Genomic DNA, 54,125 nt, shown 5'->3' with positions numbered 1-54,125 from the left:
CCTGGATTTCCCCCCACCGGAGGCCGCAGAAAATGGCGATTTCGACCATACAACGCGTAAACATATATGATCTCTCTTGGCACCCTTTCCGCTTTATAGCCGAAAGTCTAAGTATTTCTTTCGCGTGTTCGATGTTGAATGTACGTATAGGCTTGTACGTTGTGGGGCCTATGTCGGCGCTATAATCTTTTATAGGCATCTTCATGGTTAATTTACGCCGAACCGCGAAGCGTTCAATCTGACCAAGTATCATCATGTTTTGCTTGGCTGTAAGCGGCGACTGCCTATCAAGAAATCGTTTGTGGAGTGCCTGAATATCGTCAATCGTCAAGGTCGCCAGCTGCCTTGCGCCCAATGCCGGAACGATATGAACATTGATGACATTTCGAACGATGGACAGCCACCCGGCACTAACCTCTCCGCATGAGTGCCTAACCTCCACCTGCTTTATAAACGCATCGCAGGCCGCCCTTACGGTTGTCGCGCGGCTTGGAATGATATGCTCCCCGCGCTCAACTTCCGTCTCCACCTTGTTTCGATACTGGTCGGCATCCCGCTTTTTATCGAATGTCTTCATGCGGCGCTTTCCGCCTTGGTCGGTGTAGCGCACCACCCACGCCGTTTTCGTCTCGCCTTTGTGGGTCCACTCGCGCTTTGCCACGCTCGCCATAGCTTCAACTCCTGAATATGAGGGGAAGCCGGCCGCACCTCACCGGGCGCGGCCGGCGAGGGTGTCAGTTCGCGGCGCTGCCGGCCTCGGGGAGGCTTGCGCACCAGCGCTCAATCTGCCGGTCTATCTGCTCCAGCCTGTCGCAGGCGTGGAACAGCACGGCTTGCAGCGCGTCGGAATGGGGCGGGCTTAGCTCATCCCTCAAGCCTTCCACCATTAGCCGCGCCGCGAGGCAGAAGCGGGCCGCGTCCAGCGCCGGCAGATGGATCTCGCGCAGATGCGTCAAGGCTGGCGCCGTCATGCCCACACCTCGCGCTGCGCCTGCTCCCACAGGCCGTCACGGTCGGCGATGCCGCTGTCGTCGTCATCGTGCGGCTGGTCGAGGATATCGCCGCCGTGCTCGTTCTCGGCCTCGGCATCGTCGCCAGCGTCTTCCTCGCGGTCATTGGCGCAGCCGATAGCCCATCGCGATTGATCGCCGCCAGAAGCGCCCCGCAGCCGGTCAGAGAAGCCGTAGGCGGCGGCGAGAGGCCCGCCGTAGCAGATGCGGGGAAAACTCTCTGGCGCCGCCAGAGCGGGCTCCCTGTCGCTGTCGTAGCCGTCCGGCTCGTCCAGCGCGTCCCATTCACGGTCGCTGCCATCATCGAAGCGCCAGCACCCGCCGCCGATGGCGTGCCAGCCGAGCGAAGGCTCGTCGTCTTCCTGCGGCACAGCCCGGCCTGAAATGCACGGGCCAGATTCCTCCGGCCAGCTGGCATCAAGCTCATCGCCATCCGGCTCGCGGTCGGGGTCTATAGTGTCGAGGGCATCGAGCATGGACAGCGCCGACTCGATGATGCGCGAAAGCTCCCGGCGGGTCTCCAGCCGGTCGGCAGGCGGGGGCGGGAACGGCCCTCCGTAGTCTTCTCCGATGTACATGGGATTGGTCTCTTTCGTTCGGCCTCTCACAGCCGTCGCTGGCATCGGGCCAGCAGCCGGGAGGTGAGAGCTTGCGAAAGAGACAAGCCGGCGCACTTTTAAGGGCGAACCCTCTGGACATAGAGCACCGCTCCCGGCCAAGATGGCCAGGTCGGCGCACCCGCCAAGGTGCCGCCAGTTGCAGCAAGCCCTCGCCAAAGGGCTACCTGCGTCGCCACCGATCAGCCGCCAAGCCGATCCGTGGTCTATCTTTCGTCCGGGCTCTCACACCCAATCCCATTTATGCGCTGCTTCGCCCCTCTCGCCAAGAGGGACGCGAACCGGCGCGCATATTTTTCGTACACAGATAAGATTGACCGGCTCTTATTTTCCGTGTACGTATATTCTCATGATGATCACGTGGGACGAGCCGAAGCGCCAAGCGAACCTTGCCAAGCACGGCATGGACTTCGCCGCCCTCGATCTCGATTTCTTCGCCAGCTCGGTCGTCGTCCCCTCGCGGGATGGCCGCTATGTGGCAGTCGGCGAGCTTCACGGCCGGATCATTGTCGCCGTCGTCTTCAAGCCCCTCGGCTCGGAGGCGCTTTCCGTCATCTCCATGCGCCGGGCTACCCGGAAAGAGAGAAGTCGTCTCCAGCCGTAGACCAAGGAGGGTCCATGACCGGCACCAAGCACACGCACCCGCTCTCCGACGAGGAAGAGGCGGTCATTCAACGGGGCATCGCCACCGATGCCGACAACCCGGAGCTTACCGACGAACAGATGGCGCAGGCCAAGCCGTTCGCCGAGGCGTTCCCGGACCTGATGGCGAGCATCAAGCGCGCGCGCGGACGGCCGAAGGTGGAAAGCCCGAAGGAGGCTGTCACCCTACGGCTCGATCCCGCCACGGTGGAGAGGTTCAAGGCGAGCGGCAAGGATTGGCGCAGCCGGATGGCCGAGGCGCTGGAGAAGGCGGCGAACGGATGAGGCCCGCCGTGACCTGTTTCGCGTCTCCCTCCAAGGGCGTGCCTATTCAGCGCATCCTTGGAGGGACGCTCGCGCGGCGCGAGACAATCGCACCCACATGACCCGCAGCCGCTACGCCGCCGGAATAGCCTCCGACACCTCCGCGACCACCTCAGCCGCGCTCTTATTGACGATATTGGGCGCGGGGAAAGCCGCTGCCGCCGCCTCCATAACCGCCGCCAGCACGTTGAACGCGCCTGCGTCCGTCGCAATCTGACCGGCGCCATCTTCATCGATCTCGGGATGATACTCGCGCAGCGCCGCCCACAGCATCGTGCGCAGCATCTTCACGCTGATCGTCTGCGGCTTGGCAGCTGCGTCAATCAACTCCATCACCATGCTGCCCGCAGGGCGGCCAGTTATAGTTTCCAGGCTGCACAAGGCATTGATTGAAAGAACAAGCGAATAGAACTTTTCGTCCACGTGAAGAATAGCAGTCGGCTTGTACTTCGAAGTCATAGCATTTTCCTTCATTGAGACATGTTTTCGCATAACACTGATGCATACGGCAGATATTTGCCGACGATCAGAATCTAGGAGAATTTGAGGGTGTATCCGTCATCAATCAGCCCCTGAATTTCGCCGAGAAGCTCGATTACTTCATCGCGATTCCATGTAACCTTCGATCCGGTGATATTGACGTACGCCGGCGCCCGGCTGGCATTGTCCGTCGAACCCGGCGGTGCCGCATTGGCGACGGCGGTATAGGGCACGCTCGGCCGGCTGGATCCGCCAGGGCGGGCCGCCGCAATGGTGGCAATCTGCGCCGCGCCGGCAGCGGCAACGGAAGCCGCTGCGGCCATGTTCACCGGGAAGGGCAGCTCCAGCGCCTTAGTGACGCCTACCGCTGTGTTGATGACCGCTTCGGCGATACCGAACGCCTTGGCCGCTGCGAACCCCTTTTCGCCGAAGGTCTGTGCCAGCGTCGCCAGGCTGCCGAAGGTGTCCGCCGTGAAGCTGAACGTGTCCTGCAGCTTCTGTCTTTCTGCGGCAGCTTGGTTTTCCGCGATGGCGCTCATGCGCTCGGCATGCGCCGCTTGCTCCCGCTCGGTCCACTGGTTGTATTCCTCGCGCGCCATCCTGCCGGCCTCGAAAGAGGCAAGAAGGTCCGCCTGCCGCTGCTCATGGGCGGCGAGTTCAAGCTCGCGTTCGGTGGAAAGAGCCATTTTCAGGCCCTCGATGCGGGAAGCGAGTTGCGCCGCCGCCTGATCCTGTTCGCTGCTCCCGCCACCGCCGCCGCCCTTGGCCGGCGGGGTGATGGGAGACCACTCGGCCGGCTTGGTCGGCGGCAGCGGCGCCGTGGCCGGCATTGTCGAAGCCGAGCCCCAGCTGCGATTGCCCTCGCGTACCAGTTCGGCGAGTGCGTCACGCTGGCGCTCAGCCTCAACGATACGGTTCTTAAGGTCGCCCATGATGGCGTAGTTGCGCGTCGCTTCATGCTGGGTGAGTTGCTTGCGCATGCCGGCGATCTCGCCATCGAGCGAGGCGAGCGCCGATTTCGGCGCATCGGCGACAACCTGCACCGCGTTTGCCATCGCGCTCGGCATGTCGCGAAGCGTCTTGACCAGCTTCACCACGGCGCCTTGCAGGTTGATGCTGATGGTATTGGCGATCTGGTCAAACTCCTTTCGGATGTTCGCCGCCTCCTTCACCACGTCATCACCCAGCACGTTCCCCAGCTCGTGCGCTTGCTGGATCGTCTGCCGCAGGCCCCTTTCGCCCTGTGTGATGAGCTGCACGAACTGCTCGCCGCCGGAGCCGCCGAGAAGCTCATCGAAGATGCGAATCTGTGCCGCCTTGTCGATGTCGCCGAGGCGCCGGATGATCTCCAGCATCATCTCGGAAGGGTCTTTGATCCGCTCGGCAAGGTCTGTCGCGCTGAAGCCCAGCCGCTGGAAAGCCTCCGCTGCGCTGCCGCCGCCCGTGGTGATGAACTCGTCCGCCCGCAGGTTCAGTTCTTTGAAGCCATCCACCATGGCATCGATGCCGATGCGGTTGCTCTCCGCAACGAACTTCCATTCCTGAAAGGACCGGAGGGAGAGGCCGGAGCGCTTGGCCTGATCGTCCAGTTCGGCGAGGGCGTTGACCGATCCGTTGATCGAGGCCGTCACCGCCGCGAAGGTCAGGCCGGCAATGCCGGCACGGATGCCGGCGGCAGCTGCCTGAAAGCCTTTCGCCGCCGCCCCCATGCTGGCCTCGGCTTCCCTCGCGAAGGTCTTGGCCTGCTTGCCCGACTGCGCCAGACTGTTCTCGAACTCGGCGCTATCGAGGCCGAGACTGACGCGCAGGGCGCCGACGACTTGTCCTTTCGCCATAGGCGAGCCTCCGCTGGTGCTAGAAAGAGGTTGCCGGCCGCGCCACTTTGGATGAGAGGCCGCCGGCTGTCGGGGTTGTTGGGGACACTCGCCGACTTGTCCCGAGGGGGGAACTGAACCCCTCAACCGTGGCCGCCAGCGCCAGCGAGCGGCCACGGAGACTGCTACGCCGGCAGCGTGACGGCGGGGATCTTGCAGAAGGCCGCTTCGTGCTCGGCGGCGATGTCGGCCCGCAGGTGCGCCACGAAGGCATACTGGTGATAGTCGGCGTACCGCTCCTTAAGGATTTCGATACGCAGCTCGCTGCGAATGCCGACCATCAGGCGCGACCAATCACCCGCCAGAATAAGCGACTGATTGGCGCCACCCCCGAGATTGGTCGGGATCGAGGTCGTTGCCAGCCGGGGCGTGCTCGCGATCGCGGGCGGGATGATGAGCGGATTGCCTTCACCGTCGAGCTTTTCGGCCAGGGCGCCCTCGTCGCGTGGCGACATGATGAACGCCGTGGCGTCGCTGTTAGCCGTGCGCAAGGCCGTCCGCATCCGCACCAGCGGCACATAATTTGCCAGCTCCAGCGCCGAATAGCCGCTCGCGGTCAGCCCCGCGAAGTTAGCAACGCCGCGCGGCTGACTCCCCGATCCGCTGCCCATCAGCGCCACCCGGTCCAGTTCGGTCGCCATGGCTTGCGCAATCACATTGGGCAGCGCCGTCCCGATGTTGATACTGTCATCCAACAGCTCGCGGGAAATGCGCACAATGACCATGAGGGACTTTGGCGCAAAGGGTACCTTGGCGAACGTCGGGTCACTCTCAGCCGCCGCCTCATTCTCGGCGCGCCAGGCAGGCACCGGGTCAGTCGCGACCTTGGCAAACGACGCATTGTCGGACGTGATCGGGATCGTCAGGGCGCCCGCCCGCATCACCACCGAGGCCGCCCGCATACGGTCGATCATCGGTGCCATGATGACATCGGGCACGGTATAGCCGCCGGCCGAATCCGTGCTCTCGGCAAGGGCGCGCCGCTCGACGGCACTCTGCGGTCCCCGCACCATGGCGCGGAGGAACCCGCCGGGGGTGAGACCCCGATATTCATTGAAGCCGCGGCCGGCGGCGCCGCCGCCGCGAAGGCTCCGCAGGGCGCCGCCGAAGCTCTCATTCAGCCGGAGGGCGCGCGTCACATCGGAGGGGCCGGACGCTCCCGGACCGCCGCCATACTCATAGCTTTCACCATCCTCAACTCCGCGCGCCTCGCAGTCGCCGGGCGTCGGGCGGAAGGGGTTGCCGCCTTCGGCGCGCGCCTCACGGCTTCCCAACTTGCCGCGCCAGTCCTTCTCGCGCTCGCAGGCGTCATAGAGGGCCATGAACCCCTCATGCGCCTGCTCCAGGCCGGGGCCGTCGCTCTCGCTGGCGCCGTCCATGCGGTCGAGGTTGAGACGGGCGGCGCGCATCACCTGGTTCTGGCAGTCGTTCAGCGCCGACCAGTCGAGCGTGTGCGGCTCGAAGTTGGCGTCGTGCCGAAGCCCGAGCTTCTGCAGGATGGAAGCCGAATGACGGCGCATTTCCAGCGCCTGACGATCGGTAACAATGTTCTTCATGGGGAAGACCTTCGGAGCGGATGCGGGCGCTGAAACGAGCAGAGGCACCGCATCGGGGTTGAACCGGATGCATTGGCCCAAGCGCGCTTCGCCATCAGCGTTGCCGTTCGGAAGGCCGTCAGAAAGTCGAAGCCATCAGCCGCGACCACAGACAAGCCCCCAACTCCTACCGCGAGACCGGCAGATTGGCAACTCTCATGCTCATGGCGAAACACGCCGCGCCGACTTAAGGCGCTGATTTGTCTATTGAAAAAAAACCATACCGCGAATTACGCGCCGAAAAACTCGCTATTGGGCGCCGGTACGGAGGCGAGAGGCGGGAGAGTTTAACCCTCCCCCTTCCCCGTGCTCTTCGGCCGAAGCCGGGGATGGATGGCAGCCGCATCAAGCGCCCGCATCGTTGCCTCGGCCTTGGCTCTCACCCGCTCGCGCTCTTCCGCGCTGTGAGTGACCCGGCCCAGCCTGCGCTCCTCCATCTCCCGCATCATCCGTTGCTCACGGATGCGACGGCTCTGCTCGGTCACTCGCTCATCCTTGACCTGATCGCATACCCGCCTCAGTTCCGGGGGCGAGGGATGGAAGCCGTGGCCAAGGGCGCCCGATATGATCCGCTGCGTCGCCTTGTGCAGGTCTTCGGCTGCGACCACCACGCGCCCGCCCTGCTCATCCTTGAGCGCGAGCATGAACACGGCTTCCTCGATGCGAACATCGGTCATCGAACGGCGAGGCAAAGCGCCGAGCTTGGCCAGGGCCTCCAGCAGGTCTTTCAACGCCGCCATGCGCGGCGGATCGGGCACCAGGTCACTCATCGGCGTCACCTTTGCGAAGATCGGCGAGGCGCCGCAGCGCATGCTCACCAAGTGAGACGGGCCGGCTCTGGCCTTGCTGGGGGGATGCGGCCGGCCACTTCACATCGAAGCCTCGCCATCCTCGCAACAGCATCTGGTCGGCAGCGGCGTTCGGGTCGGGGGCCTCGGCGAGCTTGCCGGCCAGTAGCCGGGCGGCGTGCGGCGTGAGCGGGGCGCGCATGCGTTGGCGATGGTCGATCACGGCACGCGCCCGCTCGGCGTCCAGCACGTTCGCCAGTTCATCAAAGGGCGTGTGCACTGCGCATATCCCCTTCTGCTTCGAAGGCCCCTTCGGATACACCGGAGCCGTCGCCGAAGTGCTGGGTGCGCTACTGTCGTAAGACAGTGGTCGTTCTAAAAAGAGGTCGTTATCTTCCGAAGGAAGAAGGTGTGTCCGGCTGGTCTCCCTATGAGGGGCCGGCTGGTCCCCCTCCCCGGCACCCTCGAAGTCGTCTTCGTCATCGCCGGCATTGTCATCCTGCGGTGCTCGATCAGGGATGTGAACGCGGTAGCGATTTGCCAACTGCGTGCCCCGTTCGGAGAAGCGCGGTTGGACCGAAACGTAGCCTTCGGCCTCAAGCTGCCGTAGAGAGCGAGCGATAGAGCGCGGCGCGGCGCCCAATCGCTTAGCCAATGTATCCCGCCGAATAATGCACCAGCCATTATTATTGGTATGAGAGCCTATTACGCAGAGAACTCTCAAGGCGAAATCCGTCAAAGCTGTATTATATACAGCCTCTCCGGGAATAATACTGTAACGCGGGCTCATTTTCTGTTGCCCACCTCCGGCCCGGCAATGGAAGGCGCTTTGGCCTTAGCCTCCTGCTCAGCAAGCCAGGTGGAAAGAGAGGCACGCCGCGAGCACACCTTCTTGCCGATCTTGAACGTCGGTATCTGGCCTCGGGCGTGGAGATGGTAGACCTGCGCGGTCGTCATATTGAGGCACTTTGAAATGGCCTCCACGCCGTACAGCAGATCGGTAGCGTCGGAGCCATCGACCATGTTGCGGTTCCTTTCTTGTCGCGCCCATGTCGCGTACAGTTGCGGCTAGCACCGGCTAAATCTGGCTAACCCGTTGAAATTCTTGTCACGTCCGCTGCAACAAAAAACCCGCCTCCGATAGGGTCGGAAGCGGGTTAAGCCTTTGATCTATAATATCAAAACTGGCGTACGTTCACTCACTCCCCGAAGTACACGCAGAACATCGCGAACTGATCGCGATGCACCGAGCCGAGCCGATTGGTCCGGCGCAGCTCCGGCGCCAGGTCGCGCCACACCTTGAGCGCCGGGGCATAGACCGGATCTTGCAGCAGCACCGGCGGCGCCAGCGCCTCGCCATTCTCGGCCGGCGCCTGGGCGAGCAGCCCGGCGATGCGATCCGCTTCGGCAACCATCGCCCGCACCGACTTCCGCCGCCGGCCGGGGTGCCCCTTTCGTTCCTGCGCGACAGGATCGCCGCGCCTGCCTCGCTTCGCCATCTCAACCTCGATTTTCTGATGTGCGGCAGGGGCTTAAAAAAACCTCCCGCCAGAATTCCGCGCCCAAAAACTCCCTATTGGGCGCCGGTACGGAGGCGAGGGGGCGGAGAGTTTTACCCTCCCCCTCCCCGCCGCACGATTTGGCTTACAACCTACTAAGCCATTGATAGATCACAATACTTCGCGCATCGAGCTCACGCCGAAGGCATGAGCATCCGCGTCAGTCGCACGGCCTCCGGGCTGTCGAGCCAGAGCGCGCTCGCCGCGATCTGACCGCGATCCCGCATCGCCTCAAGCTGCTGCTTGATCGTGGCATGGTGCCACTGGCAGCACGGCTGCCACATATCAGCGCGCCAGAAGAGTGCCATGTCGCCCCGGTGCGGCTCCACATGGTCCACCACCGTCGCCGGCACATAGAGGCCGACAGCCCTGCACCCCAGGCACAGGCAATTGTCGTCCATGGCAAGGAACGCCTTGCGCGCCTTGTCCCACTCCGCCGTATAGCCCCGCTCTCGCGAGGAACCGCGCCGGCTGTCATAGGCCTGCCGGGGCGAAACACCCTGCCCGCGTTGCCCTTCCGGCCTGTAGCTCGGCGGGCGCGTGGGCATGGCAGGCTCCGGAAACGACAACGCCCGGCCGCAAATGAATGGGGCCGGGCGCAAGAAGGTCAGCTTCTATTTCGGAAGGAATATCACTTCCGAAACGCCGTCAAGTCGAAATGATCCAGAAGCGCCTGCAGGCCACGAACAAGGTGTGGACGGTCCCATGCAGAGATGGCGTTGTCGTAAACAGCCACCTCACGCACCAGCCGCCACGGGCGCTCCCCGCAGCTCAGAAGCGCCTTCTGCGCAGCGTCATGAGAGATGACGACTCGCACCAGCGCTCGCATGCGCGCATTCCGCTTCGCAAGCTCGCGCACATCGCCGCCGTTCCGCAGAAGCTCGGCCACGATGCCCTCATCCTCGGCATCGTGCCCGCCCGTCCGCCGCAACCCTTCCTGATAGGAAGGGCTTGCGGCCGAGCGGCGGGGAAGTCCCTTCATCCGGTCATAGCTGGCGCAAAGCTCGGCATAGCGCATCCCCGCGCTCATCTGCCGGCTGTCGATCTGGTCGAGCAGCCGCATCTGGCCGAGCGTCGATCCGAGCGCAGGATCGGCTGCGCCGCGCTTGGCCTCGATCAGTATGCGCCGCACCATGGCGGGCGAGGCGAATTCCGGCTTCGACTTGAGTTTACCGCAGGCATAGCGCGCCCGCGTCGTGTCCCGGTTACGTCCAGTCTGGCTCATCGCCCTCTCCCTCACCCGCCGCTATTCGCAAATTCCGCCATGTCGTCGCTGTTGGCCGCCGCCTCGCCCGGCGGGTCGGCGCCGGGCATGGGCGGGCGGCGCATGGGGAAGCTCCGCCCCGGCAGGCGCGCCATGGACCCATCCGGCAGCCGGGTCAGGAAGCGGCCATAGGTGAGCCGGTGCGCGTTGCCGGTCGCCGCGAAGGCCTCCTGCCAGGCCTGCCAGTCCGCGCTGCCGGCCGGCACGAACACCCAGCGTTCATCCGTCTTCCCGCTCATCGCCCACTGCACGGCCCGGCTCACCGGGTCCGCCTCCACCGGCCGCGCGGCAACCGCCTCGGCAGCCGGAGCCGATGCCGGCAGTGAGGCGAAGCGCTCCCAGCGCCGTTCGGAGAGGTACGTGGAGGGATCGCAGATCCGCCGCTTCACGGCCCGGCAATGGTCGAGGAAGCGCGAGGCAAGGGCGAGAGCCTGCGCCCGGTCCACCGGCGCAAGCCGAGCCCATGCCCGCAGGAACTTGGCCTTGCTGGCAGCGGGATCGGGATCAAACATCTCCCACAGCGCATCGGCCTGGGTGTCCGGCAACGCCGGTGCCGTCCCCTGTTCCCCTTCCCCATCGGAATTTGAAATCCCCGCCCCGGCCCCCTGGGGGGCTTGGGGGGAAGGTTCATCTGAAGGTTCTTTCTTTAGGTTCAAGTCCCCCGCACCGTGCGGGGTACGTACCCCCTGTTTTTGCGGGGGTGCACCCCCCTCTCCTGCGGGGGTACCCACCCCCGCAAATTGCGGGGTACCCTGCGGGGAGACGAGCAGCCGCACCATGTCGGTGGTGCGCCGCCCTGTCTTGTCGAAGCGCCCCTCGCGCGCCAGCAGGCCCAGCGCTTCCAGCGCCTTCATGTGGCGGGCAATGCTGTCGCGCGACATCTCGGTCACGGTCGCCAGCGTCGCCTGCGAGGGGTAGCAGTAGCCGTCCTCGTCCGCGTAGTTGGCGAGCGCCAGCAGCACCAGCTTGGCGCCGGGAGAGCCCGCGCGCTGCTTGTTCGCCCAGGTGATGGCCTCGACGCTCATACTGCCTCTCCCCGCAGCTGGGCCGCGAGGCGGCGGCCGATCCAGTCCATCACCCGCCGATTCATGGCGTTGCCGCAGGCGCGGTAGCGCGGGCCGTCCGGGCATTCCTCGGCCGGGCGCCCCCGCCAGGGAATGAGCGTGTGGTCGTCGGGCAGGTCCTGCAGCCGCTCGCATTCCCGCGGCGTCAGGCGCCGCACGCCGAACGATCCCATGACGCCATTCATGCGCCGCGAGCCCATCTTGGCGTCGAGCGTGGCGTGCGTGGTGTTCTGGCGAAAGACGGATTGCGACTGCTGAAATGCAATAGCCACCTGACCGCCCGCATTGGCGTGCGAGCCGGCATGATTCATCGCCCGCAGCGTCGGCGCGATCTCACCGGCATCGGCGCCGTGGTCCTTCGACGAAAAGGCGATAGCCGGGGGGTGTGCGCCCGCTGCCAGCGGATGGCAGGGGTCGCCCGGCTGCGGATGGCTGCGGTTCGCCCGGCTGGTGATCTGCGTGGTGTCGAACGCGATGGCCTGCGCCTGCGGCGAGCCGACATCGAGCGTGCCGGCGACATCGCCATAGACATCGGTATCCTGCCGCGCATTGAAGGCGATGGCGTCGTAAGCGACCGCGCCCGGCCGCTTGGCGCGCAATGCAGGCGCCATTTCCTCGACAATTCCAAGCCCCGACCGCGATGCAGCGCGACCATCCGCCCCCTCGCCTGACCGGTCGATACAGTCGCTGTCTATGCCCCACGCCACCGGCACCAGCGGCGTACCGCGCCCCGTACCATCCTCGCTGGCGTCGAAGCCCTCGCCACGCAACGTGTGGGCGATGAAGGTTTCGACCTCGAAGTCGACACGCTGCCCCTTGGCCGTCAGGCAGGCGGCAACGTCGATGGCGCCTGTAGTGTTACCCCCCCCATAGGCCTCTCCGACGAGAGGGATGTCGTCGGTGGAATAGCCGCCACGGCTTCGAGCGCCGCCGCCAAGCGTGCCGGCAGGGTCTTCCCCCGCGCGCTCACCCGCCGCAGGATCCCGGCGCAGGCTTTCCCACTCAAGAAGTACTTCGGCGGGATCGGCCCCCGCTCCAAAACCGATGACAACGAAGACACGCTCGCGTCGTTGGGGCACGCCGAAGTGTTGAGCGTCGAGAACCCGCCAAGCCGCCCGTGCGAGTGGCCCCTCAACCATACCTTCACGGGGCCACCGGCACGATTGCCAGCCAAAGGCGAAGCCGACGTCATGGCTGCGCCGGTCGAAGACGGGGCACGGCCCCCACACGGCGCCGGGGGGCTCCAGGGCAGCATCTCCCCCGACAAGCGCCGCCAGGAAACAGCCGAAGGCATTGTCGCGGGTGGAAAGTACGCCGGGGACGTTTTCCCACACAGCGAGGAAAACAGGTCCGTCGTCATAGGTGGCGCGCTGGCGCCCCGCAAGCGCATTGGCGAGGGCATGGGCAAGCCTCACGAAAGAGAGGGAAAGGTTGCCGCGCGGGTCGGAGAGCGAGCCCCGCTTGCCGGCGACGGAGAAACTCTGGCAGGGCGTGCCGCCCGCCGCCACGCGCGGCAGGGCGATGCCGAGCCGGCGAAGGTGCCGCACGCGCAGCGCGGTGAAATCGCCCCACAACGCCGGGCCCGGCCCGGTGCGGCGGCCGCGCGCATCCTGCGCCCGGAAGCGATGCTCCAGCACCGCGCGCGGAAAGGGCTCGATCTCGGAGGCCAGCACCGCCTCGATGCCGTGCGGCGCGAAGCCAAGCTCGGCCGCGCCGATGCCGGAACAGACGGTGACAAGGGGAAAGGTCACTCCGCCCCCTCCCCGCCCGCAGGCGCCGCCGTCGCGGCGAGGTGGTCGACCACGGCGCCAATCGGCCCCAGCGGTGCGCCGTCGCCGTCGCGCTGTACGGCGGTCGCGAAGGCGGCCGGGGGCACGCCGTGCTGCATGGCAATGGAGAGGATCGCCGCCGCGTCGCGGGCATTGGTCTCGGCGTCGGAACCGCTCTTCGGCCCGCCGACGAACACTTCGCCCACGCGCCCGTCATCGTAGTAACCGAGCGTGACGACATAGAAGATATTGCCGAGCGTGAAGCTCATGCTCTCGGCAAAGCGCCGCACGGGAAGTGTTTCGCGCGTCATTCGGCGGCGTCCTTCATCATCAGGGAAGCGAACAGCCCTTCGGTCATCGGCGCCGCGGGCGCCGCCGCCTGCGGCACGCGCCACTCGCGCTCGATCCGCCGGCGGGCGATGTCGGCATATTCCGGGTTGAGTTCGATCAGCACCGCCCGCCGGCCATGCCGCGCGGCCACCAGCCCCGTGGTGCCGGCGCCGCCGAAAGGATCGAGCACCAGCCCACCCTTGGGGCAGCCGGCCAGAATGCAGCGCTCCGCCAGTTCGGGCGGGAAGGTCGCGAAATGCGCGTCGGAAAAGGGCCGCGTCGCCACCGGCCACACGCCCAGCGGCGCCGGCTCATAGTTGCGCAGGTTGCGGCCCTCGCCGCGGGGCGTGGCCTCTATGCCGGTGTGGTTGATATGGCCGGCATGGCGCGGCCCGGCGATATCGGCCGCGCGCAGCTTTTCCTTGGTGTCCCACCGGTCATTGAAGCCGGCCATGCGCCGCCCGCTGGAGGCGCCCGCCGCGGCGGCGGAGGCGGCAGTTTGCGCCTGCTTGTTGCCGCGAACGGCCCGCGCGCCCGGCTCACCACCGACATAGGAGCCGCCGCGAAACACTGCGGCGTCTTCGTTGGAGGCCCGCCCCTGCCGCACCGCCTCGGCGTCGTAGTAGTAATCGTAAGCTGACCAGAGATTCACCCGGCGCCAGCCCTCGCCCTCCTGCGGGGCATCAACCTCGACGCCGCTTTCCTTCTCGATCCAGCGATAGTCAGGCGCCGGCGGAGTGAAGGCCCATCGGCCGTCGCGGTGCTTCCAGCATGTCGGCGATCCGCTCTTGGAGAGCAGAAACACCTTCTCATGCGCGGTCGCGGGCCGGTCGCGGATGCTCTCCGGCATGGGGTTCGGCTTCGCCCAGATGATTTCCGAGCGCACCCACCAGCCATCTTCCTGTAGGGCGATGGCGAGCCGGTTCGGCACCATGCAGAGGTCTTTGGGCTTCAGATACCCGCCAGCCATAACCCGCCCACCATGAGCGGCAGCGGTCGATCCGAGATTCTCACTCGCCCCGACCCGGGCCGTTTTCTCGTAGCCCGGCGCATAGATCGGCCCAATGGTCGAGAACGGCTTGTCCCGAAAGGTCCGGTCATCCGTGCCCGCCGCCTTGCAGTCCGCCGCGCTGCGCCCGTTCGGGCTGGTGGCGTAGCAGTCGCCATAGTTCACCCACAGCGTGCCCGTCGGCTTCAGCGCCCGCCGCATTAAGCGAAACACGTCGAGCATCACCTCGAGGTGCTCGCCCAGCGTCCGCTCAAGACCGATCTGCCCATCCACGCCATAGTCGCGCAGCCCCCAATAGGGTGGCGAGGTGACGACGCAATCGACGCTGTCCGGCTCCATCGCCGCCAGCCGCGCGCGCACATCGCCCAGCAGGATCGAGACGCGCCCGTCGAGAATGACGATATCGTTGACCACGCGCCCGTCGATAATGACGATATCACTCACCGCACCGCCTCCGCCGTGAAGTCCGCGCGGCGGCGGGCATGCGCCAGCTTCATGTTGCGCGGCTGGAACATCGAGCGCAGATGCGCCGGGTTGCAGCAGCGGCGCACCCGGCACTCATGGTCCAGCTGCTCGCCCTTCCGCAGCGGGCGCCCGCCGGCGATGTGCCACACCACCTTGTGCACGGCCTGCGTCACGCCCTGCCACTTCACGCGGCCATAGCCGCCGCCGCGCCCGCTGCCGCTGTCGGCGCCCTGCCACACCCAGCAGCCCTTGGCGGGGCAGATCGTCGTCAGGGCCGCCAGCCGGGGCGGCAGGCTGTCGAAGGAAAACGGCACCATCACCGCCCCTCCCGTATCGCGGCGGTAAGGCCCGCCACCTCGGCGGCCAGCGCGGCGTCGGCGGCGATCAGCCTCTCGATCTTCCGCACCGCGTACAGCACGGTCGTGTGGTCGCGCCCGGCGAAGCGCCGCCCCACTTCGGGCAGCGAGCGCAGGGTGAGCGTCTTCGCCAGATACATCGCGATCTGGCGCGGCTTCACCACATTGGCCGTGCGCCGCTGCGAGAGAATATCGGCCGGGGTCACCTTGTAGTGCCGCGCCACGGCGCGGATCACGCTGTCCACCCGCACCGGCGGCGGGGCGCAGCGCGTCAGCCCGCGCATCGCCGTCTCAGCCGTCTCCATCGTCACCGGCGCCGTGCCCATGCCGCTGAACGCCAGCAGCCGGTTCATCGCGCCGTCCAGCTGCCGCCCGCCGCCGGGGCAGCTTTGCGCAATATAGGCCAGCACCTCACCCGGCACGGCAAAGCCGGGCGCGCCTTCCGCCATCTCGGCGGCGCACATCTCCGCCATCGCTCGGCGCGCCTCAAGGTCGGGCGGCTCCACCTCCAGCGCCAGCCCGCCGCACAGGCGAGAGGCCAGCCGCTCATCGCCCGTGGCGAAGTCGCCCGGCGGCGTGTCCATCGCCAGCACCATCTGGCGCCCGGCCTCGGCGCAGTGCTGCATCACCCGCAGCAGCGCCGCCTGCGCCGCCCGGCTGCGCAGCCCCTGCGCATCGTCGATCGCCAGCAGCACCACCCCGTCCAGCGTTTGCAGGAAATGGCCGCCATCGCCCGCGCCCAGCGCCCGCAGCAGAAACGCCTCGGCGGAAAGGTAGAGCGCCCGGCGCCCCGCCTCGCGCGCCGTGGCGACGATCGCCTGCAACAGGTGCGTCTTGCCCAGCCCCGCGCCGCCATGCAGCACCAGCGGGTTGAAGGCGGGGCCGTCATCAACGGCATCCGCCACACGCTGCGCCATCGCCAGCGGCAGGCGGTTGCCTGCCCCGGCATGGAACCGTGGGAAGGTCAGGCTGGGGTTAAGGGGCAATCCGCCTTCCGCCGCTACCGGCTCCGCCTCCAGCATGGGCGCAGCCTCGGGTGAAGGCGCCGGCCGTAGCGCCGCAAGGCGCGGACGCAGCTTTCCCGCCAGCATGCGGGCACGCAGTTCCTTGTAGTGGCGCATCAGCCCGGCGGCGTCGGTCACGCCCGGTGGTAGCGCGTCGCCCATCTCAATCATGGCCCGCCTCCTGCAAATTCAAGCTGTTACAGTGGGTGTTTCCCGTGGAGCGGGGCACAGCGCCCGGCTTTTCCGGGGCGCCGCAGCTGCGCGGATGCAGGCCGATGTAGCGGGCCAGCCGCGCCAGCCCGTCGAAGGAAAGCGCATGCCCGTTCTCGCAGCGGGAAACCGTGGCGGCGCTCACCCCGGCCGCCTTCGCCGCCTCGCGCACGCCCTGCCCGCGCATCTCGCGCGTCACCCGCACCCCGGCGCCCAGCGTCGCCCAGCACACTGGCCCGGCCGGGCGGGGCGCCGTGGAAGCCTTCAGCGTCACGGGGTCGAGAAACAGCACGGCGCAGATCGCCATATGCGCGTCGGCCGCCACCGGGTGCGCGCAGGCGGCGCGGCGCCACAGCCGCAGGCTCACGCCCGCCACCTCGGCCAGCCGGCATTCCGCCTCGCGCTCCAGCCGCAGCCCGGCCATGTGCCGCGCTAGCGCCTCGGTGCGGGTCTTGGCGTTCATTGTGGGGTGGCGGCTCATAGCGCCCCCTCCGCTTTTTCCCGCAGGCGGGAATAGAGGTTGCTCAGCGCCGCCAGCGCCTCATGCACCTCCGGCAGCGCCGCCCGTGCCTCATTGGCCGTGATCGCCGCGCCGCCTTCGGAAAGCGGACTGGTGCTGGCGAAGATGCGCGCCACGGCCTCGCCCATCTCCCGCATGGCCTCGGCCGTCAGCTCGGCAACCGCGTCGCCCTCGCGCGGCAGCGGCACAAACACGCCGCCCGCGCACAGCGCCAGGTGCTCGGCCGCGTCGGTGCAGCCAAAGGCGCGGGTGAACTGCACCACCCGGGCATAGGAGATTTCAGAACCCGTCTTGTCCGGGTTCAGCTGCGCCCGCAGCGTCCAGTGCGAAACGTCCAGCAGGCTGGCGGCGATATAGATGCCCTCGGAAGCGGCCGAGCCATGCGAGCGGCCGATGCTGTCAAACATCTTGTCGAGCGCGTCATGCGCGCTCCCGGGGAGAAGGCGCTTGCTCATGGGGCACTCTCCCGTTCACGCGCGCCCAGCGGCGCCAGCAGCGCGCGCAGGGGCTCGATGGTGGTGGGTCGCACGGGGCGGAAATGGGCGGAGAGAAACCAGATTTCCGGGCCGAACGGCTCCAGATGCAGGAACACCCCGCCCCGAAACAGCGTGAGATCGGCAATGGTGTAGACGCAGCCGGAAACCGGCAGCGGGATCGGCGGGGCTACCCCCCCCTTCCCCACCCAGCCGTCATCCACGCACTCGACCATCTGGCCGGCGCGAAAGGCGCAAAGGCCGGTCATGGCGCCTCGCCCCCTTTGCTGTGGGTATCGGGGGACGCAACCGGGGCGGGTGTGTCAGTATGGCGGGGATGGCGCGCTGCAACCGCGCCATCCCCTTTCATCCCCGCGCGAGACACGCGCACGGAGCGAACAGCGATGTCAGAGACGAACAAGCCGAACCGCGAGATCGTGGTCCTGCAGGCGCAGATGGCAGCGGCGATGCTCTGCCTGAAATACATGGCCCAAGACGCAGCGGAGAGGACCGGCGACGCGCCGGGCTGGCTCGGCGCCATGAGGCTTTGGCTTACCTTCGAGAGCGAGGAGTGGCTCGATGCCGGAAAGCGCGCAGGCGTTTCCTCTGCATTCGTCGATTCGCTCCGCAAGCCGATGGCCGATTTCATCGGCAAGGTGACGACGCCAGACGCGCAGGCTTCGGCCGAAGGGAAATAGGCTTGCATACCGCGAATGGCGGCAAAATCCGCCGGGCGCGGCAGTGGCCGCGACGGCGGCATAGCCTCCATGAACTTCCTGAAATCGGGATCATCCCACTCGTCACGGTCCATCATCCCAACACCTCCGGGTGATTGGCATTTTCGGGGGAAGCCGCCGGCGGCAGAGTGGGCGGCGGGTAAAGGTCAGGCCGCAGCGCATGACGCGGCACGCCGGTGATGCGCTCCACGTCCAGCACCCGCTCGGCGGGAACCTTCCGCCACTGTGAGACGGCACCGTGGGTGATGCCGCACGCGCGAGCGATCTCGGAAACGATGCCGCGCCGCTTGGGGAGGATTTCGAGCAGATGAGACATGCCCACTTTGATAGCCAAACTAACATTCCGGCACAAGCCTCGTGTTAGTTCATCTGTCTGGCGCGTCGCACACCCGGGCGCACAATGTGCGCATGGCTAAAGTCCGCACCAACTTCAAACCGCCCAAGCCGCGCCACTTCATCCGGCAGTGGCGGAAGCACCGCGGATTGACGCAGGAGCAGCTGGCCGAAATCGTGGGCGTCACCCACGGCGCAATCTCGCAGCTTGAGCGCGGTGAGACAGGCTATACCCAGCCCATGCTGGAGGCCCTGGCTGGCGCGATGCACTGCGAGCCGGCGGACTTGATCATGCGCGACCCCACACAGGTGGGCGCGCCGTGGTCGATATGGGAGGCTCTCAAGCCGGCAGAGCGGGAAAAGGCGCTCGACTACATGCGGTTTCTGCAACAGCAGGTTGACGGACCCAAGGGCGGCAAGGCAGCCTGACCCTAGGTCTGGGGAGGCTGCATCATGAGACTTTGTCGCTGGCTAGCGGCTGCCGCTGGCGCGCTTGCTTTAGCAGGGTGCACCACCGACCAGGCAAAGCAGACAATGACCTCTCAGTGGGTCGGCCAGCCATTCGATTCCTTCATAATGAAGTACGGACCGCCGCGCAGCACGCAAGACCTTCCAGATGGCCGCGTGCTCTACACTTGGCAGTCGAAGGCGAACGTGTACCACATGCCGGCAACCGCCCACACGACTGTCTATGGCGGCGGCCGCTTTTCGACCCCAAGCGCCAGAACAACCTACTATCCAGCGTCGACAGTTGTTCGCAAATGCGCGGTACAGATCATCGCCCAGCCAAATGGGCTGATTTCGGAAATCATGCCGACGGAAGACCCGTGGGGTGAATGGTCGTCCTCTATGTGCTCCGAAATCTTCGCGGCAGGCGGGCCTCCTCCGCCCATCGCGGCACCCGAAGCGGCGGTCGAGCAATAGGAAGCCCCCCGGCTAGGGTGCGTTGGGCATCTGACAGCGAGCCTGTAAACCTCGGCGGCATCAAGTGATTCTCCCCACTTTTGCGGCCGAATGATAGCTGCACTGGTTCATCCCAAGCTGCACTGATAGCTAAACTCACATTTTCCGTTGCGGCGGATTGTTAGCTAAGCTATCACTACGTCCCATCATCTCACCGATGGGAGTACCCTCCGATGCACCGCCCGTTCTCTCCCCTGCCCACCCTCGCGCTGCCGCTCCATGAGGCCGGCGCCATTTGCGATGCAGTTTCCGATGAACTGCGCGCTCGTGCCGAAGCTGTCCGAGCAGGTCTCGTTTCTGGCTCTGCCTTGTCAGGCGAAATGAAGGCCGCGATTGAAAGCATTTCGGCGGCTTTTGCAGCTTGGCCTTCCGAGTTCGCCGCCATTTGCGACCGCGTGTCCGCCGCCGTGCGGGCCGAGGCCTATACCGACACGGTCGAACGCCTCGCCGGCGATGTCGAGGCCATCCTCGCCCGGCAGGGCAGCGTCGAAGAGGCTGATCTGCTCACCCTTGGCTGGTCCAAGCCCTCGCTGGTCGAGACGCTGCCCGACGCGCTGGATCGCGTGCGCGCCCGCGCCTCCCGCACCCTTTCCTGAGCTTCCTCCCAGGCGTCCGGCGGTTTCCTCGTGGCCGCCGGGCACTCGCCGGGGCGCGTGTTTCATACCTGAGCCCCCACGCGCCCCGGCTCTTTCTCCCAGCGCATTGCGCCTGACAGCCGGAGAGACGGCACCTCCCGGCGCCGTCGGCCCCGGCTGCGAGTGAGGCACCCCATGCACCAGCCCTCGCCCATCACCGCCCGCGATATCGGCCTCGCTCTGTGTGAGGTCGGGCGACTTGTCGCCGTGCTCGCCCCCATCGCCGTCGGCCTCGTCTGGGTCGGCATCCTGTCCTGAGCGAGGAGGAGGCTCCCATGCTCGCCCGCCTGCGCCGTCTCTCGCCCTCCGCCCGCCTCGCCTGGGCGCTGTGGGGCATCGCCCTCAGCGGCGCCGCCGGCCTGCTGCTCGCCGCCAGCGCGGGGAGGTGAGAATGGCCAAATCCCCCGCAGCCAAGTCTCCCGTCGAGCGCTGGGGCAGCGAGCCGCCCCGCCCGCGCAAATCCACCAAGGCGAGCGAAACCACGGCGGCGCTGGAGCAGGCGGCGGAACTGCCGAACGACCAGCCCGAAGAGGCGTCCCTGTCCGATACCGCCGCCGGCTTCGCCAAGGAACAGCTGAAATCCTTCATCGAGCGCATCGAGCGGCTGGAGGAGGAAAAGAAGACCATCGCCGACGACATCAAGGATGTCTTCGCCGAGGCCAAGGGCACGGGCTTCGATACCAAAGCCCTGCGCGCCATCCTGCGCATGCGGAAAGAGGATGCCGACCAGCGCGCCGAGCATGAGGCGATTGTCGATCTCTACATGCAGGCGCTGGGCATGATCCCTTTCGAGCGCACCCCGCTCGGCCAGACGATGGAGGGATGAGATGGGCAAGCCCACCGTAGTCGATACCGACGAGGACCATGATAGCCACCTCGCCCCGTGGGTGAAGCTTAATGTTCAGCAGGCATTCGAGGAATATCTCGGCTTCCGGCTCGGCGAGGCGGAGGCCGACCTACGCGCCGGGGTCGCCGTCGATTGGCGGGCCTTGCTCACCGACATCGACGACGCGACCGATAGCGTCGACTTCGAGGATCGGCGCGCATGGTACGCCATCGAGATCAAATGCCCCCCCCATCGTCGAGACGATCATCGGCGAGGCGTGGGATCTCGCCCGCGCCGGCGAAACGTCCGAAGCGCTGCACCGCCTCTCCCTTCTCACGCGCCCGAAATGGCAGAGCGAAGCCGCCTGCCGCGACCAGTACACGCTCGCCATAGCCGAAGCCCGCACCATCCGCCGCCACTCTCCTGTGAGGCTCCCATGAAGCTGATTGCCGAGCGCACCCACCTGCTCGCCGCCCTCAAGGCCGTGTGCCACCTGGCCGATAGCAAGGCGAAGATCCCCATGCTCGCCACCGTGCGGCTGCGCACGGAAGGCAACCGGCTTTTCATCGCCGCGACGGACAATGACGCCTATGCCGAGGCCGAGATCTCCGCAGAGGTGGAGCGCCAGGGCGCCGCCTGCATCGCGGCCGATGTGCTGCTGCGCATGACCGGCAATTTCCCGGAAGGCGCGCAGGTCAGCATAGACGCGGGCGACGCGCTCGCCACCGTCAAGGCCGGGCGCAGCCGCTATCAGCCGCATGTGCTGCCCGCCATGGATTTCCCGTCGACGTTCGTTCCCACCGGCAAGGTCGCGCGTTTCATGCTTATGCCGGAGGAGGTGCGGCGCCTGTTCGACCTCACCCGGCCCGCCGCCGCCAAGGGAATGAAGGACCGCACCTATCTCGAAGGCGTCTATCTCCACACCTCGGAGGATGATGCCCTGCTCTGGGGTGTCGCCGGCAGCGGCTATGTGCTGCTCGCCGCCAGCATCGAGGCGCCGGAAGGCGCGCAGGATCTGCCGAAAAAGCTGGAGGCCGACGGCCACAGCCCCGGCCGGGCGCGCGGGCTCATGGTGCCGCTGGAAAGCGTGGCGCATCTGCTCCGGCTCGGCGAAGTCGCGCTTGAGCTGGAGGCCGGGGAAAATGTGCTGGCCGTGCGCGGTGCCGGCGGCGGCGTGAAAGTGAGCTACGCCACCCGGCTGCTGGAAAACCGTTATCCGCCCTATGAGCGCGTCGTGCCGCCGCTGGAAGGCGCGCGGGTGACGGTGGAAGCCGGGGCGTTTTCCGCCGCCGTCAAGCGGCTGGCGGATATGGCCGGCAATGATGAGCGCGCCGTCGCCATCGAGTGGACCGAAGAGGGCGACCTCTCGCTCTGGCTCGACGATCACGCCGATGGCATTTACGGCACCGAGGCGATCGAGATCGAATCCCGCGCCGGCGCCGGCCGCGTCGGCATCCGCTCCGGCTTCATTCTCAAGGCCGTCGAAGCCGTCGGCCGTGGCCATGTCGAGATATGGTGCGCGGGCGAAGACAAGCCGGTGCGCTTCCGCAATCTGGACGATGCGGATCTCGTCGCCGTCGCCGCCCCGCAAACCCTGCGCCGCCGCCCGCATCAGGGTGCGGCCATGGCGGCGGGAGAGGCGGCATGATGGGCAACGTCAAGGCTGAACATAGCCGCGGCATGATCCGGCTGCGGCGCTCCCATCTCGATCCCGCCGGCGGCAAGCCCCAGGCCGAAGATATCGACCTGCTCACCGTGGTGCAGGCGCAGGCGCTCGCCGCCGATCTGCTCAACTGCGCTGGTGTCGCGGCCGAATACAAGTCCCGCACGGAGCACGAGGAAATCCGCCGCCTGGAAGCGGAAATCAAGGTGCGCCAGGAGCGGGTCGCCGAGCTTCAGGCGCAGCTATGAGCGGCAATCCCTCCCGCCCCATCACCATCGTCCTGCTGATCTTCCTCGCGGTCTGCATGGTCGCGACAGACGTGCAGCACATCGGCCTTCTCGACAGCGCGATCGCCGCGCTGCGGGCCGCCCCCCATGGAGAGAGAGCATGACGGTCTCGTTTGACCTCGGCTGGTGGGCTGTTCCGCTGGCCATCAACGTGGTGCTGTTCGCAGCCGCCATATGGAGAATCCCGCCGGCCGAGCCGAATGGCTACTTTCCCGACATGGGGCCAGCCATCGTCGGTTTCATTAACTTCGCCTGCGCCACCATTGCTTCGCTGGTCGCATGGCTCATTTGGGCGGTGCTGACATGAGCACCGCCAGCAAAGAGAGCGCACAACCTAATGATTTGCAGGAGGTTGGTCGCACCCCCTCCGGTTACACGATCTACCGCCAGCCAAACGGCGTCGGCGGGCATAGTTATTGGAGCGATGAGATCGGCGGCGGCGTCCACGTTTGGGACACATGCCTCGTGGGCGATGAGACGCTGCGGGCATGCCTCGAAATCGAAGCTAGTCGCATAGCCTCCGAAGACGCGCAGCGGTCATCGAGCGGCGGCAAAGAGGACGCCGACCTCTGCCCGATCTGCGCCGAACCGCTCAAGCCGGACGACATCTGCGCCACCGATATCAGCGAGGGCATTTGCCACGCGGCCTGCCTGGAAGGCTCGCCCGTCGTCGATCTTGACACCGGCGAGGAGACGGGCGGCAAGGCCGATACGTATCGCTATGGGGATGTCGCGGAACCCTCGGTGCCGAAGGATCGGGAGCCATGACGGAAGACCCTTCCGCCCTCCGCGCTGCGCCGCCGCTGTTTCTCAATGACCGGCAGTTGCGCGAGATCGTGGCGCCACACATCGGCCTGGACCGCTTCCGCTCGATCCTGAGGGCGCTGGAGGCCAAGGGCTTCCCACGTGCCAACACGCAATTCGGCGGGCGTTATTACCCCGCTGTCCGCACATGGCTGGACGCGAGCAACGGTCTGGGCAAGACTACAACCGTTGGAATGGCCGAGGATGGCGAAGAAAACTGGGATGCCCCCAAGAAGCGACGCTCCGGGCCTAAAATGGCGGACGCGCACTGACGGGCGCCGCACGGCTTATTGGGTAGCCTCCCAGGTCTGCCGCGACTGCAAGGGCTATCCTGACCGCACGGTGCGCCTTGCCGAAGGCTTGAGCGAAGAGCAGATCGCCGCCGCCTGCCGCGACCACACGGAACGGCTGCGCGAGTGGATCGCCACCTTCGCCGGCAATGAGCGCCCCCTCACCGTCTATGACGGCACCATTCTCAGCCTCTCCCGGCTCTTTCAGGAGCACCCGGACAGTTCCTTCCACGAGGTGAAGGCGAACACCCGCAAGAGCTATGTCGACAGCCTCAAGGTCATCGAGGCGACGGTGGGCGCGCGCGTGGTTCCCGGCGTCACCGTACTCGACATCAAGCGCTGGTTTCGCAATTGGGGCTCGCCGGCCGAAGAGGGCAAGCCGCCCCGCCCCAAGCGCGCCCATGATGCCGTCTCCATGTTGCGCCAGCTTCTGCGCTTCGGTCACGCGCTCGGCTATGACGAATGCGGCGCCCTGGCCGAGCGGCTGAAAAACCTCCGCTTTCAGAGGCCGGGCGCGCGCGAAGAGGAAATGAGCCTCGGCCAGGCCGTCGCCTTCATCGCCAGGGCGCTTGAGCTTGGCGAGCGCGACATGGCGATCGGCGTCGCCGCGCAGTTTGAACTGATGCTGCGGCAGAAGGACATCATCGGCGAGTGGGGGCCGGCGAACCTGGAGGCCTCCGGCGCCGTCCACCATGGCGACGAGACATGGACCGGCGCCTTCCGCTGGGACAACCTTCCGGGCTGGCGCCTCCGCCTGCGAACCTCGAAGACCAAGGCCCGAACGGTCTTCGACCTGCAGTCCTATCCCCTGCTCTTCCCGCTGCTCGAATCCGTGCCGCATGACGAGCGCACCGGCGCCATCGTCAAGGGTGAGCATGGCCTTCCGGTGCGCGAGCGCAGCTATCGCAAATGGTTCCGGCAGATCGCGCGCGCGGCCGGCATCCCGGACTCGGTATGGTCCATGGACAGCCGCGCCGGCGGCGCCACCGAGGCCTTCGAGGCCGGCGCCGATATCCGGGCCATCGCCGCGCACCTCACCCATTCCAATCTGGCGACAACGCCGCGCTACATCCGCAAGACCGAGAAGCAGACGGCCGAGGTCGCGCGCATCCGCGCCAGCAGCCGGCCGACCGAGGCCAAGGGCGAGTAGCAGAACGCCGCGGCGCCCCTGCCGCGCGAGGGAGAAGGCCGGTGATCGAACGTCAGAACGGCAGGGAGCCAGATCAAGGGCTTGAGGGAGTTTCGAATCCTGCTGCCCCGACCAGCCCTCTTGATGATGGCAATGCCGCTGCTAAGCCGCGTACCGCCCGCGCCGGATCCCGACTCATCCCAGGCAACCGGGACTGGAACGGGCTCTAGCCCCCGCGGAACAGCCGGTGCTCAATTCGGTCGCCCACCGCGATTCCCTTGGCGCGCACCGTGCCGGCGGGCAACTCAAGCACGGCCTTGACCGGCATCCCCGAGGAAATTGTCTCCGTCGACAACGGCACCGTGTCGGTGGCGATGCTGGCGATGCGCCCATCCGCGCGGATGAACAGCATGTCGAGCGGGATATAGGTATTCTTCATCCACATATAGATCGGCTGCTCGACTCCGAAATCGAACAGCATGCCGGCATCGGGGGCCAGTTCGGTGCGGTACATCAGGCCCTTGGCCCGCTCCGCCGGCGTCACCGCCATTTCAATGGTGATGCCGAGCGGCCCACCCTTGGTGAGGATCGTCAGCTTCTCGACCGTCGCGCCCGCCGGCAGCAGGCTGGCGAACAGAAGGCCGGCGAGGGCCAGGGCGGCGGCCAGCGCGCGCAGCGGTCGGCACGCGAGAAGAAGAGCGTGGCTCAAACGCACAGAGATCATCGGTCAACGACGCCGGGGCGCCTTCCCTAGTGAGACGAGGGGGTGGCGGCACCATCCGGCCGCACTTCGGCGGCCATAAGGCCCTTGGGTCCCGGCCCGAACCGCACCAGCACCATCTGGCCGGGGCGCAGCTCGGCAAGGCCGTGGCGGCGCAGCGTCTCCATATGCACGAAAATGTCCTCGGTGCCCTCGCCGCGCGAGAGAAAGCCGAAGCCGCGCAGCCGGTTGAACCATTTCACCCAGGCCCGCTCGAACCCCCCGACCGGCTGAACCGTCACATGGGTGCGCGCCCGCGGTAGCTGCGAATGATGCAGGGCGGTCGTCTCGTCCATGGAGAGCACCCGCAGCGCCTGGAAGCCGCGCTCGCGCGCCACCACCTCGCACACCACGCGCGCGCCTTCCTGTGCCGTGTTGAAGCCCCCGCGCCGCAGGCAGGTGACGTGCAGCATCACATCGCCGCTGCCGTCGTCGGGAACCACGAAGCCGTAGCCCTTGGATAGGTCGAACCATTTTATGGCGCCAGCGATGAGGACAACCTTGCCTTCCTGGCGCTTGCTCTCGCTGGCGTCGCGATCGGCGTCCTCGCGAGAGTTCGTTCCCGTACGCGGCAGAGACCCGTCCGACACCATCGGCTGCCTACCTCCAGGAAAGCCCATTCGCCCCAGCCGGCGAAATCATGATTCCGAGCCCCAAGCATAGCACCCGCCGCTGCCACGAAAACACCGAAATCGATTCGGCGCGCGATTCCGCCTCAGCGTGACAGCGCCGCCTCGAGCACGTCGCCAATGTCGCACCGGACCACCAGATCGGCGATGTCGTCGAGTTCGGTCGACTCGCGGTTGATGATGACGAGCGTGGCCCCGGCGCGCTTGGCCTGCACGGGAAAGCCGGCAGCGGGCCACACCACCAGCGAGGAGCCGACGGCGAGAAACACGTCGCAGGCACCGCTCAGTGCCCGCGCCCGGCTCATCGCCTCCATCGGCATGGGCTGGCCGAAGGAAACGGTCGCGGTCTTGATCGGCCCGTCGCAGGCGGGGCAGTCCGGCGCCCTCTCCTGCTCCGCCGCGAAGCGGGCGCGCACCCAGTCGAGTTCATAGCGCAGGCCGCAGCCGAGGCAGGTGGCGTAGGTCGTGTTGCCATGCAGTTCGACCAGCCGCGCCTCGGGCACGCCGGAGGCTTGATGCAGGCCGTCAATGTTCTGCGTGACGATGGCCTGCAGCCGCCCCTCGCCCAGCAGCCGCGCCAGCGCCCGGTGGCCCCGCCCCGGCCGCGCGCCGGCAAAAGCAGCCTCCATGGCGAAACGCCGCCGCCACGCCTCGTCGCGCATCTCCCGCCGCTCCAGGAATGCCTGGAAGTCGATCGGCCGGTTGCGGCTCCACAGCCCGCCGGGCGAGCGAAAATCGGGAATGCCGCATTCGGTGGAAATCCCGGCGCCGGTGAAGGCGACGCCGGCCCGCATTCCCTCCAGCACGGGACGGAGCGCCTGTGCCGCCGCCTTGATGTCATCGCCTGCGGTCATATGTTTCGCTCACCCGATCCGCAGCCCACGCGGCGGCAGCCTTCGAGAGGATTCATGAAGTACCTTCACACCATGGTGCGCGTCACCGACATCGACGCCTCGCTGGATTTCTACTGCAACAAGCTGGGCCTCACCGAGGTCCGACGCAAGGAATCGCCGCAGGGCCGGTTCACCCTCATCTTTCTGGCCGCGCCCGGGCAGGAGGGCGTCGCCGAGGTGGAATTGACCTACAACTGGGATCCGGAAACCTATGGTGAAGGCCGCAATTTCGGCCATCTCGCCTTTGAGGTCGACGATATCTACGCCGCCTGCCAGAAGCTGCAGGAAGGCGGCGTGACCATCAATCGCCCGCCGCGCGACGGGCGCATGGCCTTTGTCCGCTCACCCGACAACATCTCGATCGAGTTGCTGCAGAAGGGCGAGGCGCTGCCGGCGCTGGAGCCCTGGGCCTCCATGCCGAACACCGGCAAGTGGTGAGAAATCCCTCGTCGGAAGCCGGGGCGCCCGCGCCTCGGCACCGGGCGGCCCTTCCCTCCTCCGCGCGCTGTGGATGGGCGGATTGGTGTGGGCTGGGTGGGAAAAGGGAGATTGGCTCGGGCGGCACGCGGGCCTGTGGATGATGCAGTCACCCCCATCTTGCGCGCCGCCGCGCGTCACCCTATAAGGCACCCGCCTGCGCGCCCTTCGTCTATCGGTTAGGACGCCACCCTTTCACGGTGGAGAGAGGGGTTCGACTCCCCTAGGGCGCGCCACTTCCGTACAAAACCGCGAACACCTTGCGGGGTGTTCTGCTCGGCAAGCACGGACCTTTCCAGCATCGACCTGAGCCGTGGATGGCCGCGACGCGCTGATTGTCTTCACCCGCGTCGCTCGGCGAGTGCATCTAGGCTTTGCGGACCGGCACCGCACCCGCGCCGTTTCGCGTTGGCCGACCTGACCGAACCGCATTCGGCTGGCCTGCCCGGCCCTCCCGTCACGGCGGCGTTCCCCGTTCGGCGGGAGCTAGCCGATCCACGGCACTATTCCATCACGTTGGGGAACAGCAGCGTCCGGCCGAGTCGGGACGCCCGCCGCCCAATGTCTCCCGCAAAACCATCGCCACCGATGGCGGCATCGCCGGGCTGTGGACCGAGGTCCCGGAACCGCTGACGCGCGCGCCGGCATCCTGAGCACGAAAGGACGGGACCGGCATGAGTGGGCTGGCGCCGTTTCTCTTTTGGCCACAGCAGCCTCTGGCCGGCGGGAAAAGTCGCGCCGATGCACAAAGGCCGCCCTCGCGGGCGGCCTTTGCTTCTGGTTGCAGCCTAGTCCGGGCAGCCTAGTCCGGTAAGCGTCGCTCAGAGGATGGAGAAGTCATCCGCGTCGAGCCGCGCCTTGGTGACACCTTCGAGCAGCACATTGTGGTCGCCGCTGTCGTCGAGCTGGATCACCACGCCGTCCTCGGTGTCGACCATCGCGGCGAGAACGTCGTCGAACGTGTCGAAGTCGAGGCCGATGAACTCGATCATGTCCTGCCCCGGGCGGAAGTCGACGATCGCGTCATTGCCGGAATTGGCCGCGAACACGAAAGTGTCGTTGCCGAGGCCGCCGCGCAGCACGTCGTCGCCGGCCCCGCCGATCAGCCGGTCATTGCCGAGCCCGCCATCGAGATCGTCGTCGCCTTCGCCGCCGTCCAGCGTGTCGTTGCCCAGCCCGCCCTTGAGCAGGTCGTCGCCGACCCCCCCCTTCAGCGTGTCGTTGCCGATGCCGCCATAGAGCGCGTCGTCGCCCTCGCCGCCATCCAGCGTGTCATTGCCGAGCCCGCCCTGCAGCGTGTCATTGCCGGCATCGCCCTTGAGGATGTCGTCGCCGAACCCGCCCTGCAGCGTGTCGTCTCCGTCACCGCCATCGAGCTGGTCGGCACGCATGCCGCCCCGGATGACATCGTCGCCGGCATCGCCGAAGATCTTGTTGGCCTGCATCAGGTTTCCGCGGAGCTGGTCGTCGCCGGCGGTGCCGAGCGTCCAGCCGTCATGCGGGTCGGAGGACCCGCCGGCCGGCTCGACTGTCACCGACACGGTCGCGGTGGAGGTGCCGCCATTGCCGTCGCTGACGGTGTAGCTGAACGTCGCCTCGCCGGTGAAGCCTTCCGCCGGGGTGAACACCACCTTGCCATCGACGAGGGCCACCGTGCCGCCCGTTCCCGACGCGACCGACTGGATGCTGAGCGTGTCGGCATCGGCGTCGGTGTCATTGGCGAGCAGCAGCGCCGCCGCCAGAGTCGCGGCCATCCCCGCTTTGGTGGAGAAGCCGCTGTCATTGGCGGCCACCGGCGCCCGGTTGGGCTGGGCGCGCACCGCGACGGTCACCGTCGCCGTGTCCGTCCCGCCCTTGCCGTCCGAGACCGTGTAGGTGAACGAAGCATCGCCGGTGAAGCCGGCCGCCGGGGTGAACACCACCTTGCCGTCGACCAGGGCGACGGTGCCGTGGCTCGCCTCCTGAACCGAGACGATCGACAGCGTGTCGCTTTCCGGATCGGCGTCATTGGCGAGCAGGCTGGCGAGAGAGGCCGTCACCGGCTTGTCCTGCAGGGCGTAGAGCCGGTCATCTTCCGCCGACGGGGTGCCGTTCGGGCGCGCCGCGACCGAAATGGCGACCGTCGCCGTATCCGTCCCTCCCTTGCCGTCCGAGACCGTGTAGGTGAAGGAGGCGCTTCCCGAGAAGCCGGCCGCCGGGATGAACAGCACATTGCCCGCATCGTCGAGAGTGGCCGTACCGCCCACCGCATTGCCAACTGCGACGATGGCGAGGGGGTCGGCATCGGCATCGCTGTCATTGGCCAGCAGCAGCGCCGCGCTGAGGATCAGCGCCTCGCCGCCGGTCGCGGTGAAGCCGGTGTCGGCGGCGGCATCGGGGGCGCTGTTGTCGCCGGGCTCGCCCGGCCCTACATCCGCCAGCGACACCACCGTCACATTGTCGAAGGAGACACCCGCGCTGTCCCAGGAGAACAGGCCAACCGTACCCTTGGTCTGAGCATGGTCCTCGATGGCATAGGCAAACAGCGCCTGGCCGTCGACACTGGCCTGGATCTTCCCGTCCTTCACCTCGACGCGCAGGTCGAACGCCTCGCCGGGCGTGTATTTGGCCGGGAACTGGTTCAGATACTTCTCGACGCCGTCCTTGACCTGGATGAGCTGGAACAGGCTGCCCGCGCCGTTGCTCGGGTTGCGGTCATAGTCGCCATTGGCGTCGAGTTCGAGCTTGTAATAATTGTTCTCGTCTTCGTAGTAGAACAGCAGGCCGAGCGCGCCATTGTCCGGCGTCTCGATGGTGGCCTCGACGGCGTAGTCGCTCCACTCCTTCGCCGCAGGGTCGTTATAGAGCGCATAGGTGCCTTTGCGCAGCACGTTGACGCCGTCGCCGAGCGGGCTCCAGCCGGTCTTCCAAGGATCGGAATTGGACGCCCCGTTCCAGGTGAGCTGGCGGCTCTTGATGTCGGTGAGCTGGACGAACTTGCCGTCCTGCAGTTCCCACTGCGAGGCGGTGCCGTCCGGGCCGATGCCGCCGGATTCGCCCTCATCGACGATGGTCCACCGCTCCAGCGAGGCGGCGGAGCCGAAATCTTCCGCCAGCAGCACCTTGCCGTCAGCGACGGCGTCGACCTGCACGGTATCGGTCGCGGTCTTGCCGTTGCTGTCGGTCACTGTCAGCTTCAGCGTCTGCTGTCCCGTGCCGAGCGTGGCCTGCGCCGTCTTGCCCTGGCCGATCACATTGCCCTCGGCATCGGTCCAGACATAGCTGACGATGTCGGAGAGGCCGTAGGTGCCTTCCGCGTCGAGCGCCACCGTCACCAGACCGTCAGCATCAAGGTCGAGCACCCGCACGTCGTCGCCGGCATGGGCGGTCAGCGCCACCTTGTTGACCGCCACATTGTCGAATTGCGAGCTGCGCTGGTTGTTGGAGTAGAGGCCGACCGTGCCGCCGGAGAGCGGAGCGGGGTCCACCACCGTGCCGAACATGCTGTGGCCGTCGAGGAAGACGTTGATCTCGCCATCCACCACCGCCACCTTCAGGTGGAAATCGCGGCTCCACGGCGTGCCGGCATGCTCGGTGGCGAGCACCGTCTCGGTGCCGCCGGAAACCTTGACCAGCGAGCGCGTGTTGGTCTCGGCGTCGAGCACGACCTTATAATGGTTCTGCTCGTCCTGATAATAGAAGACGACGCCGATGCCGTCATTGTCAGTGGTCTTGAGCGTCGCCTCGAATTCGTAGTTCGACCAGGACTTCGCCGCCGGCTCGCCCCAGAGCATGAGATTGTTGGCGCTGTCGGACTGCTCGAAGACGCGCCCTTCCAGCGCGTCCTGCCCCTCCGCGACCGTGTCGCGCGAATTCACCGTGCCCTTGACGATGAAGCCGCCGACGCCGGCGCCGATCGTGGTGGCCGCCACCTGGGCATTGCCGAAGTCATCCGCCATGGCGGGGGTGCTGAAGTCGATCTGAACCGAAAAATCGGTCGGCGCCTCGCTGACGATGCCGCCCGCTTTCACCCCGCCAAGTTCGGCGATTTCCTCGTCGGTGTAGACCTTGTCGGTGAACAGGAAGTGCGAAACATAGAGGTTCGAGGTTTCGCCATCCTCGTCGGTGAAAAGCAGAACGCCCTTGCTCATGTCGATCGTGTAGCGGTCATCATCCATCGACTGGGTGCCGACCTTCACGCCGTCGATATATTTCGAGATGGTGACGTTGTCGCCGGTGTCCTCGATCTTGAACACCACGCGCTGCCATTCGTCATATTTGAACGCGCCGGTGTAGACGCCGCCAATGCCGAGGCCGCCAGTGCCGTCGTCGCTGCTGCGCACGAACAGGTCGCCGTCACTGGTGTTGGTGAGGTCGGTCTGCAGGAAGGAGGTGTAGCCGCTGGCGCCTTCCGAGGGGATCAGCACGTCATAGACCAGCGTGTAGCTCGACACGAGGGTACCGGCCGGCAGCGCCGAAGTCGGGGTCAGCAGCAGGCCCTGGCTGCTGGCGAGCTTCGGGATATAGGTAACATCGGAGGCGCTGCCGCTGGCGGCGGGTATCTCCGGAACGTCGAAATTCTGGACCGAGTCGTAGCTGACGGCGAGATCGCCCTGCGCCGTCAGCGTGCCGGCGCCGAAGGTCGGAGCCGCGCTGCTGGCGTTGAAATCGAACTGCACGGAATTGGCGCTCGGCGCGGTGGCGACGATGCCGCCGGCCTTGGTGCCACCGAGTTCGGCGATTTCCGCCGCGGTGAACACCTTGTCGGTGACCAGGACGCTGGAGACAAAAAGCTCGTTGGTCTCGCCGTCATCATCGGCGAACAGCACGAGGCCCTTTTCCGGATCGAGCTTGTAGCGGTCGCCGCTCACCGTCTGGGTTCCGGCCAACACGCCGTCGATATATTTCGACAGCGCGATGGTTCCGTCGCCGTTCTGGCTGTAGGTCACGGCCACGCGGTGCCAGGCGTCATAGGTAAAGCTGCCCTTGTAGTCGCTGTTGGTGCCAAGCCCGGCAACGTCGCCGCTCTTCTTGAGGAACAGCTCGGCATCGGTATTCGAGCCGCCGCCGTCGATCTGCATCAGCGCAGTGTAGGTGCCGGCGCCCTCAGCCGGGACATAGATGTCCATCACAACGGAATAGGAGCCGAGCAGCGTGCCGCTGGCGGTGTCGAAATCGGCCGTGAGCTTAAGGCCCTGGGCCGAGGAAGCCTTGGGAACCCGGGCGAAATCCTCCGCCACCGGGGCCGCGCCCGGCAGATCGGCGATGCCGAATTCGGCGGTGGTGCCGTTGGAGAAGCCCTCCGGCGTGCCGGGGCGGGTCCAGCCTTCGGCATCGCCGTCATTGAAATTGTCGACCAGCAGCGTGTTGTCGTTGGAGACGACGATCAGCACATCGTCTGTCGAGACATGGCCAGCGCTGTCGGTAACCGTCAGCGTCAGGGCGTGATGGCCGGCGCCGAGTTCGAGCGTCGGGGTCGCCGTGGTGGCGAGGACATTGCCGTCGCGGTCGGTCCAGACATAGCTCAGGCCGGTGTCATTGTTCGGGTTGAGCGTCCAGTCGCCGTCGAGCGTGACCTGCGCCTTCTCCTCCCCGCTTGCGGCGGTGACGAACTGGTCGTTGCCGGCCTTGGCGATGGCGGGAACATCGGGGGTGCCGAGATCGACGCCGGTGATGGTTTCCTCATGGCCGCGATAGGGGCCGGTCAGGCCGTCGCGGTCGAGTTCGCCATCGCCGCGGACGCTGTCCATATAATCGTCCAGCGCCGAGAAATAGGTCGAGGTGTAGACCGCGTTATTGTCGGGGTCGATGGTGACGAGCCGGATGGCGCCATTGCCGCCCGCGCTGCCGGAACCCAAGCCGGCATCGCTGGTGATCTCGCTCGACACGCCGTTCTGGTAGTTCACCATCATCTGGTAGACGGGGTTGCCGAACTGGTCGTAGCTGACCAGCGTCTCGGCGGCGTCGCCGAAGATGTGGCCGGAGAAGGTGAAGGTGACGTTCGGATATTTCTGCACCAGTTCGCGGTACATCGTCTCGCCGTCGGTGGCGCTTTCCGGCGAATTGCCCAGCCCGTAATCATAGCCGGTGCCCTCGTCATAGAGCGGCGCGCCGGTGGCGTCGTGGCGCCCGGCCCAGGTCATGTAGGAATGGGTGGTGAGGATGACGCGGTGGTCGAGATTGTCCTCGATCACCTCGCCCGCCCAGCGCAGCACGTCCTCGCGCGCGCCGAATTCCAGGTTCAGCACCAGCCATTTGGTGCCGTCGGGCGCGGTGAAGGTGGAATAGGTGTTGTTGGCCAGCTCGGCTTCCTGGTCATAGGTGCCGCCGAAATTCTCGCCATTGGCCTCCTTCAGGTCGTCGACCGAGAAATAGTCGTTGATCCGGCTCGCCTCGAAGCTGCCGGACACGCCGTCATGGTTGCCGAGTGTCAGCCCATAGGGAATCTCGCCATCGAGGATGCTGAGCGCTTCCTTGGCATAGGCCCAATGGGTCGGGCTGTTCTCGGTGGTGATGTCGCCGACATGGGTGACGAAGGCGATATTGAGGCTGTCCTTGTTGTCGACCAGCCACTGGGTCATGCCCTTGAAGGTCTCGACGCCGGCCGCATTGGTGTAGTCCTGCGTGTCGGGCAGCACTGCGATGGTGTAGGCGTTCTCGCCGGTCACCCGCACCCGCACATTGTCGCTGACGCTGGAGCCGCTGGCATCGGTCGCGGTGATCGTCAGGTCGGTGTAGCTGAGCGTTTCCAGGAAATCTATGGTGAGCTTGCCATCGGCGATGGTCACATTTGCCACCGAGGGATCGCTGCTTTCGATCGTGAAGGTGAGGCCCTCGCCGGAGAAGACCTCGTTCAGATCAATCACGCGGTCTTCCGATCCACGCTTCGCCATGAAATCGAGAATGGGATTGGTGATGGTGGCCATGTGCCTCATTCCTGTTTGCCGGCTAGCCTTCAGGCCAGCATTCGCCGCCGCGCGGCTCGCTCATGCCGAAAGCGTGCTTTCAGCGGATGGCCGGCAGCAGTAAGTTCGGCACATGACAGGTTCTTAAAACCCGGGGCCCCGCATCCATCGCAAATAACAATGCCCCCTATGGAGAGAATCGACATGGTGATCCATCGTGAGGGCGCGGCGCGCACAAAGCTTAATTCCGAGCAAGCGAGAGGTAACACTAAACCTGTCATAATTCGGCATTTGAGCAGCCGCTAAACTGTCTTCCATCATGTATGAGTGCCCTGCCGACTCCTTGCCCACACAGCTTTCTCCGACCGCCGTTCGTGAGCGGGCCCAGGCGCCGCCGCGGGTGGCGGATGATGGCCTGTCGTCCGTGCGATGCGGGTGATCGCATGTCGGTTACCCAGCTTCGCGCCTTCCATTTCGTCGCCGCGGCCGGCAGCTATTCGCAGGCCGCGCGCAGCATGGCGGTCAGCCAGTCCACCCTGTCGGGACAGGTGCGGCAGTTGGAGGCGGCTTCCGGCATGGCGCTGTTCGAGCGCAAGGCGCGCGGCGTCGTCCTGACCCCGGACGGGGAGGCGCTCTACAAGGTGACCTCGCGCCTGTTCGCTGCGCTGGCGGAAGCGCGTACCCTGCTCAAGAGCCGCACCAATGAGGGCGGCCGGCTGCGCATCGCCGCCGACGGCGTCGTCCACTCGCTGCCGATCCTGCAGGCGCTGAAGCAGCGGCGACCCAAGCTGGTGTTCTCGCTGATCGTGCAGAATTCCGACAGCGTGATCGAGCAATTGCTGGAATACCGCGCCGATATCGGCATCACCGCGCAGTTTCCCACCGACCCGCGGCTGCATGTGCGCCCGCTCTCCTCGATGAGGATCGGGGTCTTCCTGCCCGAACGCCACCCCTGGACCGCGCGCACCGATCTGTGCCTTGCCGATCTCAGCGGCTGCGCCTTCGTCCTGCGCGAACGTGGCTCGCGCACCCGCGAGGTGTTCGAGCAGAATCTGGCGCTTCAGGACATCGCGCTCGGGCCGGTGCTGGAAGTGTCGACCCGCGAGGGCGTGCGCGAGGCGGTGGCGGCGGGCTTCGGTGCCGGTGTGGTGGCCGATCTCGAATTCGGCTTCGACTCGCGGCTGCGCTTCCTGCCGCTGCGCGACGCGCCGATCGCCATCGACGAATATCTCGTCTGTCTCGACGAGAGGCGCCGGCTGCCCATCGTGACGGAGTTCTTCGCCTGCGCCCTCGCGACCTTCACTCCTCCCGCATCGCCCGGGCGATCTGGTCCCGCAACGGCTTGACGAGATAGCTCAGCGCCGTGCGCTCGCCGGTGCGCAGATGCACCTCGGCCGGCATGCCGGGCATGAGCTGCAGCCCGCCCAGCCGGGCGAGTTGCTCCGCCGGCAGCACCACCTGCGCGACATAGAAGCTGCTGCCGGTCTTCTCGTCCTTTGTCAGGTCGGCGGCGATGCGCGCCACCGTTCCCGCCAGTTCCGGCGTGGTCTTCTGGCTGAAGGCGGAAAGCCTCACCATCGCTTCTTGGCCGATCGCCACCTGGTCGATATCGGCCGGGTTGACATGGATCTCGACCACCAGTCGGTCATGCTCGGGCACGATCAGCATGGCGGTTTCGCCGGGCGCGATCACCCCGCCGACCGTGTGGGTGGCGAGTTCATGCACCACCCCGGCGATCGGCGCGAGCAGTTCCACCCGGGTCAGCTTGTCCTGCGCAGCGATGCGGCGCTCCTGCAGCTCGGCCCATTTCGCCTCGATCTCGCGCAGTTCCTGGATCACCTCGGCGCGCATGTCCTGGTCGATCTGGATGATCTGCAGTTCCGTCTCGCTGGTTCGCCCGCGCGAGCGCGCAAGCTCGGCCTGGAGTTGGCCGCGCTCGCCCTCGATGCGAACCTTTTCCCGCTGCAGCGAGCGCAGCCGGGTCAGCGGCGTCAGGCCCTTGCCATGCAGTTCGGTCGCGCCGGCGATCTCCTCGGCGATATAGTCCAGTTCCGCGCTCTTGGCGGCGATCTGGGCGGCAAGGCCCTCGGCCTCGTCGGCGAGTTGGTCGATGCGCGCGCGCATCTGCGCCACCTGCCCTTCCCGCGCGGCACGGCGGGAGTTGAACAGGCTCACCTCGCCCTCGATAGCCCGGGCGGCGTTTTCGCCGGAAAGGCCGGCCGGCAGGCCGACGGGGGCGTCGACGGACGGGCGCGAATCGCGTTCCGCCTCCAGCCGGGCGCGGCGCGCGGCCAGTTCCACCAATTGGGTGTCGACCACCGCGAGATTGGCGCGGGTGACGGTATCGTCGAGGCGCAGCAGCACGTCGGACGCTTCCACCTTCTGGCCGTTGCGCACGAGGATGTCGCCGACCACGCCGCCTTCGGGGTGCTGAACGCGCTTGGCGTGGCTTTCCACCACCAGCGTGCCCGCGGCCAGCACCGCCCCGTTCAGCGCCGCGGTTGCCGCCCAGCCGCCGCAGCCGACCACGAGAAAGACCGCGACGATCAGGGCGAGCCGCAAATGCCGGTCGACGCCGTCATCGGCGGCGCTGGCTGCGGGGAAGAGACGCGCAAGCTGCGCGAGCCCGGCGCGCAGGCGGTCGAGAAATGTGTCGATCATGCCGCCACCGGGGTCTTGAGTACCTTGCCAAGAACCTGCTCCTTCGGACCGAAGGCCTGTTGCTGGCCGGCGTTCATCATCAGCACCAGGTCGACCGCCGCCAGAGCACTCGGCCGGTGGGCGACGACGATCACGACCCGCCGGGCCTCGCGCGCCCACATGATCGCCCGCGTCAGCGCGGCTTCGCCATCGGCGTCGAGATTGGAGTTCGGCTCGTCGAGCACGATGAGGAAGGGTTCACCATAGAGCGCCCGGGCCAGCGCCACGCGCTGGCGCTCGCCGCCGGAGAGCGCGACACCGCCCTCGCCCAGGCGCGTGTCGTAGCCATTCGGCAGACGCAGGATCAGCTCATGCACCCCCGCGCGCTGGGCGGCGGCGATGATGTCGGCGGGCGCGGCATCGCCACGGAAACGGGCGATGTTCTCCGCCACCGTGCCGTCGAACAGCTCGATGTCCTGCGGGAGATAGCCGATATGGGCGCCGAGCGCGTCACGGTCCCATTGCTCGATCGCCGCGCTGTCGAGGCGGACGCTGCCCTTGGAGCTGGGCCAGGCGCCGACCAGCCCGCGCGCGAGCGTCGACTTGCCCGAGCCGCTCGGGCCGATGACACCGACGGCGCTGCCCGCCTCCACTGCGAAAGCGAGGCCGGCAATGGTCGGGCGGCTCTGGCCCGGCGGAGCGACGGCGAGCCCGGCGACATCGAGCCGCGCCGTGGGTGCTGGCAGCGGCATGGTGGGGGGCGAGGGCGGGAATTCGGCGGAGAGCGCCGACAGCCGGTCATAGGACTGGCGGGCAGCGATGAAGCCGCGCCAGTTGGAAATGGCGAGTTCCACCGGCGCCAGCGCCCGCGAGGACAGGATGGAGGAAGCGATCATCGCGCCGGACGAGGCCTCGCCTTCGATGACCAGCCAGGCCCCGGCCGCCAGCATCAGCGACTGCAGCAGGAAGCGGAACACCTTGCTCAGCGCGGACAGGTCGCTCGCCACATTCACCGCGTGCTGGTTGTCACCGAGATAGGCGGCATGCGCCTCGAACCAGCGCGCCCGCATGGTTGCGGTCAGCCCCATCGCGGCGATGGTCTCGATATTGCGGCAATAGGATTCCGCCAGCCCGTTACGGGTGGAGGAGCGGCGGGCGGCGATGCGGGTCGGCGCGCGGGTGGCGATGTCGGTCACCAGCATGAAGGCGCAGAGCACAACGATGCCGGCGAGGCCGATCAGCCCGAACACCGGGTGGAACAGGAACAGCACGCCGAGATAAAGCGGCATCCATGGCAGGTCGAAAATGGCGACCGGCCCCTGCCCCGACAGGAACTGGCGCACCTGGTCGAGATCGCGCACCGGCTGCTGGCTGTTGCCGTCGCGCCCCCTCCTGAGCATGAGCGCGGACATGAGGTCGAAGGAGAGTGGGCGCAACCGGGCGTCGAGCCGCATGCCGAGGCCGACCAGCACCCGGGCCCGCAGCAGATCCAGCACGCCCTGAAACGCATAGAGCACGACGGCGAGCACCAGCAGCGCAACCAGCGTCGGGAGGCTTCGGCTCGCCAGCACGCGGTCATAGACCTGCAACATGAAGAATGGGCCGGTCAGCATCAGCAGGTTGATCACGCAGCTCAGCGCGCCGATGCCGATGAGCACGCTCCGGCAGGAGGCAAAGGCGGCGGCGACGGGGGAGGCGGCGGGTGCGGGCGCGGCTTTCATGGATATTGGGCTCTTTGGTCAAAAAATCAGACCGGCCGGGGAGCCAATCACCCGGCGTGCTTATTACAGCGCCCTGACAGCGGCGTGACGCTCGCCGCGGGATGCGCATTGCCCTAACCCATTACCGATTCATCATTTTCGCCGCCTCTTTGAACCCTGTCGGTGGCCAGATGCAGGCGGCGGGCGCGCGGAAAAGAACGGCCCCTGCCCAGGCTGTGGCGCTGACAAGGCCCTCGCGCTGCGGGCCGCCCGATCGCTCAATCAGCCAGTTCGGCTTCCTGCTGCAGGGCGGCGAGCAGCGACATGAAGCGCTCGCCCTGCACCAGAACATGAGCGCGAATGCAGGCCGCGGCCGCGGCGCCATCGCCGGCGAGCAGCGCCGCCAGAATCGCCTCGTGCTCGGCGAGCGAATTGGCGATGCGGCGCGGCACCTTCAATTGCAGGCGGCGATAGGGCTGCAAAGCGGTCTGCAGCCGCACCGCCTCGGCGCGCAGAACCCGGTTGCCGGTGGCGGCATAGATGGCGACATGGAAACGGGCATTGGCGGGATAATAGGCGTCGTCATCGCCGGCGGCGACAGCGGCCTGGCAGGCGATATGCGCCTCGGTGATCGCGGCGCGGTCCGTCGGCCCCAGACGCTGCGCCGCCAGCCGCGCGCAGGACGCTTCGATCTCCGCCATCAGTTCGAAGGATTCGACGAGTTCGCGCGGGCCGAGCAGCGTCACGAACGCGCCGCGCCGCGGGCGCATCTCGACAAGGCCGGAGGCGGCAAGCTGGATCAGCGCCTCGCGGATCGGGGTGCGCGATACGCCGAAGCGCTCGGCGAGGCTGACCTCGTCAAGCCTCTGCCCCGGCCGCAGCCGGCCGGCGACGATATCGTCCTCAAGGGCTTCGCGAAGCCTCGGCGTCTGTTCACCACGCACGGCTTACCTCCGCCGGCAGCAAGCCATTTTCCGTGCTGCAATGCAAGATCGGGTTTCTTGTATACTTGATGGTTGACGGACGATGCAAATCCGTCATCATCCCATAATGAGGCTGCGCTCCCGCGCGCTCATCCACAGTTCGTACCGCTGGATTGGCCATGGCATCGAACACCTCCTTCGTCGCAGACCTGCTCGCCTCCATAGCCGAGCGCGGGCGCACCCTGCTCGACCGCTCGCAGCGTGTGAGCGGCGCGACGCGGGTGGAGACGCTGGCCGAACGTTGCCAGACGCTGCTCTCCGGGCGCGGCGAGGCCTCCGGCGTCGCGCTCGCCGCCGACATTCTCGACCGCTACGCGCATATGAAGACCGGCGAGGCGATCGCGTTCTTCGAGGTGCTGGCGCAGAAATTCGGCCCCGATCCGGAGCGGCTCGCCGCGGCCATCGCGGCCTATGGCCAGGAAGGCACCGCTGCCGCCGCCGATCTGCACAGGGCCAGTGAGCCGCGCCGGCAGGAGCTTTTCCGCCGCTTCAATCTGGCGCCGGGCGGCACGCTCTCGCTGGTGCGGATGCGCGAGCGGCTTATGGAGGCCATGGTGCACCGGCGCGACCTTGCCGAGGTCGACCGCGATTTCGCGCATCTGTTCGCCTCCTGGTTCAACCGGGGCTTTCTGATGCTCCGGCGCATCGACTGGTCGACGCCGGCCAATGTGCTGGAAAAGATCATCCGCTATGAAGCCGTCCACGCCATCCGCGACTGGGACGATCTGCGCGCCCGCGTCGATAGCCCCGACCGGCGCTGCTACGCCTTCTTCCACCCCGCGCTGGTGGACGAGCCGCTGATCTTCGTCGAGGTCGCGCTGATGAAGGAGACGCCCGGCGGCATCGCCCCGATTCTCGACCCGGCCCGCCCGCTCCTGCGGCCGCAGGACGCCACGACGGCGGTGTTCTATTCCATTTCCAATTGCCAGAAGGGCCTCGCCGGCGTCTCGTTCGGCAATTTCCTCATCAAGCAGGTGCTGGAGGAAATTTCCCGCGAGTTGCCCGCGCTCACCACCTTCGTCACCCTGTCGCCGGTGCCCGGCTTCCGCAAATGGCTGGAGGCCGAGCGGCGGGCGGAACAGAGCCTCGTCCTCTCCGCCGCCGACCGCAAGGCGCTGGAGGTGCTCGACACCCCTGACTGGGCCGAACAGCCGGCCCGCCGCGAGGAGCTGGCGGGCGTGATCGCCCCCGTCGCCGCCTATTATTTCCTGGCCGCCCGCACCGCGAAGGGCGCGCCGGTCGATCCCGTCGCCCGCTTCCATCTCGGCAATGGCGCGCGGCTGGAGCGGATCAACCCGATGGGCGACCTCTCACCCAAGGGTATCGCCCAGGCGGCGGGGCTGATGGTCAATTACCGCTACACCCCCGCCGATATCGAGAAGAACCACGAAGCCTTCGCCGGAAAGGGCGAGATCGTCGCCAGCGCCCCGGTACGCAAGCTGCTGAAGGTCGATCCCGCCTCCCGCGCCCTTGTTCCCGTCACCTGAAAAGCATCATGTCCGACAACCATCTCTTCACCGCCCTTGCCGCCGCCATCCCCTCGCCCGACAAGCCCCTGGCCCTGCTGGCGGACGGTTCGGGCGTCACCTATGGCGAGCTTTTCGCCCTGTCCGCCCGGCTCGCCGGGCTGCTGGTCGCGCGCGGGGTGAAGCCGGGTGACCGGGTGGCGGTGCAGGTGGAGAAATCCCTGCCCGGCCTGGCGCTCTACCTGGCCACGGTGCGCGCGGGAGCGGTCTATCTGCCGCTCAACACTGCCTATACCGTCAACGAGGTGCGCTATTTCCTCGGCGATGCCGAGCCGACGCTGTTCGTCTGCCGGCCGGAAATCGCTGATGAGGGGCGGGCGCTGGCGCGCGAGCTTGGCGTCGCCGGCGTCGAGACGCTGGATGCGGACGGGGTGGGATCGCTGACGGACGCCGCCGCGTCCTTTCCCGCGACGTTCGCCGACGTGCCGCGGACGGCGGATGATCTGGCCGCCATCCTCTACACCTCGGGCACCACCGGCCGCGCCAAGGGGGCCATGCTCACCCATGGCAATTTGCTCTCCAACGCGCAGGTGCTGAAACAGTGCTGGCGGTTCACCCAGGCAGATGTGCTGATCCACGCCCTGCCGCTGTTCCACACCCACGGCCTGTTCGTGGCGGCGAACCTCGTTCTGCTGAGCGGGGCGTCGATGTTCTTCCGCGCCAAGTTCGACCCGCGCGAGGCCATCACCTTGATGGACCGCGCCACCTGCCTGATGGGCGTGCCCACTTTCTACACCCGCCTGCTCGACCAGCCGGGGCTGACGCGCGAGGCGACCGCGCATATGCGCCTGTTCGTCTCCGGCTCGGCGCCGCTGCTGGAGGAGACGCACCGGGCCTTCTACGAGCGCACCGGCCATGCCATCCTTGAACGCTACGGCATGACCGAGACCTGCATGAACACCTCCAACCCTTATGAGGGTGAGCGCCTCGCCGGCACGGTGGGCTTTCCGCTGCCGGGGGTGAGCGTGCGCATCACCGATCCGGCGACGGGGGCGGAACTGCCGGCCGGCGAGATCGGCATGGTGGAGGTCAAGGGCCCGAACGTCACCAAGGGCTATTGGCGCATGCCGGAAAAGACGGCGAGCGAGTTCCATGACGGGTTCTTCGTCACCGGCGATCTCGGCCGCATCGACGCCAAGGGCTATCTCAGCATTGTCGGGCGCGGCAAGGATCTCGTCATCTCCGGCGGATTCAACGTCTACCCCAAGGAAGTCGAGGGCGAGATCGACGCCATTGACGGCGTGGTGGAGAGTGCCGTCATCGGCGTGCCGCATCCCGATTTCGGCGAGGGCGTCACCGCCGTGGTGGTGGCGGACAAGACCACGCCGCTCACCGAGCAGTCCATCTTGCAGGCGCTTGAGGGCCGGCTGGCGAAGTTCAAGCAACCCAAGCGCGTGTTCTTTGTGGATGAACTGCCGCGCAACACCATGGGCAAGGTGCAGAAGAACGTCCTGCGTGACAGTTACAAGGACATTTTCCGCCGGAGCGCCTGAGCTGATCGACCATCGGTCGGCGCCCTGTACTCTGCGCCAAGGTGGCGGACCAACCGCCCCGGCGCACCCGCATCGAGGAAACGCCAACAGTCCGCCGGGAGGCGGCGACACGGAGGAAACCATGAACGCCACGCGACGCATCATGCGCGCCCTGACCCTTGGCTGCGCCCTCACACTCGCCGGAGGCATCGGCCTCGCGGTGCCCTCGCTCGCGCAGGACATCACCCTGCGCGCCTCGCACCAGTTCCCCGGCGGCAAGGGCGATCCGCGCGACGAGATGGTGCAGATGATCGCCCGCGATGTCGAGGCGGCCAATGTCGGGTTGAAGATCCAGGTCTTCCCGGGTTCCTCGCTGTTCAAGGCGAATGAGCAGTGGGGGGCCGTCACCAAGGGCCAGCTCGACATCACCTCCTTCCCGCTCGACTACGCCTCCGGCCGTGTGCCGCAGTTCTCGGCGACGCTGATGCCTGGGCTGGTGCGCAATTTCGACCGCGCCGAGCGCCTCAACGACTCGCCCTTCATGCAGGAGATCAAGGCGCTGATTGAAAAGAACGGCGCCATCGTCCTCGCCGATGCGTGGCTCTCCGGCGCCTTCGCCTCCAAGAAGGGCTGCATCACCGGCCCGGACAGCATCAAGGGTCAGGTGACCCGCGCCGCCGGCCCGGCCTTCGAGCAGATGCTGGCCGCCGCCGGCGCCTCCATTGCCTCCATGCCCTCATCGGAAATCTATTCCGGCATGCAGACCGGCGTGCTCGACGCCACCAATACCTCGTCGGAAAGCTTTGTCTCCTATCGCCTCTACGAGCAGGTCAAGTGCCTCACCGCGCCGGGCGAGAACGCCATCTGGTTCATGTATGAGCCGGTGCTGATGTCCAAGCAGTCCTTCGACCGCCTCAACTCGGCGCAGCAGAAGGCCCTTCTCGACGCCGGCAAGAAGGCGCAGGCCTGGTTCGCCGGCGAAGTGCGCAAGGGCGACCAGAAGCTGATCGACACCTACAAGAAGGCGGGCGTCGAGGTGGTGGAAATGTCCGCCGCCGATTACGACGCCTGGCTCAAGGTGGCGCAGGAAAGCTCCTACAAGAACTTCGCCGAGAAGGTGAAGGGCGGCGACGAACTGATCAAGAAGGCACTGGCGGTGCAGTAACCTGCCCGTCCCGCGGCCCTGGCCGGGCGCGCGGGACGTTGGCCTCCGACCTGCGACGGCGCGCCCCCGCGATGAGACGGGGGTGTCGCCCGCGCGCCGCGCCCCCTCCCTTCGACGAACGAAAGCCCCCCATGGTCAGCCTGTTCCTACGAGCGGTCGATCTCCTCTCCAAGGTCGCTGCCCTGCTTGCCGGGCTGCTGCTCATCGCGGCGATGCTGGTGATCTGCGAGATGATCTTCCTGCGCTACGTCTTTCGTGCCCCGACGATCTGGCAGACGGATTTCGTCGTCTTCACCGCCACGGCCGCCATGTTCCTCGGCGCGCCCTATGTGCTGAAGACCCGCGGCCATGTCGGCGTCGACGTGATCGAATTGTCGCTGGCGCCGCGGCCGCGGCGGGTGCTGGGCATCCTCGGCGCGCTGCTCGGCCTGCTGTTCGCGGTGCTGATGACCATCGCCAGCACCATCTTCTTTCACGAGGCCTATGTGAATGAATGGCGGACCTCGACGGTGGCCGCCATCACGCTGTGGATTCCGCTTCTGCCGCTGCCGGTCAGCTTCGCCCTGCTCTCCCTGCAATATGTCGCCGAGCTGATCCGCCGCCTGAGCAGCACCTTCGAATTCCAGGGTCACGCATGATGAGCCTTTCTCCCACTTCGTCAGGCGCGCTCATCATCGGCCTGCTTTTCGTGCTGCTCGCCACCGGCATGCCGATCGCCTTCGCGCTTGGCCTGACCGCCATTGGCGGGCTGTTGCTGGCCAATGGCATCGGCGTGTTCGAGGTGCTGGCCGAAACCATGTTCGCCGGCATCGCCAACCTCGCCTATGTCTCGATCCCGATGTTCGTGCTGATGGGCGCGGCGGTCGCCGCCACCCCCGCCGGGCGCGATCTCTATGAGGCGCTGGACCGCTGGCTGAACCGGGTGCCGGGCGGGCTGGTGCTGTCCAATATCGGCGCCTGCGCCATCTTCGCCGGCATGACCGGCTCCAGCCCGGCGACCTGCGCCGCCATCGGCAAGATGGGCATTCCGGAGATGCTGAAGCGCGGCTATCCCGCCTCGGTCGCCACCGGCTCGATCTGCGCCGGCGGCACGCTCGGCATCCTCATTCCGCCCTCGGTGACGATGATCGTCTATGGCATCGCCACCGAAACCTCGATCGGCCGCCTGTTCCTCGCCGGCGTCATGCCGGGGCTGATGCTCACCGCCATGTTCATGGCCTGGGCGCTGTTCGACTGCCGGCGCAAGAACTTCTCCTTCGACATCAGCGGCAATCGCTTCAGCTTCGGCGAGAAACTCGCCGCGCTGCCCAAGGTGACGCCCTTCCTCATCATCATCCTGGGCACGCTCTATGTGCTTTATGGCGGCGTCGCCACGCCCTCCGAGGCGGCGGGCGCCGGCGCCTTCCTGACGCTGGGCGTCGTCATCATCATGTACCGGCTGTTCCAGCCGAAGCCGATCTTCGACATCTTCTCCTCGACACTGCGCGAAAGCGTGATGATCATGATGATCATGGCGTCGGCGGAACTGTTCGCCTTCGCGCTGTCCTCGCTGTTCATCACCCAGACGGTCGCCGCCACCATTGCCGGGCTGGAGGTGAACCGCTGGGTGCTGATGGCGCTGATCAACCTGTTCCTGCTGGTGTCCGGCATGTTCCTGCCGCCGGTCGCCATCATCGTCATGTCGGCGCCGCTGCTCTACCCGATCATCGTCTCCTCGGGCTTCGACCCCTATTGGTTCGCCGTGGTGCTGACCATCAATATGGAGATCGGCCTGATCACCCCGCCGGTCGGGCTCAACCTGTTCGTGGTCAAGGCCATCGCGCCGCAGGTGCCGGCGCAGCAGGTACTGGGAGGCGCGGTGCCTTATGTGGTGCTGATGCTTATGGGCATCGTCATCCTCTGCCTGTTCCCGGAAATCGCCACCTGGCTGCCAAACTATGTGATGGGTCCGCTGTGAGGGCCCCTCGCCTTATTCGCAACGCATTGCGGGATTAGACCTGCAACCGTCGCCAATGTGCGACCCGCCCGGCCGGTCAGAGGCCGGGCATTTCTTTACCCCAACATGGACGCACCTGCGTCAGCCGCCGGCCACGGGCCGCAGCGGCCAAGAGGATATATGTCGACCCACATCCACACCCCGACCGCTCCCGCCATCATCCGCTCCAGCCCGGAGTGGAAGCCGGAGCCCTGCGGTCTCACGCGCGAGCAGATCCGCGCCATCATCATCGAACAGATCGGCTGACCCGCCGCCGGGCAGGAGCGCTCAGCGCGCGCCTGCCGCTCGGCCCTCTCCCGCCTCGATCGCCTCCCGCAGCCGACGCTGCGCCGCCTCATCGACGGGAAACCCCCACATCAGCGCGATCGCCGCCAGCTTGGCCGGGATCGGCAGCCAGGCATAGAGCATGGCCAGCGCCGCCCCGGCCTCCGCCGAGGGCGCGCCCGCGCCCGGCCGGTAGCCGGCCCAATCCAGCAGCGGAAACGTCACCCCGACCGCCAGCGCGAGAGCGAGCTTGGTGGCGAGCGCCCAGAGGGCGAAATACAGCCCCGAGCGCTGCTCGCCGGAGGCGGCGGTATCCACGTCGATGACATCCGCCTGGATCGCCGGCGGCAGCGCCACATCGAAGGCCAACAGGATTCCCGTCGCCACGCAGATGAGTGCGAAGGGCACGACATCTCCCGGCCCCAGCCAGCCGGCGCCGGCGAAGACGAGGCACGCCAGCAGCATCGCCCCGCACCAGGCTTGATGCTTGCCGAAACGGCCGGCGCAGGCCAGCGCCAGCGGCAGCCCGGCGACGGCGCAAAGGAAATAGACAAACAGCAGCGGCCCTTGCAGCGCCGCCGCCCCGATGCGGTCGGCGACGAAATAGAGAAACAGCGTGGCGGGAATCGCGTTGGCGATACCGTTGAGCAGAAAGGCCGCGATCAGCCGCAGAAACGGCCGGTTCGCCCGCAGATGGCGCAGCCCGGTCCCGAGCCGCAGCCGCTCCCGCGTGCGGTTGGCCGGTTCCGGCACCCCGAGGACGCACGCCCCGCACAGCAGCGGCAGGCTGACCAGCACGAACACCCCCATCGCCGCCAGCCCGTCAAAATGGCCGCCTCCATCCCCGAGCCCAACCGCGAAGGGCAGCGCGATGGCGACCAGCGTGCCGAGCAGCGTCACCCCTTCGCGGGCCGCCGCCACCCGGGCGCGGCCGCGATAATCGGCGGTCATCTCCGCCCCCCAGGCGGTGTAGCTGAGGGTGAGCGCGGTGTAGCCGAGCGAGAGGCCCAGCGCCCACAGGACGAGATGGGCGATGCCCGCCCCGGCGCCGGGCCAGAACAGCATGAAGGCGCACAGCGCCGTCACCGGCGCCGCCGCCAGCATCAGCGCCCGCCGCCGCCCCAGGCGCGGCGCCCACCGGTCGGCCACCCAGCCGAGCAGCGGATCGGCAAGGGCGTCGAGGCAGCGGACCGCCAGCAGCGCCGTGCCGACGGCCGCCAGCGAAAGCCCCAGCGTCTCGGCATAATAGCTCGGGACGATGACATAGAAGGGCAGCGCCAGCGCGGCGAGCGGCAGCGCCGGCAGGGCATAGAGCGCGAGCCGGCGGGCGGGAACCGCCGGCCCTTCCGGCGCCGGCGCCATCTCACCGCCCCATGGTGGCGGTGCCGGAGAGACCGTCGTCGCGGGTCCAGGCGATCCTGTTGGGGCCGAGCGCGGTGATGGTGAAGCAATAGGTGCGCCCATCATACCAGGTCGGCCATTTCTGGCACAGCCGGTCATCCTTCACCCACCAGCGCCCCTCCTCGCTCGGCGCCAGCAGCGCGCCGATGGAAAAGCCGGAAATATCGCCCGCCACCACCCCGTCGTCGCGATAGACAAGCGGCAGGGTGAGACCATAGGGCGTGCTCAGCCGCACCAGTTCACCACCGATCTTCTCACGGATCTCCGGGCCACTCAGCGGCTGGGCGGCAGCCGGCGTGGCGGTGAGGGCGAGCGGCAGGGCGAACGCGGCAATCGTCTCACGAATACGCATGCAGTCCTCCTGGATAAGTGGGGGATTACGGGCGGCGGAACTCGACCCGCGTCAGCGCGACGGGGAAGCCGAATTTGGTGACCCAGGCGGTGTTGAGCACCGTACCGTCGTCGCGCAGCACCATCTTGTCGTGGAAGCGCACGAGGTTCTCGCCCGGACCGGAATCGAGATCGACGAGATAGCTGAAAGTGGCGGTGTTGCCCTTCACGGACACCTCGGTCGCGCCGCGCACATCCTCGCGCGTGCCGAGATAGCGGCCGGGGGCGAGCTTCTGGAACCGCCAGGTCTTGCGGTCCTTCTCGCCATCGGCGAAGCGGAAATCCTCCACCAGCGTCAGCACGTCTCCGTTCCAGCGGCCGTTCAGTTGCACGGTGAAGCTGCGCTTGACGCCATTGATGGCCGAGAACGACCCCTCGGCCACAGTGGGGCCGGCAAAATACTGTTCCAGCACCAGGTCGCGCGCCTGAACGGTCGACGCGCCGCATCCGGCAAAGGCGAAGAGCCCGGCGAAAAAGAGCATCCGCTTCATTGATACCTCCGCAGCGTTCGCTCGCATTACGCGACGCTGCCAGCGGCGGATCAGCTCCGCGTCTGTCGTGAAGCCGGCCGGGCTCCGGCTTGAGGGGGTGCGACGTGGCACGCGGCACGGCCGGGTCAGCCGGATTGGTTAGTTCGGCTGAACAGGCTGGCAATCACTCGGCAAATTGTTGCCCAAGCTGCCCTGAACTAACCTGACCTTACGTCAGTGAGAGCCGTTAGCCCCCAGTTCGCCGGAACCGCGCGCCTCGGCGCTTTCGCCCTCCCCCCCAAAGCGAGAGACAGATGATGCCGACCCAACGCCTAAAGCCCGCACTGCGCCATGTCGCCAGCTGCGCCCTCGTCGCCACCTGTGTCCTTTCCGCCCTGCCCGGCCTTGCCATGGCCTCGCCCGAGACGGAGGCCCGCAACCGACAGATCGTCACCGAGGCTTTCGAGCGCTGGCAGGCGGGCGGCACGACCTTTTTTCAGGATGTTCTGTCGCCCGATGTGGTCTGGACCATCGAAGGCTCCGGTCCCAGCGCCGGCCGCTATGAGGGCCGCGAGGCGCTGGTCGAGCGCGCCGTGCGCCCGCTGGTGGCGCGCCTCGCCGGGCCGATCCGGCCGGTGGAAAAAACCGTGTGGGCAGATGGCGATCATGTGATCGTGCGCTGGGAAGGTGTCGCCACCGCGCGCGACGGGCAACCCTATGTCAACCGCTATGCCTGGATCCTGCGGATGCAGGATGGCCGCGCGGTGGAAGTTACCGCCTTCCTCGATCTGCCCGCCTATGACGAGGTGCTGCGCCGCGTTCCCGCCGCCGTGGCGCCGTAGACGCGATCGGAGCGGCCACTCAACGGTGGTTGGCCAGTTACATAGCCGGCACAGGACTATCGGGTAGAGCGGCCGAACGGAGTCGGCGACAACGGGCTCATCTATTCAGTAGCCGGCTTATTTTTTCCGCATCGGCATCGCAGGACGGCACATAGGTCATCAGCCGCAGATCCGGCCGGCCATCTATAGTGAAGGAGGAAAACTCCAGGCCGATCTCGCCAAGCCGCGGATGACGGATGGTCTTGGCGCCCTCCCCGGTCATCCGCACGTCGTTCTCGGCCCAGAGCCGGACGAAATCCGGGCTCTGCGTGGAGAGTTCGGCGACCAGCTCGGCCGCCCGCGCATCCGCTCCGGCCCGGGCGCTTTCGGCCCGAAAGGTCGCCACCAGGAAACGGGCCACCGCCTCCCAGTCCGCCTGCGCTGCACGGGTGCTGGGATCGAGGAACATGCGCCGGAGAATATTGCGCTCCTCCGGCGCCATCGCCTCATAATCCGCCAGCACGAGCCGCGCCGCCCGGTTCCAGCCGATAATGTCCCAGGTGGCGGTGGCGACCGTGGCCGGGATCGGCCCCATGGCGTCGAGCAGCCGCTGCAGCCGCGCGGTAATCCCCTCCAGCGCCGCGGGGCGTACCTTCGGCCGATGGCCGATGCCAACGAGAAACAGGTGCTCGCGCTCGGCCTCGGTCAGCAGCAGCGCCCGGGCGAGGCTGTCGAGCACGCGGGCCGAGGGCGCCCCGCCCCGGCCCTGTTCCAGCCAGGTGTACCAGGTAGTGCTGATATGGGCGCGCTGCGCCACTTCCTCACGCCGCAGGCCGGACGTGCGCCGGCGCCCGCCAAACCCCAGCGAGGCGGCATCGAGGCGCTGCCGCCGGTCCTTCAGAAACGCTCCGAGCTGGTGCAGGCTTTCGTCGACCCGGGGCATGGTGGTTTTTATACCTGTATAAACTCTCGTCTTTTACCCCCATCAGGGTCGCCTTCATTCTCCTTTCCGACAAGCAAGGAGAACTGTCATGCACGTATTCGTGACCGGCGCCACGGGCTTTATCGGCGCGGCCGTGACGGCCGAACTGCTGGCGAACGGCCATAGCGTCCTCGGCCTCGCCCGCTCCGACCGCGCGGAGGAACAGCTTCGCAGGGCCGGGGCGCAGGTGCTGCGCGGCGACCTCGAAGCGGTGGAGACGCTGCGCGCCGGCGCGCAGGCCAGCGACGCCATCATCCACACCGGTTTCGTGCATGATTTCGCCCGCTTCGCGCAATGCTGCGCCATCGACCGCGCCGCCATCGAGGCGCTCGGCGCGGCGATCGCCGGCACGGGCAAGCCCTTCATCGTCACCGCCGGCCTTGCCGGCCTCGGCACCTCCGGCCGCGAGGTAACCGAGGCCGATGTCGCGCCGCCGCCGAGCGAACTCTATCCCCGCGCCTCCGACGCCGCCGCGCGGGGGCTGTCGGCACGCGGCATCCCCACCATGATCATGCGGCTGCCCCCCTCGGTGCATGGGGCGGGCGACCATGGCTTCGTGCCGATCCTGATCGCGATGGCGCGGGCGCAGGGCCGCTCCGCCTATATCGGCGCGGGCGACAATGCGTGGCCGGCAGTGCATGTGAGCGATGCCGCCCGCGCCTATCGTCTCGCCATCGAACAGGAACCGTCCGGCGAGACGTTTCACGCTGCGGGAGAACGCGGCATCGCTTTCCGGGAGATCGCGCAGGCGATCGCGGACGGGCTCGGCCTGCCCTGCGTGTCGCTGGACGGGGAGACGGCGCGCGCGCATTTCGGCTGGTTCAGCGAGTTCGCCCGCATCGACCAGCCCACCGCGACCGACCGCACCCGCGATCTTCTCGGCTGGCTCCCCACCGGCCCCACCTTGCTGGCGGACATGCGTGACGCCGGCTATTTCGCTGTCGCCACCGGCTGAGCGTCGCCGGCCAGTTTGTATCAATTCTTATCAGTACGCCCGTCTGCGACAGTTCGCGACAATCCAGCGGACGGGCGGCACGCTTCTGCGACACGCTTTGCCTAGCCTCAACCGGTCGACCATCGCCAGCCGCCGGTGCCGCGCGCATGTGCCCGGTCCGGCGGCACGCCTGTTTCTCCAGCCGGGAGGCCTCCATGGTCCAGATCACCGTCAACGGGCAGACGCACGACATCGACGCCGAGCCGGATACGCCGCTGCTGTGGGTGCTGCGCGAGCAGATCGGCCTCACCGGAACCAAGTTCGGCTGCGGCATCGCCATGTGCGGCGCCTGCACCGTGCACATCGACGGCGTGGCGACACGCTCCTGCGTCATGCCGCTCGCCGCCCTTGAGCCGGGCCAGAAGATCGTCACCATCGAGGGGCTGTCGCCGGATGGCTCGCACCCGCTGCAAAAGGCGTGGCTGGCGCTCGACGTGCCGCAATGCGGCTATTGTCAGACCGGCATGATCATGGCGGCGGCAAGCCTGCTGGACTCCAACCCCACGCCCAGCGACGACGACATCAACGCCGAGATCACCAATATCTGCCGCTGCGGCACCTATAACCGCGTCCGCGCCGCCATCCACATGGCGGCCGACGGCAAGGCCGGCTGAGGGAGCGCGCCATGAGCAGTGTCCAATCGGTCTCGCGCCGCAATTTCATCGTCGGTTCCGCCGCCACGCTGGGCGGGCTCTCGCTCGGCTTCCATGTGCCCTTCCTGGCCTACGCCACGGCGCAGGAGGCGGGAGCCACCCTGCCGCCTGAAATCAACGCCTGGGTGGTGGTGAAGCCGGACGACACCATCGTCGTGCGCATCGCCCGCTCGGAAATGGGCCAGGGCACCCTCACCGGCCTTGCCCAGCTCGTGGTCGAGGAGCTGGAGGGCGACTGGTCGAAAGTGACGACCGAATATCCGCCTCCGGGCGAGAATCTGCGCCGCAACCGCGTCTGGGGCAGCTATTCCACCGGCGGCTCGCGCGGCATCCGCGATTCGCATGACTATGTCCGCAAGGGCGGCGCCGCCGCGCGCCACATGCTCATCGCCGCCGCCGCCGAGCAGTGGGGCGTGCCCGCCGGTGACTGCACGGCGGCCAAGAGCGTCATCACCCACACACCCAGCGGGCGCACCCTGCGCTTCGGCGAGGTGGCGGACGCCGCCGGCCGGCAGACCCCGCCATCCGAGGTGACGCTGAAGGACGCAAAGGACTGGACCATCGCCGGTCAGCCCCTGCCCCGCCTCGACACGGTGGACAAACTCACCGGCAAGCAGGTCTACGGCGCCGATCTCATCCTGCCCGGCATGCTGAACGCCGCCATCAAGGCCTGCCCCGTCTTCGGCGGCACGCTGGTCAGCTTCGACGCGGCGGCAATCGGGAACATGCCGGGCGTGAAGAAAGTGGTGCGGGTGGATGACCGCTCCGTCGCCGTCGTCGCCGACACCTGGTGGCGCGCCAAGACCGCGCTCGACGCCCTGCCGATCACCTGGGACGAGGGGCCCAACAGCGAGCTTTCCAGCGACGCCATTCGCGCCATGCTGGCGGAGGGGCTGGAGGCGGAAGAAGCCTTCATCGGCAACCGGCAGGGCGACGCCAGGGCGGAAATCGCCCGCGTCGCCGCTGCCGGCGGCAAGGTCATCACCGCCACCTACGCCTTCCCCTATCAGAACCACGCCACCATGGAGCCGATGAACGCCACCGCGCGCTGGACGGCGGACAAATGCGAGGTGTGGGTGCCGACGCAGAATGGCGAAGCCAGCCTCGCCGCGGCGGCGGAAGCCGCCGGCCTGCCGGTCGGGCAGTGCGAGGTGTACAAGATCCATCTCGGCGGCGGCTTCGGCCGGCGCGGCAATTTCCAGGATTATGTGCGTCAGGCGGTCAGCATCGCCAGGCAGATGCCCGGCACGCCGGTGAAGCTGCTATGGACGCGCGAAGAGGACATGCTGCACGGCGCCTATCACCCGACCACCCAGGCGAAGCTCACCGGCGCGCTGGATGCCGAGGGCAATCTCACCGCCCTGCATCTGCGCATTTCCGGCCAGTCCATCCTCGCCGCCGTGCGCCCGCAGGGCATGCAGGGCGGCATGGACCCGGTGGTGTTCCAGGGGCTGACGGCGGATTTGCCCGAGGGCCATCTCGCCTATAGCGTGCCTAACCTCCTGATCGACCACGCCATGCGCAACCCGCCGGTGCCGCCCGGCTTCTGGCGCGGGGTGAACCTCAACCAGAACGCCATCTATGTCGAATGCTTCATCGACGAGCTGGCGCATGCCGCAGGAACGGAACCGCTCGCCTTCCGCCGCAAGCTGATGGCGAACCACCCCAAGCACCTCGCCGTGCTGGAAGCCGCCGCCAACGGTATCGGCTGGGACACGCCGCCGGCGCCAGGCCGCTATCGCGGCCTCGGCCAGATCATGGGCTTCGGCTCCTATGTCGCCGCCGCTGCCGAAGTGTCGGTCGAGAAGGGCGAACTCAAGATCCACCGCATCGTCGCCGCCACCGATCCCGGCCATGTCGTTAACCCGGCCCAGGTCGAGCGGCAGGTGGAAGGCTCCTTCGTCTATGGCCTTTCCGCCTGCCTCTATGGCGAGTGCACCGTCGAGGGCGGCCAGATCGCCGAGACCAATTTCGACACCTATGAGGTGCTGCGCATGGCGCAGAT

Annotated in this window: 61 protein-coding genes, 1 tRNA gene and 1 pseudogene (2 of these 63 cut by a window edge); 28 read left to right on the top strand and 35 right to left on the bottom strand. The window is 67.0% G+C overall.

The annotated features are described in order from the left end of the window. From AAC979_RS06855 to AAC979_RS06845, 3 genes are all read right to left on the bottom strand, one after another. Positions 1-670, bottom strand: the 5' portion of a protein-coding gene (locus AAC979_RS06855) for a tyrosine-type recombinase/integrase (protein WP_371346072.1). The gene continues 485 nt to the left of window position 1, outside the view; 670 of the gene's 1,155 nt are visible here — the first part of the coding sequence; the start codon lies at positions 668-670; its stop codon lies beyond the left edge, outside the window. 64 nt (positions 671-734) lie between these two features. After that, entirely contained in the window at positions 735-971 is a 237-nt protein-coding gene (locus AAC979_RS06850) for a hypothetical protein (RefSeq protein ID WP_371346071.1), read from the bottom strand. Next, complete coding sequence (locus tag AAC979_RS06845; RefSeq protein ID WP_371346070.1) at positions 968-1,588, bottom strand: hypothetical protein; 621 nt, start codon at positions 1,586-1,588, stop codon at positions 968-970. Before AAC979_RS06845 ends, AAC979_RS06850 begins: the two co-directional genes overlap by 4 nt. Positions 1,589-1,976: 388 nt before the next feature. On the opposite strand from AAC979_RS06845, the gene AAC979_RS06840 reads away from it, so the two are divergent. After that, on the top strand, positions 1,977-2,231 hold the full coding sequence (locus tag AAC979_RS06840; protein ID WP_371346069.1) for a BrnT family toxin: 255 nt from the start codon (positions 1,977-1,979) through the stop codon (positions 2,229-2,231). A gap of 14 nt (positions 2,232-2,245) precedes the next feature. Continuing rightward, positions 2,246-2,554, top strand: coding sequence for a BrnA antitoxin family protein (locus AAC979_RS06835; RefSeq protein ID WP_371346068.1), 309 nt, complete (start codon positions 2,246-2,248; stop codon positions 2,552-2,554). A 111-nt stretch (positions 2,555-2,665) separates the two neighbouring features. Here AAC979_RS06835 and AAC979_RS06830 read toward each other — a convergent pair whose 3' ends face one another. The 19 genes and pseudogenes from AAC979_RS06830 to AAC979_RS06740 all read right to left on the bottom strand — a co-directional run bounded on the left by AAC979_RS06830 (position 2,666) and on the right by AAC979_RS06740 (position 17,622). Then, on the bottom strand, positions 2,666-3,052 hold the full coding sequence (locus AAC979_RS06830; RefSeq protein WP_371346067.1) for a hypothetical protein: 387 nt from the start codon (positions 3,050-3,052) through the stop codon (positions 2,666-2,668). A gap of 74 nt (positions 3,053-3,126) precedes the next feature. Beyond that, on the bottom strand, positions 3,127-4,782 hold the full coding sequence (locus tag AAC979_RS06825) for a hypothetical protein (protein WP_371346066.1): 1,656 nt from the start codon (positions 4,780-4,782) through the stop codon (positions 3,127-3,129). 290 nt (positions 4,783-5,072) lie between these two features. Further along, positions 5,073-6,503 (bottom strand): phage major capsid protein, encoded by a 1,431-nt coding sequence (locus AAC979_RS06820; RefSeq protein ID WP_371346065.1) that lies wholly within the window; start codon positions 6,501-6,503, stop codon positions 5,073-5,075. Positions 6,504-6,829: 326 nt separating this feature from the next. Next, a complete protein-coding gene (locus AAC979_RS06815) occupies positions 6,830-7,312 on the bottom strand; it encodes a hypothetical protein (protein ID WP_371346064.1) in 483 nt (160 codons plus the stop codon). Next, positions 7,305-7,610, bottom strand: a complete 306-nt coding sequence (locus AAC979_RS06810) for a hypothetical protein (protein ID WP_371349013.1) — start codon at positions 7,608-7,610, stop codon at positions 7,305-7,307. Before AAC979_RS06810 ends, AAC979_RS06815 begins: the two co-directional genes overlap by 8 nt. 312 nt (positions 7,611-7,922) lie before the next feature. Further along, positions 7,923-8,120 (bottom strand): annotated as a pseudogene (locus AAC979_RS06805) (helix-turn-helix domain-containing protein); the annotation flags it as partial. Next, the gene (locus AAC979_RS06800) at positions 8,117-8,353 is read right to left on the bottom strand and encodes a DNA-binding protein (protein ID WP_371346063.1); all 237 of its coding nucleotides are present in this window, start codon (positions 8,351-8,353) and stop codon (positions 8,117-8,119) included. The pseudogene AAC979_RS06805 and the gene AAC979_RS06800, both read right to left, overlap by 4 nt. Positions 8,354-8,529: 176 nt before the next feature. Next, on the bottom strand, positions 8,530-8,745 hold the full coding sequence (locus tag AAC979_RS06795) for a hypothetical protein (protein ID WP_371346062.1): 216 nt from the start codon (positions 8,743-8,745) through the stop codon (positions 8,530-8,532). A 278-nt stretch (positions 8,746-9,023) separates the two neighbouring features. Beyond that, positions 9,024-9,437, bottom strand: coding sequence for an HNH endonuclease (locus AAC979_RS06790; protein WP_371346061.1), 414 nt, complete (start codon positions 9,435-9,437; stop codon positions 9,024-9,026). A gap of 83 nt (positions 9,438-9,520) precedes the next feature. Further along, a complete protein-coding gene (locus AAC979_RS06785; RefSeq protein WP_371346060.1) occupies positions 9,521-10,114 on the bottom strand; it encodes a hypothetical protein in 594 nt (197 codons plus the stop codon). A gap of 11 nt (positions 10,115-10,125) precedes the next feature. Further along, positions 10,126-11,178 (bottom strand): helix-turn-helix domain-containing protein, encoded by a 1,053-nt coding sequence (locus AAC979_RS06780; protein WP_371346059.1) that lies wholly within the window; start codon positions 11,176-11,178, stop codon positions 10,126-10,128. Continuing rightward, on the bottom strand, positions 11,175-12,968 hold the full coding sequence (locus AAC979_RS06775; protein ID WP_371346058.1) for a DNA cytosine methyltransferase: 1,794 nt from the start codon (positions 12,966-12,968) through the stop codon (positions 11,175-11,177). The genes AAC979_RS06780 and AAC979_RS06775 overlap by 4 nt, the downstream gene beginning before the upstream one ends. Next, positions 12,965-13,297 (bottom strand): hypothetical protein, encoded by a 333-nt coding sequence (locus AAC979_RS06770; protein ID WP_371346057.1) that lies wholly within the window; start codon positions 13,295-13,297, stop codon positions 12,965-12,967. The genes AAC979_RS06775 and AAC979_RS06770 overlap by 4 nt, the downstream gene beginning before the upstream one ends. Beyond that, entirely contained in the window at positions 13,294-14,739 is a 1,446-nt protein-coding gene (locus AAC979_RS06765; RefSeq protein ID WP_371349012.1) for a site-specific DNA-methyltransferase, read from the bottom strand. Before AAC979_RS06765 ends, AAC979_RS06770 begins: the two co-directional genes overlap by 4 nt. A gap of 26 nt (positions 14,740-14,765) precedes the next feature. After that, the gene (locus tag AAC979_RS06760; protein ID WP_371346056.1) at positions 14,766-15,107 is read right to left on the bottom strand and encodes an HNH endonuclease; all 342 of its coding nucleotides are present in this window, start codon (positions 15,105-15,107) and stop codon (positions 14,766-14,768) included. Then, a complete protein-coding gene (locus tag AAC979_RS06755; RefSeq protein WP_371346055.1) occupies positions 15,107-16,321 on the bottom strand; it encodes a chromosomal replication initiator protein DnaA in 1,215 nt (404 codons plus the stop codon). The genes AAC979_RS06760 and AAC979_RS06755 overlap by 1 nt, the downstream gene beginning before the upstream one ends. After that, on the bottom strand, positions 16,314-16,841 hold the full coding sequence (locus AAC979_RS06750) for a helix-turn-helix domain-containing protein (RefSeq protein ID WP_371346054.1): 528 nt from the start codon (positions 16,839-16,841) through the stop codon (positions 16,314-16,316). Before AAC979_RS06750 ends, AAC979_RS06755 begins: the two co-directional genes overlap by 8 nt. Continuing rightward, positions 16,838-17,335: a phage regulatory CII family protein gene (locus AAC979_RS06745; protein ID WP_371346053.1), complete on the bottom strand. Its 498-nt coding sequence runs from the start codon at positions 17,333-17,335 to the stop codon at positions 16,838-16,840. The genes AAC979_RS06750 and AAC979_RS06745 overlap by 4 nt, the downstream gene beginning before the upstream one ends. Continuing rightward, positions 17,332-17,622 carry a hypothetical protein gene (locus AAC979_RS06740; protein WP_371346052.1) on the bottom strand — a complete coding sequence of 97 codons (291 nt, stop codon included), beginning with the start codon at positions 17,620-17,622 and terminating at the stop codon, positions 17,332-17,334. The genes AAC979_RS06745 and AAC979_RS06740 overlap by 4 nt, the downstream gene beginning before the upstream one ends. Positions 17,623-17,757: 135 nt before the next feature. Between AAC979_RS06740 and AAC979_RS06735 the strand changes: the two genes are divergently transcribed. Further along, positions 17,758-18,051 (top strand): hypothetical protein, encoded by a 294-nt coding sequence (locus AAC979_RS06735; protein ID WP_371346051.1) that lies wholly within the window; start codon positions 17,758-17,760, stop codon positions 18,049-18,051. Positions 18,052-18,163: 112 nt separating this feature from the next. On the opposite strand, the gene AAC979_RS06730 is transcribed toward AAC979_RS06735, so the two are convergent. Beyond that, the gene (locus tag AAC979_RS06730; protein WP_371346050.1) at positions 18,164-18,406 is read right to left on the bottom strand and encodes a transcriptional regulator; all 243 of its coding nucleotides are present in this window, start codon (positions 18,404-18,406) and stop codon (positions 18,164-18,166) included. A 92-nt stretch (positions 18,407-18,498) separates the two neighbouring features. Between AAC979_RS06730 and AAC979_RS06725 the strand changes: the two genes are divergently transcribed. The 5 genes from AAC979_RS06725 (at position 18,499) to AAC979_RS06705 (ending at position 20,847) form a co-directional block, all read left to right on the top strand. After that, positions 18,499-18,852: a helix-turn-helix domain-containing protein gene (locus AAC979_RS06725; RefSeq protein ID WP_371346049.1), complete on the top strand. Its 354-nt coding sequence runs from the start codon at positions 18,499-18,501 to the stop codon at positions 18,850-18,852. A 105-nt stretch (positions 18,853-18,957) separates the two neighbouring features. Continuing rightward, a complete protein-coding gene (locus AAC979_RS06720) occupies positions 18,958-19,347 on the top strand; it encodes a hypothetical protein (RefSeq protein ID WP_371346048.1) in 390 nt (129 codons plus the stop codon). 359 nt (positions 19,348-19,706) lie between these two features. Further along, complete coding sequence (locus AAC979_RS06715; protein ID WP_371346047.1) at positions 19,707-19,982, top strand: hypothetical protein; 276 nt, start codon at positions 19,707-19,709, stop codon at positions 19,980-19,982. Positions 19,983-20,156: 174 nt separating this feature from the next. Next, positions 20,157-20,279: a hypothetical protein gene (locus tag AAC979_RS06710; RefSeq protein ID WP_371346046.1), complete on the top strand. Its 123-nt coding sequence runs from the start codon at positions 20,157-20,159 to the stop codon at positions 20,277-20,279. A gap of 280 nt (positions 20,280-20,559) precedes the next feature. Further along, the gene (locus tag AAC979_RS06705; RefSeq protein ID WP_371349011.1) at positions 20,560-20,847 is read left to right on the top strand and encodes a DUF2312 domain-containing protein; all 288 of its coding nucleotides are present in this window, start codon (positions 20,560-20,562) and stop codon (positions 20,845-20,847) included. Between the two features lie 236 nt (positions 20,848-21,083). On the opposite strand, the gene AAC979_RS06700 is transcribed toward AAC979_RS06705, so the two are convergent. Then, positions 21,084-21,266, bottom strand: coding sequence for a hypothetical protein (locus tag AAC979_RS06700; RefSeq protein WP_371346045.1), 183 nt, complete (start codon positions 21,264-21,266; stop codon positions 21,084-21,086). Between the two features lie 17 nt (positions 21,267-21,283). Between AAC979_RS06700 and AAC979_RS06695 the strand changes: the two genes are divergently transcribed. From AAC979_RS06695 to AAC979_RS06665, 7 genes are all read left to right on the top strand, one after another. Next, entirely contained in the window at positions 21,284-22,495 is a 1,212-nt protein-coding gene (locus AAC979_RS06695) for a DNA polymerase III subunit beta (protein ID WP_371346044.1), read from the top strand. Continuing rightward, the gene (locus tag AAC979_RS06690; protein ID WP_371346043.1) at positions 22,492-22,758 is read left to right on the top strand and encodes a hypothetical protein; all 267 of its coding nucleotides are present in this window, start codon (positions 22,492-22,494) and stop codon (positions 22,756-22,758) included. Before AAC979_RS06695 ends, AAC979_RS06690 begins: the two co-directional genes overlap by 4 nt. Beyond that, positions 22,755-22,901: a hypothetical protein gene (locus AAC979_RS06685; RefSeq protein ID WP_371346042.1), complete on the top strand. Its 147-nt coding sequence runs from the start codon at positions 22,755-22,757 to the stop codon at positions 22,899-22,901. The genes AAC979_RS06690 and AAC979_RS06685 overlap by 4 nt, the downstream gene beginning before the upstream one ends. After that, complete coding sequence (locus AAC979_RS06680) at positions 22,898-23,104, top strand: hypothetical protein (RefSeq protein ID WP_371346041.1); 207 nt, start codon at positions 22,898-22,900, stop codon at positions 23,102-23,104. Before AAC979_RS06685 ends, AAC979_RS06680 begins: the two co-directional genes overlap by 4 nt. After that, positions 23,101-23,565 carry a hypothetical protein gene (locus tag AAC979_RS06675; protein ID WP_371346040.1) on the top strand — a complete coding sequence of 155 codons (465 nt, stop codon included), beginning with the start codon at positions 23,101-23,103 and terminating at the stop codon, positions 23,563-23,565. Before AAC979_RS06680 ends, AAC979_RS06675 begins: the two co-directional genes overlap by 4 nt. Then, positions 23,562-23,873 (top strand): hypothetical protein, encoded by a 312-nt coding sequence (locus AAC979_RS06670; protein WP_371346039.1) that lies wholly within the window; start codon positions 23,562-23,564, stop codon positions 23,871-23,873. The genes AAC979_RS06675 and AAC979_RS06670 overlap by 4 nt, the downstream gene beginning before the upstream one ends. A 70-nt stretch (positions 23,874-23,943) precedes the next feature. Continuing rightward, a complete protein-coding gene (locus AAC979_RS06665; RefSeq protein WP_371346038.1) occupies positions 23,944-25,041 on the top strand; it encodes a tyrosine-type recombinase/integrase in 1,098 nt (365 codons plus the stop codon). 205 nt (positions 25,042-25,246) lie between these two features. On the opposite strand, the gene AAC979_RS06660 is transcribed toward AAC979_RS06665, so the two are convergent. The 3 genes from AAC979_RS06660 to AAC979_RS06650 form a co-directional block, all read right to left on the bottom strand. Further along, on the bottom strand, positions 25,247-25,744 hold the full coding sequence (locus AAC979_RS06660) for a DUF192 domain-containing protein (RefSeq protein ID WP_371346037.1): 498 nt from the start codon (positions 25,742-25,744) through the stop codon (positions 25,247-25,249). Positions 25,745-25,770: 26 nt separating this feature from the next. Further along, positions 25,771-26,373, bottom strand: coding sequence for a cold-shock protein (locus AAC979_RS06655; protein WP_371346036.1), 603 nt, complete (start codon positions 26,371-26,373; stop codon positions 25,771-25,773). Positions 26,374-26,495: 122 nt separating this feature from the next. Next, positions 26,496-27,263, bottom strand: a complete 768-nt coding sequence (locus tag AAC979_RS06650; RefSeq protein WP_371346035.1) for an NAD-dependent deacetylase — start codon at positions 27,261-27,263, stop codon at positions 26,496-26,498. A 54-nt stretch (positions 27,264-27,317) separates the two neighbouring features. Between AAC979_RS06650 and AAC979_RS06645 the strand changes: the two genes are divergently transcribed. Beyond that, positions 27,318-27,740, top strand: coding sequence for a VOC family protein (locus tag AAC979_RS06645; RefSeq protein WP_371346034.1), 423 nt, complete (start codon positions 27,318-27,320; stop codon positions 27,738-27,740). Positions 27,741-27,940: 200 nt separating this feature from the next. Continuing rightward, positions 27,941-28,015 (top strand) — tRNA-Glu (locus AAC979_RS06640). A 585-nt stretch (positions 28,016-28,600) separates the two neighbouring features. Here the strand turns inward: AAC979_RS06640 and AAC979_RS06635 are convergent. Further along, positions 28,601-34,684 (bottom strand): cadherin-like domain-containing protein, encoded by a 6,084-nt coding sequence (locus AAC979_RS06635; protein ID WP_371346033.1) that lies wholly within the window; start codon positions 34,682-34,684, stop codon positions 28,601-28,603. A gap of 422 nt (positions 34,685-35,106) precedes the next feature. Between AAC979_RS06635 and AAC979_RS06630 the strand changes: the two genes are divergently transcribed. Further along, positions 35,107-36,009 (top strand): LysR family transcriptional regulator, encoded by a 903-nt coding sequence (locus tag AAC979_RS06630; RefSeq protein ID WP_371346032.1) that lies wholly within the window; start codon positions 35,107-35,109, stop codon positions 36,007-36,009. Here the strand turns inward: AAC979_RS06630 and AAC979_RS06625 are convergent. The 3 genes from AAC979_RS06625 to AAC979_RS06615 all read right to left on the bottom strand — a co-directional run bounded on the left by AAC979_RS06625 (position 35,963) and on the right by AAC979_RS06615 (position 39,947). Next, entirely contained in the window at positions 35,963-37,324 is a 1,362-nt protein-coding gene (locus AAC979_RS06625; RefSeq protein ID WP_371346031.1) for an HlyD family type I secretion periplasmic adaptor subunit, read from the bottom strand. The two genes, AAC979_RS06630 and AAC979_RS06625, sit on opposite strands and share 47 nt — an antisense overlap. Continuing rightward, positions 37,321-39,024 (bottom strand): type I secretion system permease/ATPase, encoded by a 1,704-nt coding sequence (locus AAC979_RS06620; RefSeq protein WP_371346030.1) that lies wholly within the window; start codon positions 39,022-39,024, stop codon positions 37,321-37,323. Before AAC979_RS06620 ends, AAC979_RS06625 begins: the two co-directional genes overlap by 4 nt. A gap of 257 nt (positions 39,025-39,281) precedes the next feature. Continuing rightward, positions 39,282-39,947 carry a GntR family transcriptional regulator gene (locus tag AAC979_RS06615; protein WP_371346029.1) on the bottom strand — a complete coding sequence of 222 codons (666 nt, stop codon included), beginning with the start codon at positions 39,945-39,947 and terminating at the stop codon, positions 39,282-39,284. A gap of 158 nt (positions 39,948-40,105) precedes the next feature. On the opposite strand from AAC979_RS06615, the gene AAC979_RS06610 reads away from it, so the two are divergent. The 6 genes from AAC979_RS06610 (at position 40,106) to AAC979_RS06585 (ending at position 46,391) form a co-directional block, all read left to right on the top strand. Next, on the top strand, positions 40,106-41,473 hold the full coding sequence (locus tag AAC979_RS06610; protein ID WP_371346028.1) for a malonyl-CoA decarboxylase: 1,368 nt from the start codon (positions 40,106-40,108) through the stop codon (positions 41,471-41,473). 8 nt (positions 41,474-41,481) lie between these two features. After that, positions 41,482-43,005 (top strand): malonyl-CoA synthase, encoded by a 1,524-nt coding sequence (locus tag AAC979_RS06605; protein WP_371346027.1) that lies wholly within the window; start codon positions 41,482-41,484, stop codon positions 43,003-43,005. A gap of 121 nt (positions 43,006-43,126) precedes the next feature. Next, on the top strand, positions 43,127-44,149 hold the full coding sequence (gene dctP / locus AAC979_RS06600; protein ID WP_371346026.1) for a TRAP transporter substrate-binding protein DctP: 1,023 nt from the start codon (positions 43,127-43,129) through the stop codon (positions 44,147-44,149). Between the two features lie 131 nt (positions 44,150-44,280). After that, positions 44,281-44,787, top strand: coding sequence for a TRAP transporter small permease subunit (locus tag AAC979_RS06595; RefSeq protein WP_371346025.1), 507 nt, complete (start codon positions 44,281-44,283; stop codon positions 44,785-44,787). Continuing rightward, on the top strand, positions 44,784-46,106 hold the full coding sequence (locus tag AAC979_RS06590) for a TRAP transporter large permease (protein WP_371346024.1): 1,323 nt from the start codon (positions 44,784-44,786) through the stop codon (positions 46,104-46,106). The genes AAC979_RS06595 and AAC979_RS06590 overlap by 4 nt, the downstream gene beginning before the upstream one ends. 159 nt (positions 46,107-46,265) lie before the next feature. Next, positions 46,266-46,391 carry a hypothetical protein gene (locus AAC979_RS06585; RefSeq protein WP_371346023.1) on the top strand — a complete coding sequence of 42 codons (126 nt, stop codon included), beginning with the start codon at positions 46,266-46,268 and terminating at the stop codon, positions 46,389-46,391. Between the two features lie 21 nt (positions 46,392-46,412). On the opposite strand, the gene AAC979_RS06580 is transcribed toward AAC979_RS06585, so the two are convergent. Genes AAC979_RS06580 through AAC979_RS06570 form a run of 3 tightly spaced genes read right to left on the bottom strand, consistent with a single transcriptional unit; the run spans position 46,413 to position 48,691 of the window. Beyond that, positions 46,413-47,771: an MFS transporter gene (locus tag AAC979_RS06580; protein ID WP_371346022.1), complete on the bottom strand. Its 1,359-nt coding sequence runs from the start codon at positions 47,769-47,771 to the stop codon at positions 46,413-46,415. A gap of 1 nt (position 47,772) precedes the next feature. After that, entirely contained in the window at positions 47,773-48,162 is a 390-nt protein-coding gene (locus tag AAC979_RS06575) for a hypothetical protein (RefSeq protein WP_371346021.1), read from the bottom strand. Positions 48,163-48,187: 25 nt separating this feature from the next. Further along, positions 48,188-48,691 carry a DUF3833 family protein gene (locus tag AAC979_RS06570; protein ID WP_371346020.1) on the bottom strand — a complete coding sequence of 168 codons (504 nt, stop codon included), beginning with the start codon at positions 48,689-48,691 and terminating at the stop codon, positions 48,188-48,190. A 293-nt stretch (positions 48,692-48,984) separates the two neighbouring features. Between AAC979_RS06570 and AAC979_RS06565 the strand changes: the two genes are divergently transcribed. Further along, positions 48,985-49,512, top strand: coding sequence for a nuclear transport factor 2 family protein (locus AAC979_RS06565; RefSeq protein WP_371346019.1), 528 nt, complete (start codon positions 48,985-48,987; stop codon positions 49,510-49,512). A 97-nt stretch (positions 49,513-49,609) separates the two neighbouring features. Here AAC979_RS06565 and AAC979_RS06560 read toward each other — a convergent pair whose 3' ends face one another. Then, positions 49,610-50,434: a helix-turn-helix transcriptional regulator gene (locus AAC979_RS06560; protein ID WP_371346018.1), complete on the bottom strand. Its 825-nt coding sequence runs from the start codon at positions 50,432-50,434 to the stop codon at positions 49,610-49,612. Between the two features lie 88 nt (positions 50,435-50,522). Between AAC979_RS06560 and AAC979_RS06555 the strand changes: the two genes are divergently transcribed. From AAC979_RS06555 to AAC979_RS06545, 3 genes are all read left to right on the top strand, one after another. After that, positions 50,523-51,428, top strand: coding sequence for an SDR family oxidoreductase (locus AAC979_RS06555; protein ID WP_371346017.1), 906 nt, complete (start codon positions 50,523-50,525; stop codon positions 51,426-51,428). Positions 51,429-51,622: 194 nt separating this feature from the next. Beyond that, entirely contained in the window at positions 51,623-52,081 is a 459-nt protein-coding gene (locus tag AAC979_RS06550; RefSeq protein WP_371346016.1) for a (2Fe-2S)-binding protein, read from the top strand. 11 nt (positions 52,082-52,092) lie between these two features. Beyond that, a protein-coding gene (locus tag AAC979_RS06545; RefSeq protein WP_371346015.1) for a molybdopterin cofactor-binding domain-containing protein crosses the window boundary here: on the top strand, positions 52,093-54,125 show its 5' portion. It continues 160 nt past the right edge of the window; only the first 2,033 of its 2,193 coding nucleotides appear in the window; it begins with the start codon at positions 52,093-52,095; the stop codon falls past the right edge of the window.

Source organism: Ancylobacter sp. IITR112 (genome assembly GCF_041415945.1).
Lineage (GTDB): Bacteria > Pseudomonadota > Alphaproteobacteria > Rhizobiales > Xanthobacteraceae > Ancylobacter.
This window is presented reverse-complemented; position numbering and strand designations above follow the sequence as displayed.

Bases quoted from the DNA above. Each gene is read 5' to 3' on its own strand.
- AAC979_RS06850 (WP_371346071.1), bottom strand. From the start codon at position 971: ATGACGGCGCCAGCCTTGACGCATCTGCGCGAGATCCATCTGCCGGCG.
- AAC979_RS06845 (WP_371346070.1), bottom strand. From the start codon at position 1,588: ATGTACATCGGAGAAGACTACGGAGGGCCGTTCCCGCCCCCGCCTGCC.
- AAC979_RS06840 (WP_371346069.1), top strand. From the start codon at position 1,977: ATGATGATCACGTGGGACGAGCCGAAGCGCCAAGCGAACCTTGCCAAG.
- AAC979_RS06835 (WP_371346068.1), top strand. From the start codon at position 2,246: ATGACCGGCACCAAGCACACGCACCCGCTCTCCGACGAGGAAGAGGCG.
- AAC979_RS06830 (WP_371346067.1), bottom strand. From the start codon at position 3,052: ATGACTTCGAAGTACAAGCCGACTGCTATTCTTCACGTGGACGAAAAG.
- AAC979_RS06825 (WP_371346066.1), bottom strand. From the start codon at position 4,782: ATGGGGGCGGCGGCGAAAGGCTTTCAGGCAGCTGCCGCCGGCATCCGT.
- AAC979_RS06820 (WP_371346065.1), bottom strand. From the start codon at position 6,503: ATGAAGAACATTGTTACCGATCGTCAGGCGCTGGAAATGCGCCGTCAT.
- AAC979_RS06815 (WP_371346064.1), bottom strand. From the start codon at position 7,312: ATGAGTGACCTGGTGCCCGATCCGCCGCGCATGGCGGCGTTGAAAGAC.
- AAC979_RS06800 (WP_371346063.1), bottom strand. From the start codon at position 8,353: ATGGTCGATGGCTCCGACGCTACCGATCTGCTGTACGGCGTGGAGGCC.
- AAC979_RS06795 (WP_371346062.1), bottom strand. From the start codon at position 8,745: ATGGTTGCCGAAGCGGATCGCATCGCCGGGCTGCTCGCCCAGGCGCCG.
- AAC979_RS06790 (WP_371346061.1), bottom strand. From the start codon at position 9,437: ATGCCCACGCGCCCGCCGAGCTACAGGCCGGAAGGGCAACGCGGGCAG.
- AAC979_RS06785 (WP_371346060.1), bottom strand. From the start codon at position 10,114: ATGAGCCAGACTGGACGTAACCGGGACACGACGCGGGCGCGCTATGCC.
- AAC979_RS06780 (WP_371346059.1), bottom strand. From the start codon at position 11,178: ATGAGCGTCGAGGCCATCACCTGGGCGAACAAGCAGCGCGCGGGCTCT.
- AAC979_RS06770 (WP_371346057.1), bottom strand. From the start codon at position 13,297: ATGACGCGCGAAACACTTCCCGTGCGGCGCTTTGCCGAGAGCATGAGC.
- AAC979_RS06760 (WP_371346056.1), bottom strand. From the start codon at position 15,107: ATGGTGCCGTTTTCCTTCGACAGCCTGCCGCCCCGGCTGGCGGCCCTG.
- AAC979_RS06755 (WP_371346055.1), bottom strand. From the start codon at position 16,321: ATGATTGAGATGGGCGACGCGCTACCACCGGGCGTGACCGACGCCGCC.
- AAC979_RS06750 (WP_371346054.1), bottom strand. From the start codon at position 16,841: ATGAGCCGCCACCCCACAATGAACGCCAAGACCCGCACCGAGGCGCTA.
- AAC979_RS06745 (WP_371346053.1), bottom strand. From the start codon at position 17,335: ATGAGCAAGCGCCTTCTCCCCGGGAGCGCGCATGACGCGCTCGACAAG.
- AAC979_RS06740 (WP_371346052.1), bottom strand. From the start codon at position 17,622: ATGACCGGCCTTTGCGCCTTTCGCGCCGGCCAGATGGTCGAGTGCGTG.
- AAC979_RS06735 (WP_371346051.1), top strand. From the start codon at position 17,758: ATGTCAGAGACGAACAAGCCGAACCGCGAGATCGTGGTCCTGCAGGCG.
- AAC979_RS06730 (WP_371346050.1), bottom strand. From the start codon at position 18,406: ATGTCTCATCTGCTCGAAATCCTCCCCAAGCGGCGCGGCATCGTTTCC.
- AAC979_RS06725 (WP_371346049.1), top strand. From the start codon at position 18,499: ATGGCTAAAGTCCGCACCAACTTCAAACCGCCCAAGCCGCGCCACTTC.
- AAC979_RS06720 (WP_371346048.1), top strand. From the start codon at position 18,958: ATGACCTCTCAGTGGGTCGGCCAGCCATTCGATTCCTTCATAATGAAG.
- AAC979_RS06715 (WP_371346047.1), top strand. From the start codon at position 19,707: ATGAAGGCCGCGATTGAAAGCATTTCGGCGGCTTTTGCAGCTTGGCCT.
- AAC979_RS06710 (WP_371346046.1), top strand. From the start codon at position 20,157: ATGCACCAGCCCTCGCCCATCACCGCCCGCGATATCGGCCTCGCTCTG.
- AAC979_RS06695 (WP_371346044.1), top strand. From the start codon at position 21,284: ATGAAGCTGATTGCCGAGCGCACCCACCTGCTCGCCGCCCTCAAGGCC.
- AAC979_RS06690 (WP_371346043.1), top strand. From the start codon at position 22,492: ATGATGGGCAACGTCAAGGCTGAACATAGCCGCGGCATGATCCGGCTG.
- AAC979_RS06685 (WP_371346042.1), top strand. From the start codon at position 22,755: ATGAGCGGCAATCCCTCCCGCCCCATCACCATCGTCCTGCTGATCTTC.
- AAC979_RS06680 (WP_371346041.1), top strand. From the start codon at position 22,898: ATGACGGTCTCGTTTGACCTCGGCTGGTGGGCTGTTCCGCTGGCCATC.
- AAC979_RS06675 (WP_371346040.1), top strand. From the start codon at position 23,101: ATGAGCACCGCCAGCAAAGAGAGCGCACAACCTAATGATTTGCAGGAG.
- AAC979_RS06670 (WP_371346039.1), top strand. From the start codon at position 23,562: ATGACGGAAGACCCTTCCGCCCTCCGCGCTGCGCCGCCGCTGTTTCTC.
- AAC979_RS06660 (WP_371346037.1), bottom strand. From the start codon at position 25,744: ATGATCTCTGTGCGTTTGAGCCACGCTCTTCTTCTCGCGTGCCGACCG.
- AAC979_RS06655 (WP_371346036.1), bottom strand. From the start codon at position 26,373: ATGGTGTCGGACGGGTCTCTGCCGCGTACGGGAACGAACTCTCGCGAG.
- AAC979_RS06650 (WP_371346035.1), bottom strand. From the start codon at position 27,263: ATGACCGCAGGCGATGACATCAAGGCGGCGGCACAGGCGCTCCGTCCC.
- AAC979_RS06645 (WP_371346034.1), top strand. From the start codon at position 27,318: ATGAAGTACCTTCACACCATGGTGCGCGTCACCGACATCGACGCCTCG.
- AAC979_RS06635 (WP_371346033.1), bottom strand. From the start codon at position 34,684: ATGGCCACCATCACCAATCCCATTCTCGATTTCATGGCGAAGCGTGGA.
- AAC979_RS06630 (WP_371346032.1), top strand. From the start codon at position 35,107: ATGTCGGTTACCCAGCTTCGCGCCTTCCATTTCGTCGCCGCGGCCGGC.
- AAC979_RS06625 (WP_371346031.1), bottom strand. From the start codon at position 37,324: ATGATCGACACATTTCTCGACCGCCTGCGCGCCGGGCTCGCGCAGCTT.
- AAC979_RS06620 (WP_371346030.1), bottom strand. From the start codon at position 39,024: ATGAAAGCCGCGCCCGCACCCGCCGCCTCCCCCGTCGCCGCCGCCTTT.
- AAC979_RS06610 (WP_371346028.1), top strand. From the start codon at position 40,106: ATGGCATCGAACACCTCCTTCGTCGCAGACCTGCTCGCCTCCATAGCC.
- AAC979_RS06605 (WP_371346027.1), top strand. From the start codon at position 41,482: ATGTCCGACAACCATCTCTTCACCGCCCTTGCCGCCGCCATCCCCTCG.
- dctP (WP_371346026.1), top strand. From the start codon at position 43,127: ATGAACGCCACGCGACGCATCATGCGCGCCCTGACCCTTGGCTGCGCC.
- AAC979_RS06595 (WP_371346025.1), top strand. From the start codon at position 44,281: ATGGTCAGCCTGTTCCTACGAGCGGTCGATCTCCTCTCCAAGGTCGCT.
- AAC979_RS06590 (WP_371346024.1), top strand. From the start codon at position 44,784: ATGATGAGCCTTTCTCCCACTTCGTCAGGCGCGCTCATCATCGGCCTG.
- AAC979_RS06585 (WP_371346023.1), top strand. From the start codon at position 46,266: ATGTCGACCCACATCCACACCCCGACCGCTCCCGCCATCATCCGCTCC.
- AAC979_RS06580 (WP_371346022.1), bottom strand. From the start codon at position 47,771: ATGGCGCCGGCGCCGGAAGGGCCGGCGGTTCCCGCCCGCCGGCTCGCG.
- AAC979_RS06575 (WP_371346021.1), bottom strand. From the start codon at position 48,162: ATGCGTATTCGTGAGACGATTGCCGCGTTCGCCCTGCCGCTCGCCCTC.
- AAC979_RS06570 (WP_371346020.1), bottom strand. From the start codon at position 48,691: ATGAAGCGGATGCTCTTTTTCGCCGGGCTCTTCGCCTTTGCCGGATGC.
- AAC979_RS06565 (WP_371346019.1), top strand. From the start codon at position 48,985: ATGATGCCGACCCAACGCCTAAAGCCCGCACTGCGCCATGTCGCCAGC.
- AAC979_RS06560 (WP_371346018.1), bottom strand. From the start codon at position 50,434: ATGCCCCGGGTCGACGAAAGCCTGCACCAGCTCGGAGCGTTTCTGAAG.
- AAC979_RS06555 (WP_371346017.1), top strand. From the start codon at position 50,523: ATGCACGTATTCGTGACCGGCGCCACGGGCTTTATCGGCGCGGCCGTG.
- AAC979_RS06550 (WP_371346016.1), top strand. From the start codon at position 51,623: ATGGTCCAGATCACCGTCAACGGGCAGACGCACGACATCGACGCCGAG.